This window comes from Streptomyces sp. NPDC005374 (genome assembly GCF_042872225.1).
GTDB lineage: Bacteria > Actinomycetota > Actinomycetes > Streptomycetales > Streptomycetaceae > Streptomyces.
In genome coordinates, this window is record NZ_JBIAKA010000003.1 from 1 (window position 1) to 44,204 (window position 44,204).

33 protein-coding genes, 1 tRNA gene, 1 rRNA gene and 1 pseudogene are annotated in these 44,204 nt (G+C 69.9%); 21 read left to right on the forward strand and 15 right to left on the reverse strand.

Annotated features, from left to right (window positions below; all coding sequences use genetic code 11):
* The 3 genes from rrf to ACFYRX_RS08535 all read left to right on the forward strand — a co-directional run.
* Window positions 1-91 (forward strand): 5S ribosomal RNA (gene rrf, locus ACFYRX_RS08525); the annotation flags it as partial.
* A 114-nt stretch (window positions 92-205) separates the two neighbouring features.
* Window positions 206-868, forward strand: a complete 663-nt coding sequence (locus ACFYRX_RS08530) for a DegT/DnrJ/EryC1/StrS family aminotransferase (protein WP_389098200.1) — start codon at window positions 206-208, stop codon at window positions 866-868.
* A gap of 73 nt (window positions 869-941) precedes the next feature.
* A tRNA-Thr gene (locus tag ACFYRX_RS08535) sits at window positions 942-1,017 on the forward strand.
* Window positions 1,018-1,064: 47 nt separating this feature from the next.
* Here ACFYRX_RS08535 and ACFYRX_RS08540 read toward each other — a convergent pair.
* Window positions 1,065-3,821 carry a SpoIIE family protein phosphatase gene (locus ACFYRX_RS08540; protein ID WP_389097589.1) on the reverse strand — a complete coding sequence of 919 codons (2,757 nt, stop codon included), beginning with the start codon at window positions 3,819-3,821 and terminating at the stop codon, window positions 1,065-1,067.
* A gap of 396 nt (window positions 3,822-4,217) precedes the next feature.
* On the opposite strand from ACFYRX_RS08540, the gene ACFYRX_RS08545 reads away from it, so the two are divergent.
* The 9 genes and pseudogenes from ACFYRX_RS08545 to ACFYRX_RS08585 form a co-directional block, all read left to right on the forward strand.
* Window positions 4,218-9,689, forward strand: a complete 5,472-nt coding sequence (locus tag ACFYRX_RS08545; RefSeq protein WP_389097590.1) for a HAMP domain-containing protein — start codon at window positions 4,218-4,220, stop codon at window positions 9,687-9,689.
* Window positions 9,690-9,933: 244 nt separating this feature from the next.
* Entirely contained in the window at window positions 9,934-10,614 is a 681-nt protein-coding gene (locus tag ACFYRX_RS08550) for a two-component system response regulator (RefSeq protein WP_389097591.1), read from the forward strand.
* Window positions 10,615-10,738: 124 nt separating this feature from the next.
* A complete protein-coding gene (locus ACFYRX_RS08555; protein ID WP_389097592.1) occupies window positions 10,739-13,444 on the forward strand; it encodes a DNA translocase FtsK in 2,706 nt (901 codons plus the stop codon).
* Window positions 13,445-13,689: 245 nt separating this feature from the next.
* Window positions 13,690-14,526, forward strand: coding sequence for a helix-turn-helix domain-containing protein (locus ACFYRX_RS08560; RefSeq protein WP_389097593.1), 837 nt, complete (start codon window positions 13,690-13,692; stop codon window positions 14,524-14,526).
* A 92-nt stretch (window positions 14,527-14,618) separates the two neighbouring features.
* On the forward strand, window positions 14,619-16,112 hold the full coding sequence (rimO, locus tag ACFYRX_RS08565) for a 30S ribosomal protein S12 methylthiotransferase RimO (protein ID WP_389097594.1): 1,494 nt from the start codon (window positions 14,619-14,621) through the stop codon (window positions 16,110-16,112).
* A complete protein-coding gene (pgsA, locus tag ACFYRX_RS08570; RefSeq protein WP_389097595.1) occupies window positions 16,109-16,948 on the forward strand; it encodes a CDP-diacylglycerol--glycerol-3-phosphate 3-phosphatidyltransferase in 840 nt (279 codons plus the stop codon). The genes rimO and pgsA overlap by 4 nt, the downstream gene beginning before the upstream one ends.
* The gene (locus tag ACFYRX_RS08575) at window positions 16,945-17,490 is read left to right on the forward strand and encodes a CinA family protein (protein WP_389097596.1); all 546 of its coding nucleotides are present in this window, start codon (window positions 16,945-16,947) and stop codon (window positions 17,488-17,490) included. The genes pgsA and ACFYRX_RS08575 overlap by 4 nt, the downstream gene beginning before the upstream one ends.
* Window positions 17,491-17,599: 109 nt before the next feature.
* Window positions 17,600-17,980, forward strand: coding sequence for a helix-turn-helix transcriptional regulator (locus ACFYRX_RS08580; RefSeq protein ID WP_328750973.1), 381 nt, complete (start codon window positions 17,600-17,602; stop codon window positions 17,978-17,980).
* Between the two features lie 213 nt (window positions 17,981-18,193).
* Window positions 18,194-18,427, forward strand: a pseudogene (locus ACFYRX_RS08585) (hypothetical protein); the annotation flags it as partial.
* 218 nt (window positions 18,428-18,645) lie between these two features.
* Here ACFYRX_RS08585 and ACFYRX_RS08590 read toward each other — a convergent pair.
* The 3 genes from ACFYRX_RS08590 to ACFYRX_RS08600 all read right to left on the reverse strand — a co-directional run bounded on the left by ACFYRX_RS08590 (window position 18,646) and on the right by ACFYRX_RS08600 (window position 25,625).
* Window positions 18,646-19,410 carry an SDR family NAD(P)-dependent oxidoreductase gene (locus ACFYRX_RS08590; RefSeq protein WP_389097597.1) on the reverse strand — a complete coding sequence of 255 codons (765 nt, stop codon included), beginning with the start codon at window positions 19,408-19,410 and terminating at the stop codon, window positions 18,646-18,648.
* 33 nt (window positions 19,411-19,443) lie between these two features.
* Window positions 19,444-20,298 carry an Fpg/Nei family DNA glycosylase gene (locus tag ACFYRX_RS08595; protein WP_389097598.1) on the reverse strand — a complete coding sequence of 285 codons (855 nt, stop codon included), beginning with the start codon at window positions 20,296-20,298 and terminating at the stop codon, window positions 19,444-19,446.
* Between the two features lie 290 nt (window positions 20,299-20,588).
* Window positions 20,589-25,625 carry an ATP-dependent helicase gene (locus ACFYRX_RS08600; RefSeq protein WP_389097599.1) on the reverse strand — a complete coding sequence of 1,679 codons (5,037 nt, stop codon included), beginning with the start codon at window positions 25,623-25,625 and terminating at the stop codon, window positions 20,589-20,591.
* A 203-nt stretch (window positions 25,626-25,828) separates the two neighbouring features.
* On the opposite strand from ACFYRX_RS08600, the gene ACFYRX_RS08605 reads away from it, so the two are divergent.
* Genes ACFYRX_RS08605 through ACFYRX_RS08615 form a run of 3 tightly spaced genes read left to right on the forward strand, consistent with a single transcriptional unit; the run spans window position 25,829 to window position 27,728 of the window.
* Entirely contained in the window at window positions 25,829-26,818 is a 990-nt protein-coding gene (locus ACFYRX_RS08605; protein WP_389097600.1) for an AraC family transcriptional regulator, read from the forward strand.
* Complete coding sequence (locus ACFYRX_RS08610; protein WP_389097601.1) at window positions 26,782-27,423, forward strand: AzlC family ABC transporter permease; 642 nt, start codon at window positions 26,782-26,784, stop codon at window positions 27,421-27,423. Before ACFYRX_RS08605 ends, ACFYRX_RS08610 begins: the two co-directional genes overlap by 37 nt.
* Window positions 27,420-27,728, forward strand: a complete 309-nt coding sequence (locus ACFYRX_RS08615) for an AzlD domain-containing protein (protein ID WP_389097602.1) — start codon at window positions 27,420-27,422, stop codon at window positions 27,726-27,728. Before ACFYRX_RS08610 ends, ACFYRX_RS08615 begins: the two co-directional genes overlap by 4 nt.
* A 170-nt stretch (window positions 27,729-27,898) precedes the next feature.
* Here ACFYRX_RS08615 and ACFYRX_RS08620 read toward each other — a convergent pair whose 3' ends face one another.
* Window positions 27,899-28,843: a hypothetical protein gene (locus ACFYRX_RS08620; RefSeq protein WP_389097603.1), complete on the reverse strand. Its 945-nt coding sequence runs from the start codon at window positions 28,841-28,843 to the stop codon at window positions 27,899-27,901.
* 80 nt (window positions 28,844-28,923) lie between these two features.
* On the opposite strand from ACFYRX_RS08620, the gene ACFYRX_RS08625 reads away from it, so the two are divergent.
* The gene (locus tag ACFYRX_RS08625) at window positions 28,924-29,118 is read left to right on the forward strand and encodes a DUF3046 domain-containing protein (RefSeq protein WP_389097604.1); all 195 of its coding nucleotides are present in this window, start codon (window positions 28,924-28,926) and stop codon (window positions 29,116-29,118) included.
* Window positions 29,119-29,244: 126 nt separating this feature from the next.
* On the forward strand, window positions 29,245-30,525 hold the full coding sequence (locus ACFYRX_RS08630; RefSeq protein WP_389097605.1) for an AI-2E family transporter: 1,281 nt from the start codon (window positions 29,245-29,247) through the stop codon (window positions 30,523-30,525).
* An 11-nt stretch (window positions 30,526-30,536) separates the two neighbouring features.
* Here ACFYRX_RS08630 and ACFYRX_RS08635 read toward each other — a convergent pair whose 3' ends face one another.
* Window positions 30,537-31,343, reverse strand: a complete 807-nt coding sequence (locus tag ACFYRX_RS08635) for a hypothetical protein (RefSeq protein WP_389097606.1) — start codon at window positions 31,341-31,343, stop codon at window positions 30,537-30,539.
* On the reverse strand, window positions 31,343-31,783 hold the full coding sequence (locus ACFYRX_RS08640) for a hypothetical protein (RefSeq protein WP_389097607.1): 441 nt from the start codon (window positions 31,781-31,783) through the stop codon (window positions 31,343-31,345). The genes ACFYRX_RS08635 and ACFYRX_RS08640 overlap by 1 nt, the downstream gene beginning before the upstream one ends.
* Before the next feature lie 332 nt (window positions 31,784-32,115).
* Between ACFYRX_RS08640 and recA the strand changes: the two genes are divergently transcribed.
* Together recA and recX are read left to right on the forward strand one after the other, a co-directional pair.
* On the forward strand, window positions 32,116-33,243 hold the full coding sequence (gene recA / locus ACFYRX_RS08645) for a recombinase RecA (RefSeq protein ID WP_389097608.1): 1,128 nt from the start codon (window positions 32,116-32,118) through the stop codon (window positions 33,241-33,243).
* 4 nt (window positions 33,244-33,247) lie between these two features.
* Window positions 33,248-34,183, forward strand: coding sequence for a recombination regulator RecX (recX, locus tag ACFYRX_RS08650; protein ID WP_389097609.1), 936 nt, complete (start codon window positions 33,248-33,250; stop codon window positions 34,181-34,183).
* A 297-nt stretch (window positions 34,184-34,480) separates the two neighbouring features.
* On the opposite strand, the gene ACFYRX_RS08655 is transcribed toward recX, so the two are convergent.
* The 7 genes from ACFYRX_RS08655 to ACFYRX_RS08685 all read right to left on the reverse strand — a co-directional run bounded on the left by ACFYRX_RS08655 (window position 34,481) and on the right by ACFYRX_RS08685 (window position 40,426).
* Entirely contained in the window at window positions 34,481-35,017 is a 537-nt protein-coding gene (locus ACFYRX_RS08655) for a cysteine dioxygenase (RefSeq protein WP_389097610.1), read from the reverse strand.
* A gap of 77 nt (window positions 35,018-35,094) precedes the next feature.
* A complete protein-coding gene (locus tag ACFYRX_RS08660; RefSeq protein WP_309506048.1) occupies window positions 35,095-35,142 on the reverse strand; it encodes a hypothetical protein in 48 nt (15 codons plus the stop codon).
* Between the two features lie 116 nt (window positions 35,143-35,258).
* Window positions 35,259-36,863, reverse strand: coding sequence for an FAD-dependent monooxygenase (locus ACFYRX_RS08665; RefSeq protein ID WP_389097611.1), 1,605 nt, complete (start codon window positions 36,861-36,863; stop codon window positions 35,259-35,261).
* Between the two features lie 188 nt (window positions 36,864-37,051).
* Window positions 37,052-37,969, reverse strand: coding sequence for an amino acid ABC transporter permease (locus tag ACFYRX_RS08670; RefSeq protein WP_389097612.1), 918 nt, complete (start codon window positions 37,967-37,969; stop codon window positions 37,052-37,054).
* Window positions 37,966-38,634, reverse strand: coding sequence for an amino acid ABC transporter permease (locus ACFYRX_RS08675; RefSeq protein WP_389097613.1), 669 nt, complete (start codon window positions 38,632-38,634; stop codon window positions 37,966-37,968). The genes ACFYRX_RS08670 and ACFYRX_RS08675 overlap by 4 nt, the downstream gene beginning before the upstream one ends.
* A gap of 105 nt (window positions 38,635-38,739) precedes the next feature.
* Window positions 38,740-39,588 carry a glutamate ABC transporter substrate-binding protein gene (locus ACFYRX_RS08680; protein ID WP_389097614.1) on the reverse strand — a complete coding sequence of 283 codons (849 nt, stop codon included), beginning with the start codon at window positions 39,586-39,588 and terminating at the stop codon, window positions 38,740-38,742.
* A gap of 61 nt (window positions 39,589-39,649) precedes the next feature.
* The gene (locus ACFYRX_RS08685; protein WP_389097615.1) at window positions 39,650-40,426 is read right to left on the reverse strand and encodes an amino acid ABC transporter ATP-binding protein; all 777 of its coding nucleotides are present in this window, start codon (window positions 40,424-40,426) and stop codon (window positions 39,650-39,652) included.
* Window positions 40,427-40,726: 300 nt separating this feature from the next.
* On the opposite strand from ACFYRX_RS08685, the gene ACFYRX_RS08690 reads away from it, so the two are divergent.
* Window positions 40,727-41,413 (forward strand): response regulator transcription factor, encoded by a 687-nt coding sequence (locus ACFYRX_RS08690; protein ID WP_389097616.1) that lies wholly within the window; start codon window positions 40,727-40,729, stop codon window positions 41,411-41,413.
* 143 nt (window positions 41,414-41,556) lie between these two features.
* A complete protein-coding gene (locus ACFYRX_RS08695; protein WP_389097617.1) occupies window positions 41,557-42,939 on the forward strand; it encodes an ATP-binding protein in 1,383 nt (460 codons plus the stop codon).
* Window positions 42,940-42,968: 29 nt separating this feature from the next.
* Here ACFYRX_RS08695 and ACFYRX_RS08700 read toward each other — a convergent pair whose 3' ends face one another.
* Entirely contained in the window at window positions 42,969-43,964 is a 996-nt protein-coding gene (locus ACFYRX_RS08700; protein ID WP_389097618.1) for a TAXI family TRAP transporter solute-binding subunit, read from the reverse strand.
* Window positions 43,965-44,204: the final 240 nt, after the last annotated feature.

A 44,204-nucleotide genomic window follows, 5' to 3' on the forward strand; every position in this document is an offset into this window, starting at 1 on the left:
GCCCGGTTACATTCCGAACCCGGAAGCTAAGCCTTACAGCGCCGATGGTACTGCAGGGGGGACCCTGTGGGAGAGTAGGACACCGCCGAACAATTATTCAAAGGGTTGGATCCTGAACTTCGGTTCAGGGTCCAACCCTTTTTCTTTGTGCGTCACTTGAAGTTCACATTGCGCAAGCACCATCCGAAGCATGGGTACTGCTGCAATGCTCAGGGCCGCCGGCGTCGGAGTCGGTGACGAGGTCGTCGTACCGGCCTTCGGAAACGTCGAAGTCGCCGAGGCGGTGACACTGGCGGGTGCGCTTCCGGTGTTCGCGGACATACATCCGGTGACCTACTGCCTTGATCCGTCCGCTGTTGAAGCGGCCATAACTCCGCGGACCGCGGCCGTCGTTGTCGTACACCGCTTCGGCCGGCCGGCTGACATGGCGCGGCTCCTCGATGTCGGGCAGCGACACGGGCTGTTGGTGTTGCAGGAGGGTGAGTCCGAGGCGCCGTACGACGAGATCGCTCAGCGTCGGGAGCGGGCCTGTTATCTCGACGGGAAGTTGCGCGGGGTGCGCACGCCCGATGGTGGGGACGGGCATACCTACCAGCAGTACGTGGTGAGGGTTCCCGGCAATGGCCGACCGGACCGGGACGCGTTCGCTCGAGCCCTTCGGGGCAAGGGAGTCGACTGCAGGGTGCCGGTGAAGACGCCCGTCCACAGGCTGCCGGAGTTCCGGCGCTGTCTGTCGTTGCCGGAGACCGAGCGGGCCGCCGACGAGACGCTCGCCCTGCCGGTGGACGCTTCACTGACCAAGCGGGACATACAGCGGGTCGTGGCCGCGTGCAATGCGCTCGGAGGCCTGCTTCAGCCTGCTTTCTGAGGGAGTTGGGAGCACGGGTCTGCCCGGGGTATGATCTATTCCGTTGCCACGAGGGAAACCTCGAAAGCGACAGGCCCCTATAGCTCAGTCGGTAGAGCGTCTCCATGGTAAGGAGAAGGTCAACGGTTCGATTCCGTTTGGGGGCTCCAGTCGAAAGGCCCCGCCCATTCGGGCGGGGCCTTTTTCGTGCTCTCCGTCAGTCCACATGCAGGCCCGGCACGCGCATGGCCAGGATCGCCATGTCATCGGAGGGGGCGTCCGAGGCGAAGCGCTCGACCGCGCGCATGATGCGGGCCGCGACCGCGCCTGCCGTCAGACCCGTGCAGGTGGTCAGGACATCGGCGAGACCGTCGTCGCCCAGCATGCGGGTGCCTTCCCGGCGTTCCGTGACGCCGTCCGTGACGCAGAGGAGGACGTCGCCCGGGTCGAGGGTGACCGTCTGCTCGTAGAGCTCCAGGTCCTCCATGACGCCGAGGAGCGGCTGGGGTTCGGCGGCCGGTTCGACGGTGCCGTTCTGGCGCAGCCGGAGCGGGAGCGGGTGTCCGGCGCACACGACCTTCAGGCGGGCGCTGCCGTCCTCCTGCGGCCACAGCTCGCCATAGAGGAGGGTCAGGAAGCGGCTGCGGGCGCCCTCGTCGAGGATCGCGGAGTTCAGGCGCTCCAGGACCGCCGGACCGCTCAAGCCCTCGCGAGCCAGCAGCCTCAGGGCGTGCCGGGCCAGACCTGTGACCGCCGCCGCGTTCGGGCCAGTACCGCAGACGTCGCCGATGGCGAAACCGTAGGCGCCGTCGCTGATGGGGAAGACGTCGTAGAAGTCGCCGCCGACCTCGTTGCCCTCGCCGGCCGCGCGGTAGATGACCTCGACCTCGACGCCGTCGATCTCGGGGAGTTCGGGCGGCAGGAGGCTGCGCTGGAGGGCCTGGCTGATCGCCGTGCGCTCGGAGTAGAGGCGGGCGTTGTCGAGGGCGAGGGCGGCCCTGCGGCTCAGGTCCTCGGCCAGTTCGAGGATCTCCTGGCGGAAGTGCTCGTCCGTGGGCTTGCCGAGGGTCAGCATGCCGATGACGCGGTTGCGGGCGACCAGGGGGAGGACGACGGTCTCGCCGCCCACGGCGGAGGACGTGGCGAGGGTGGGGCCGATTCCGGAGGCCACCTGGTAGGTGGGACCGCCGGTGAGGCCGAGGCTGCGCATGGAGCTGCGCAGCGCCGCCTGATGGGCCGCCTCGCCGGGGGCCGACCAGACGCGGGCGCCGGGGGTGGGGACCGGGTCGGGGGGCTGGACCTTCGAGAGCAACGACTTGATGCCGTCGATGAGTTCCTCGTCCTCGTGCAGGACGTACGACAGATACGGCTCCGAGGCCTGGTCGGCGATCGTGTAGACGGCGCACCAGGTGGCCAGGGTCGGAACGGTCATCTGGGCCATCAGGGCCAGGGTCTGGTCGCGGTCCAGGGTGCCGGCGAGGAGGTCGGAGGCCTCGACGAGGAAGCTCAGTGAACCGCGGCGCAGGCGCTCCAGTTCGCCGAGGCGGGCCGACTCGACGGCCAGGGCAATGCGGTCGGCGGCGAACTGGAGGCGCAGGGCCTCTTCGTTCGAATATCTGCCGGGCGCCTCGGCGGCCACGCCGAGGGAGCCGGTGAGGCGGCCCTCCACCTTGAGGGGGACCGTCACGACCGAGCGCATTCCCGTGCCCCGCAGCAGGGGAACGGCGCCCGGGACCGCGCTGAGGTCATCGTGGACCGCGGGCATGCGGGCGGAGCCGTAGCGGCCGGGGCCCGCTTCGACGGGCACGCGCGCGAAGCGCTGGCGGGCGGAGGGCAGGCCGGTGGAGGCACGGACCTCCAACTCCGTCTCGTCGTCGGTCGCGAGGAGCAGGAAGGCGGAGTCGCCGTCGAGCATGTCGCGGGCGCGTTCGACCGTCCGCTGGAGGAGACCGTCGAGGTCGTCCGGGGCCGGAGAGCCGATGAACACCTCGAACGGGTCGGTGCTCTGGCCGTCGGAGGACGAGTTCGTGTCGGAGGCGGGGCCTCGCAACGGGGTCTGGAGTACGGCGCGTTCGTGGTCGCGGACCAGGAGGCAGACCGTGGAGGGCTCGCCGCCGGTGTCGCGGACGCGCAGGTGGGAGGCGTACACGGAGGTGACCCGGCCGTTGGCGGCCCTTATGCCGTAGCTGCCCTCCCAGCGGGAGAGCTGGAGTGCCTCGGCGATGCCGGTGCTGGTGCCGGGGGTGTGCGGCCAGGCGGCGAGGTCGGTCAGGGGCTTGCCGACCACTTGTTCGGAGGAGTAGCCGAAGAGTTCCTCGGCGTCCTCGTTCCACGAGGTGATGGCGCCCGTACGGTCGATCTGGACGACGGCGACGCGGACGCGTCCGTCCGCCAGCGGGAGGAGGTCCGCGGGCAGGGACGGGCCTGCGGTGCGGGTGCCCACGGGGCGTTCGGGGAGGTCGAGTTGGAACCAGACCCGCTTGTGGGCGGGGGTGTACTCGACGCCCCAGCGGCTGGCGAGCGCGGCGCAGAGCTGGAGCCCACGGCCGCCTTCGCGATCCAGGTTGCCCATGTTGACGGCCTGGCCCTGGAGGGGGATCTCGCGTTCGGGGTAGCGGTCGGCCACCTCGATCCGCACGCCTTCGTCACTTCGCAGGCACAGAACATCCGCGGAGGTGCCGGCGTGGACCACGGCGTTGGTGACCAGTTCGCTGGTGAGGACCACCGCGTCGTCGACGATGTCGGCGAAGCCCCAGCCCTGAAGGGTGTCGCGGACGAAGGAGCGGGCAGTCGCCACCGATCGGCCGACGGGCTCGAAGCTGGCGGCCGCGCGCGCGGTGATCACAGAACTCCTTGACCGGTTGTCGACGTGCAGGGCTGCCTGGCCGACCGGCGGCTCGTGCCGCTGCTGCGGCAGAGTGCCTGTCGGCCGGGGGTCCGGGTTCTGTCCCCCGGGGATCAGTCCGGTGGTCATGTGTGCGGCCGCCCTCCGATGCCCGCTCGTGCTCGTGCCACCGCCCAGGCCGGACGGACCGGCTCGGCTGGACAGCCGCATGCAAGGTTACTTACCTTCGCCGTCCGTGCGGATGCCGGTCTGCAGTGTTTCCGTCCGGAGGGTGTGCGGACGATGTGCGAAGCTGCCGAACTGTTATGGCCGGGTTCAACCAGGGTGAAACACTGGGCAGGCTCCTGAAGAAGGTTCGGGCAGGCCGAGTGGCTGACACGTACGGCGGGCAGCAGCCCGGGGTGCGGCTTTGTGTGTCCGGTTGACATAACGCTGTAGTAAGCAGAAGCGCGCGGCAGTGACAGGTATGCCGCGCAGTACCACCCGAGCACAGCAGTAACGGTCGATCCCTGCGGGAGGGACACAGTGGAGTCTGGCGCAGCGACGCGGGGCACAAAGACGCGCGCAAAGAGCGGACAGTCCGCGAGCGGCCGGCGCAAGCCACGGGGCGGGACCACCGTGGTGGACGCGGCCGCCCTGGACCGGCTGCTGGGGGCGCTGGAGTCGATGCGTGACGGGAACTTCCGCAAGCGGCTCACGGTGTCCGGCGATGGCGTGATGTCGGAGATCGCGGCTGTCTTCAACGAGGTGGCCGACCGCAATCTGCACCTGACGGGTGAGCTGTCCCGGGTGCGGCGCATGGTGGGCCGTGAGGGCAAGCTCACGGAAAGGCTGGAAACGGGTGCCTGTGAGGGCTCCTGGGCGGCCGCCATCGACGCCTCCAACGCGCTCGTGGACGATCTCGTACGGCCGGTCTCCGAGGTCGGCCGGGTGCTGTCCGCGGTCGCGGAGGGCGATCTGTCGCCCCGCATGGAGCTCAGGACCCAGGCGCCGGACGGGACGGGGCATCCGCTGCGCGGGGAGTTCCTGAAGGTCGGGCGGACTGTCAACAACCTTGTCGATCAGCTGTCGACGTTCACCGACGAGGTCACACGCGTGGCCAGCGAGGTGGGTACCGAGGGCAAGCTCGGTGGACAGGCACGCGTGCGTGGCATGTCGGGTTCCTGGAAGGACCTGACGGAGTCCGTCAACACGATGGCCTACCGGCTGACCGCCCAGGTGCGGGACATCGCGCTGGTGACCACGGCGGTCGCCAAGGGCGATCTCTCGCGGAAGGTCACTGTTCACGTGGCCGGCGAGATGCTGGAGCTGAAGAACACCGTCAACACGATGGTGGACCAGCTCTCCTCCTTCTCCTCCGAGGTGACCCGCGTCGCGCGCGAGGTGGGTGTCGAGGGCGAGCTCGGCGGTCAGGCGCAGGTGCCGGGTGTGGCCGGGGTGTGGAAGGACCTCACCGATTCGGTGAACCTCATGGCCGGCAACCTGACGGCCCAGGTGCGTGGGATCGCCCAGGTGACGACGGCGGTCGCCAACGGTGACCTGTCGCAGAAGGTGACCGTCTCGGCGCGGGGTGAGGTCGCGCAGCTCGCCGACACGATCAACCAGATGACCGAGACGCTGCGGATCTTCGCGGACGAGGTCACGCGTGTGGCCAACGAGGTGGGTGCCGAGGGACAGCTCGGCGGGCAGGCGAACGTGCCGGGTGCGGCGGGGACGTGGAAGGACCTCACCGATTCGGTGAACACGGTCTTCCGGAACCTCACCACCCAGGTGCGGGACATCGCCGCCGTGACGACGGCGGTCGCCAACGGCGACCTGTCGCAGAAGGTCACCGTCGACGTGGCCGGCGAGATGCTGGAGCTGAAGAACACCGTCAACGGGATGGTGGACCAGCTTTCCGCGTTCGGTGCCGAGGTCACGCGCGTGGCGCGCGAGATCGGTGTCGAGGGTGAACTGGGCGGCCAGGCTCAGGTGCCAGGAGCCGCCGGTACCTGGAAGGACCTCACCGACTCCGTCAACACCGCGTTCCGCAACCTCACCGGACAGGTGAGGAACATCGCCCAGGTGACGACGGCCGTGGCCAACGGCGACCTGTCGCAGAAGGTCACCGTCGACGTCTCCGGCGAGATGCTCCAGCTGAAGAACACCGTGAACACGATGGTGGACCAGCTCTCCGCCTTCGCCGACCAGGTGACGCGGATGGCCCGGGACGTGGGCACCGAGGGACGGCTGGGCGGTCAGGCCGTCGTGCCGGGTGTCTCCGGCACCTGGAAGGAGCTCACGGACTCCGTCAACTTCATGGGTGGCAACCTCACCTCGCAGGTGCGGCAGATCGCCCAGGTGACGACCGCGGTGGCCCGGGGTGACCTGTCGCAGAAGATCGACGTGGACGCGCGGGGCGAGATCCTTGAGCTGAAGAACACCATCAACACGATGGTCGACCAGCTGTCCGCCTTCGCCGACCAGGTGACCCGGGTGGCGCGCGAGGTGGGTACCGAGGGTCGCCTCGGCGGTCAGGCACAGGTGCCCGGCGTCGCCGGCGTGTGGCGCGACCTCACCGACTCCGTGAACGGAATGGCAGGAAACCTTACTGCCCAGGTCCGCAACATCGCCCAGGTCGCGACCGCGGTGGCCCGGGGTGACCTGTCGCAGAAGATCGACGTGGACGCGCGGGGCGAGATCCTGGAGCTGAAGAACACCCTCAACACGATGGTCGACCAGCTCTCCAGCTTCGCCGACCAGGTGACCCGGGTGGCGCGCGAGGTGGGCACCGAGGGCATCCTCGGCGGCCAGGCCGAGGTGCAGGGTGTCTCCGGCACCTGGAAGGACCTCACGCAGTCCGTGAACTTCATGGCGAACAACCTGACCATTCAGGTGCGCAACATCGCCGAGGTCACCACCGCGGTCGCCAAGGGCGATCTCTCGAAGAAGATCACGGTCGACGCGAAGGGCGAGATCCTCGAACTCGTCACCACCGTGAACACGATGGTCGACCAGCTGTCGTCCTTCGCCGAGCAGGTGACCCGGGTGGCCCGTGAGGTGGGCACCGAGGGCATCCTCGGCGGCCAGGCACACGCGTCGGGCGTCACCGGCATCTGGAAGGACCTCACCGACAACGTCAACCTGATGGCCAACAACCTGACCATGCAGGTGCGCAACATCTCCCAGGTCGCGAACGCGGTTGCCAACGGCGACCTGACCAGGACGGTGACGATCGAGGCGCGCGGTGAGGTCGCGCAGCTCGCCGACACCTTCAACACCATGGTGAAGACACTGAGTTCCTTCGCCGACCAGGTCACCAAGGTGGCCCGTGAGGTGGGCACGGACGGCATCCTGGGCGGTCAGGCGCGGGTGCCCGGAGTGGCCGGCACCTGGAAGGACCTCACCGAGTCGGTGAACCAGATGGCGTCCAACCTGACCGGTCAGGTGCGGAACATCGCCATGGTGACCACGGCCATCGCCAAGGGTGACCTGACGAAGAAGATCGACATCGATGCCCGCGGTGAGATCCTCGAGCTCAAGACCACCATCAACACGATGGTCGACCAGCTGTCGTCCTTCGCGGAGGAGGTGACCCGGGTCGCCCGTGAGGTGGGTACCGAGGGACAGCTCGGCGGCCAGGCACGCGTGCGTGACGTCGACGGAACCTGGCGCGACCTCACCGAGTCCGTGAACGAAATGGCAGGAAACCTTACTCGGCAGGTGCGTGCCATCGCCCGCGTGGCGACCGCGGTGACCCGGGGCGACCTGAATCTGAAGATCGACGTGGATGCGTCCGGCGAGATCCAGGAGCTCCAGGACTACATCAACAAGATGATCGCCAACCTGCGCGACACCACGATCGCCAACAAGGAGCAGGACTGGCTCAAGGGCAACCTGGCCCGCATCTCGGCGCTCATGCAGGGCCGCCGGGACCTGGAGGACGTGGCCTCGCTGATCATGAGCGAGCTGACGCCGGTGGTGACCGCGCAGCACGGCGCGTTCTTCGTCGCGATGCCGCTCCTCGACGGCAAGGACGTGAGCGCCGAGACCGAGGACCAGTACGAGCTGCGGATGCTCGGGTCGTACGGCTACTCGATGGGTTCCATGCCGACGTCGTTCAGGCCGGGTGAGGCGCTCATCGGGACGGCCGCCGAGGAGAAGCGCACGATCCTGGTCGAGAACGCGCCCAGCGGCTACCTGAAGATCTCCTCCGGTCTCGGAGAGGCGCCGCCCGCGCAAGTGATCGTCCTTCCGGTGCTGTTCGAGGGCAAGGTGCTCGGTGTCATCGAGCTCGCGTCCTTCACCCCCTTCACGCACATCCAGAAGGACTTCCTCAACCAGATCGCCGAGATGATCGCGACCAGCGTCAACACCATCTCCGTCAACACCAAGACGGAGGTGCTGCTGAAGCAGTCGCAGGAGCTCACCGAGCAGCTCCGTGAGCGGTCGGCCGAGTTGGAGAACCGGCAGAAGGCCCTTCAGGCGTCCAACGCGGAGCTGGAGGAGAAGGCCGAGCTGCTGGCCCAGCAGAACCGCGACATCGAGGTGAAGAACACCGAGATCGAGGAGGCCCGGCAAGTCCTGGAGGAGCGCGCCGAGCAACTGGCCGTGTCGATGCGCTACAAGAGCGAGTTCCTCGCCAACATGTCGCACGAGCTGCGTACGCCGCTCAACTCGCTGCTGATCCTCGCCAAGCTGCTCGCCGACAACGCGGACTCCAACCTCACCCCGAAGCAGGTCGAGTTCGCCGAGACCATCCACGGGGCCGGGTCTGATCTGCTCCAGCTGATCAACGACATCCTCGACCTGTCGAAGGTCGAGGCGGGCAAGATGGACGTCTCTCCGACGCGTATCGCGCTCGTACAGCTCGTGGACTACGTGGAGGCCACCTTCCGGCCGCTGACGGCGGAGAAGGGTCTCGACCTGTCCGTACGGGTCTCGCCGGAGTTGCCCGCCACGCTGCACACCGATGAACAGCGGCTGCTTCAGGTGCTGCGCAACCTGCTGTCCAACGCGGTGAAGTTCACCGACTCCGGGGCCGTCGAGCTGGTCATCCGGCCCGCCGGCCGGGATGTGCCGGTGGCGATCCGGGAGCAGTTGCTCGAAGCCGGTTCGCTGCGTGACGCGGACGCCGATCTGATCGCGTTCTCCGTGACCGACACCGGCATCGGGATCGCGGGCAGCAAGATGCGGGTGATTTTCGAGGCGTTCAAGCAGGCTGACGGGACGACGAGCCGTAAGTACGGCGGCACCGGTCTCGGGCTGTCGATCTCGCGGGAGATCGCGCAGCTGCTCGGCGGTGAGATCTACGCACAGAGCGAGCCGGGACGAGGGTCGACGTTCACGCTGTATTTGCCCCTGCACCCCAGCGAACTCCCGCCGCAGGGCTACCAGCAGTCCATGCCCGCCCTGGAGGCCGGTGACCTGGTGGCGTCCACCTCGGAGAACGGGATGTCCGAGGTGTACATCGAGACGCCGGCCGAGGTGAAGTCGTACCAGGAGACGCAGAACGGTGCCGCCGCGCTCTTCCGGCGGCGGCGCCGGACCGCGCCCGCTCTCGAGCAGCGGATCGGGCGGCCCGACCAGTGGTCGGCTGTGGAGCACCAGGCCGCGCCCCAGCCGCGCCGGGGCATCCGGTTCGGCGGGGAGAAAGTACTGATCGTCGACGACGACATCCGCAACGTCTTCGCGCTCACGAGCGTTCTCGAACAGCACGGACTGTCCGTGCTGTACGCGGAGAACGGCCGTGAGGGCATCGAGGTGCTGGAGCAGCACGAGGACGTGGCGGTCGTTCTGATGGACATCATGATGCCCGAGATGGACGGGTACGCGACGACGACGGCGATCCGCAGGATGCCGCAGTTCGCGGGGCTTCCGATCATCGCGCTGACCGCCAAGGCCATGAAGGGCGACCGGGAGAAGGCCATCGAGTCGGGCGCCTCCGACTACGTGACCAAGCCGGTCGATCCCGATCACCTGTTGTCGGTGATGGAGCAGTGGATGCGGGAGGAGTGATGGGAATCAGCGAAGATCACGCGGAGTTGTTGACTCAGGGTGCCCGACGCCGTGTAGAAGTACGGGAATCGGGGAACCTTCTGGTCTTCCGCTGCGTTTCTGCTACGTGCACAGTGACATCACGGTGACAGGGTGTGGCGACAGACAGGGTGCGGCTACGATGACCGGCACAAGGACGGGCGGCGAAAGGCAGTCGTCCCCAGGGGCGGCACCCGGTGCACATCCGGGGCGAGGAGGGCGGGCCATGGTGCAGAAGGCCAAGATCCTCCTGGTCGATGACCGGCCGGAGAATCTGCTGGCGCTGGAGGCCATCCTCTCCGCGCTCGATCAGACACTGGTGCGGGCATCGTCCGGGGAGGAAGCGCTCAAGGCGCTGCTCACGGACGACTTCGCGGTGATTCTGCTGGACGTCCAGATGCCGGGCATGGACGGTTTCGAGACCGCGGCGCACATCAAACGGCGGGAGCGGACCCGGGACATCCCGATCATCTTCCTCACCGCGATCAACCACGGTCCGCATCACACCTTCCGGGGCTACGCGGCGGGCGCGGTGGACTACATCTCCAAGCCCTTCGACCCGTGGGTGCTGCGCGCGAAGGTCTCGGTGTTCGTCGAGCTCTACATGAAGAACTGCCAGCTGCGGGAGCAGGCGGCGCTGCTGCGGCTCCAGTTGGAGGGTGGCGGCAAGGCGGCGGTCGGGGACGCCAGGGAGCCGGCAGGACTGCTCGCCGAGTTGTCCGCCCGGCTGGCAGCTGTCGAGGAACAGGCGGAGGCGCTGTCCAAGCAACTGGACGACGAGTCCGCGGACGCGGCCGCGGTGGCCACGGCGGCCCATCTCGAACGCAAACTCACGGGGTTGCGGCGGGCACTGGACGCGCTGGAGCCCGGGACCGGGAATCCTCCGTCGGTTCCGTCGCAGAACTGACGTGTGGCGTAGGCGTCCTCGCGGGTGAGCCGGCGTCAGTCCGGCACCTCCTCAGGAACGACACGAACGGGTGAAGCAGTGGGCACACGTGTCCGCGGTCGTCTCCACCGGTAATCTCCCACCTATGGCCTCACGTCCCTCCGCAGCCAAGAAGCAGCCCGCGAAGAAGGCTGCCGCCCCCGCGAAGGGTCCGGCGAAGAAGGCCGTCGCGAGGAAAGCACCGGCCAAGAAGGCGCCCGCCCGCAAGGCCGCGGCGAAGAAGGCCGCGCCGCCGAGGCCGGCGCCCAGCCCGACCGGCGGCGTCCTCCGGCTCATCAGGGCCCTCTGGCTCGGCCTCGCCCATGCCGTGGGCGCGGTGTTCCGCGGGATAGGGCAGGGTGCGAAGAACCTCGACCCCGCCCACCGGAAGGACGGCGTGGCACTCCTGCTGCTCGGCCTCGGCCTCATCGTCGCCGCCGGAACCTGGTCCAACCTCCGCGGCCCTGTCGGCGATCTCGTCGAGATCATCGTGACCGGCGCCTTCGGCCGGCTCGACCTGCTCGTGCCGATACTGCTCGCGGTCATCGCCGTCCGGTTCATTCGGCACCCCGAGAAGCCAGAAGCCAACGGCCGGATCGTGATCGGTCTGTCGGCGCTCGTCATCGGTGTGCTCGGGCAGGTCCACATCGCCTGCGGCTCGCCCGCCCGCAGCGACGGCATGCAGGCCATAAGGGACGCCGGCGGCCTCATCGGCTGGGGAGCGGCGACCCCGCTGACCTACACCATGGGCGAGGTCCTCGCCGTACCGCTGCTCGTACTGCTGACGGTCTTCGGGCTGCTCGTCGTCACGGCCACCCCGGTCAACGCCATCCCGCGACGGCTGCGCGAGCTCGGCGTGCGGCTCGGCATCGTCCACGATCCGGCCGAGGACGAGTTCACCGGGGACGACGAGCGCTACGACGACCAATGGCGCGAGGCACTGCCCGCGCGAGGCGCCAGGCGCGGCACCGCCCCCGAGTCGTACGACCCCGACGGCGCCGAGCAGGACGCGCTCTCCCGGCGTCGTGGCCGCCCCCGGCGCTCCGCTGTGCCGCAGCCCGCGATGGACCGGCAGATGGACGCCGTGGACATCGCAGCGGCCGCCGCGGCGGACCTGGACGGTGTCGTCATGCACGGCCTGCCGCCCTCACCGCTCGTCGCCGACCTCACCCAGGGCGTCAGTGTGGGCGACCGGGTGGAGACGACCCCGGTCTCCAAGCCCGTCCCGGCCGCGCGGCCCAAGCAGGAGAAGCTCAAGGTCGAGGTCGCCGACCTCACCAAGCCCGCTCCCGAGGCCCCGAGCGAGCTGCCCCCGCGCGCGGAGCAGCTCCAGTTGTCCGGGGACATCACCTACTCCCTGCCCTCGCTCGACCTCCTCGAGCGCGGCGGCCCCGGCAAGGCGCGCAGTGCGGCCAACGACGCCGTCGTCGCCTCGCTGACGAACGTCTTCACCGAATTCAAGGTCGACGCCGCCGTCACCGGCTTCACACGCGGGCCGACGGTCACGCGCTACGAGGTCGAGCTCGGCCCCGCCGTGAAGGTCGAGCGGATCACCGCGCTGGCCAAGAACATCGCCTATGCCGTCGCCAGCCCGGACGTGCGGATCATCAGCCCGATCCCCGGCAAGTCCGCGGTCGGCATCGAGATCCCGAACACCGACCGCGAGATGGTCAACCTGGGTGACGTGCTGCGGCTCGCGGCGGCCGCCGAGGACGACCACCCCATGCTGGTCGCGCTCGGCAAGGACGTCGAGGGCGGCTACGTGATGGCCAACCTGGCGAAGATGCCGCACGTGCTCGTCGCCGGAGCCACCGGTTCCGGTAAATCGTCGTGCATTAACTGCTTGATCACTTCCATCATGGTGCGCGCGACCCCCGAGGACGTACGCATGGTCCTCGTCGACCCCAAGCGCGTGGAGCTGACCGCCTACGAGGGCATCCCGCACCTGATCACGCCGATCATCACCAACCCGAAGCGGGCCGCGGAGTCACTCCAGTGGGTCGTACGGGAGATGGACCTGCGCTACGACGACCTGGCGGCGTTCGGGTACCGGCACATCGACGACTTCAACCAGGCCATCCGCGACGGCAAGCTCAAGACGCCGGAAGGCAGCGAGCGGGAGCTCAAGACCTATCCGTATCTGCTGGTGATCGTCGACGAGCTCGCCGACCTGATGATGGTCGCGCCGCGGGACGTCGAGGACTCGATCGTGCGCATCACGCAGCTCGCGCGCGCGGCCGGTATTCACCTGGTGCTCGCGACGCAGCGGCCCTCGGTGGACGTCGTCACCGGTCTGATCAAGGCGAACGTGCCCTCGCGGCTCGCCTTCGCCACCTCCTCGCTCGCCGACTCGCGCGTCATCCTCGACCAGCCCGGCGCCGAGAAGCTGATCGGCAAGGGTGACGGGCTCTTCCTGCCGATGGGGGCCAACAAGCCCACCCGTATGCAGGGCGCCTTCGTGACCGAGGACGAGGTCGCGGCGGTCGTACAGCACTGCAAGGACCAGATGGCGCCGGTCTTCCGCGACGACGTGGTCGTGGGCACCAAGCAGAAGAAGGAGATCGACGAGGAGATCGGCGACGACCTCGACCTGCTGTGCCAGGCGGCCGAACTGGTCGTCTCCACTCAGTTCGGGTCGACCTCGATGCTCCAGCGCAAGCTCCGGGTCGGGTTCGCGAAGGCGGGGCGGCTGATGGACCTGATGGAGTCCCGCGGGATCGTCGGACCGAGCGAGGGGTCCAAGGCTCGTGACGTTCTCGTGAAGGCTGACGAGCTGGACGGAGTGCTCGCGGTGATCCGCGGGGAGGCTTGAGGGGAGCCCGGAACGGGTGCGGCCACCGATGTTCGATCGTGACTCACCCGTAAGGGATCATTGAGCAACCGTTTCCCTTCGGCGTACGTCAAGTTGAGGGAAGCGAAAAGCTGCTGCCTCGTCATCGGCCTGTCCGGCCATTCCGATGGCGTACAAAGTCCTACCGCCCGGTTGCCCCACCCTTTCGCACCCCCCCTAGACTGAACCTCCAGCACAGGTGGCTTAAACGCTCGAAAGGCGCCCCCGTGTCCATCGGCAACTCCCCTGAAGACGAGCGTCCGTTCGAAGACGACCGACAGGAAGCACGCCTCTCCGTCGGTCAAGCCCTGAAACAGGCGCGGATCGCGGCAGGGCTGACCGTCGACGACGTCAGCAACGCCACCAGGGTCCGTATCGCCATCGTGCATGCCATCGAGGCGGACGACTTCGCCCCCTGCGGTGGCGATGTGTACGCCCGGGGTCACATCAGGACCCTGGCCAAGGCCGTCCACCTGGATCCGGCCCCTCTCATGGACCAGTTCTCCGCCGACCACGGCGGTGGCCGTCCGGCCCCGACCCCGGCCGCTCCGCTGTTCGAGGCGGAACGCATCCGTCCCGAGCGGCGCGGACCCAACTGGACCGCGGCCATGGTCGCCGCCATCGTCGCCGTGGTCGCATTCGTCGGGTTCACCGCCTTCAAGGGCGGGGACGACGGCGGGACGGCACAGGTCGCCGACGGCACCACGCCCGCCGTCACCAAGTCGCCCACACCCAAGTCCGACAAGACCACCAAGGACCCGAAGCCGACGCCGTCCGACAGCGCCATCGCGGCGGCACCCCAGGACAAGGTCACCGTGCAGCTCAGCGCCGCCGACGGAAAGAGCTGGATCCTCGCCAAGGACCACAACGGCCGGACCCTCTTCGACGGGCTGCTCCAGCAGGGCGACACCAAGACCTTCCAGGACAGCGAGAAGATCAACCTCGTCCTCGGCGACGCCGGGGCGATCCAGCTGTATGTGAACGGCAAGAAGATCGACGACGACTGGCAGCCCGGCGCCGTGGAGCGCCTGACGTACACGAAGGGCGACCCTCAGGTGGGCTAGCGGCCTGTTCGGTTTTCGTTCCCGCGGGGTTGGTCACGGTCGGCCAACCCCGTCGACGTGGGGTGTCAGTGGGACGAAGTAGTCTTGAGCCCATGCCTGAACGCCGTACCGTCGCACTCGTCACCCTTGGCTGCGCCCGTAACGAGGTGGACTCGGAGGAGCTCGCAGGCCGTTTGGAGGCGGACGGCTGGGATCTCGTGGCGGACGCCGCCGATGCGGACGTCGCCGTCGTCAACACCTGTGGCTTCGTCGAGGCCGCCAAGAAGGACTCCGTCGACGCCCTCCTGGAGGCGAACGACCTCAAGGGCCACGGCAGAACCCAGGCCGTCGTGGCGGTGGGCTGCATGGCCGAGCGGTACGGCAAGGACCTTGCCGAGGCCCTCCCCGAGGCTGACGGAGTGCTCGGCTTCGACGACTACGCCGACATCTCCGACCGGCTCCAGACGATCCTCAGTGGTGGCGTTCACGCGTCGCACACCCCACGTGACCGGCGCAAGCTGCTGCCGATCAGCCCGGCCGAGCGCCAGGAGTCTGCGGCGGTAGTCGCCCTGCCCGGACACGGACCGGCCGTGGAGGTGGCGCAGCCCCCCGTCGATCTCCCGGAAGGCCTCGCCCCGGCCTCCGGCCCGCGTGCGCCCCTGCGCCGCCGTCTGGACGGTGCCCCTGTCGCCTCGGTGAAGCTCGCCTCCGGCTGCGACCGGCGCTGCACCTTCTGCGCCATCCCGTCCTTCCGCGGCTCCTTCATCTCGCGCCGGCCCTCGGACGTCCTGAACGAGACGCGCTGGCTGGCCGAGCAGGGTGTCAAGGAGATCATGCTGGTCTCCGAGAACAACACGTCGTACGGCAAGGACCTCGGCGACATCCGCCTGCTGGAGTCCCTCCTGCCCGAGCTCGCCGAGGTGGACGGCCTCGAACGGGTGCGCGTCAGTTACCTCCAGCCCGCCGAGATGCGGCCCGGCCTGATCGACGTGCTGACGTCCACGCCCAAGGTGGTGCCCTACTTCGACCTGTCCTTCCAGCACTCCGCCCCAGGGGTGCTGCGCGCGATGCGCCGCTTCGGCGACACCGACCGTTTTCTGGAACTCCTCGACACCGTCCGGGGCAAGGCTCCCGAGGCGGGCGTGCGCTCCAACTTCATCGTGGGCTTCCCGGGTGAGACCGAGGCCGACCTCGCGGAGCTGGAGCGGTTCCTGAACGGCGCGCGCCTGGACGCGATCGGCGTCTTCGGGTACTCCGACGAGGAGGGCACCGAGGCCGCGACGTACGAGAACAAGCTGGACGAGGACGTCGTCGCCGAGCGGCTGGCACGTGTGTCCCGGCTCGCCGAGGAACTCGTCTCGCAGCGCGCCGAGGAGCGCGTCGGCGAGACCGTGCACGTGCTGGTCGAGTCGGTGGACGACGAGGGTGTGTACGGCCGTGGCGCACACCAGGCGCCGGAGACCGACGGCCAGGTGCTGCTCACGAGCGGCGAAGGTCTTGGCGTCGGTCGTATGGTCGAGGCGAAGGTGGTCGGTACGGAAGGTGTCGACCTGGTGGCCGAGCCGCTCCAGGGCTCGCTCGGGTGTATCGAGGAGGCGGGCAGATGACCGGAGTTCCGGCGTCCGCTGCGGGTGGCCCCTCTGCCGCGAAGGGCGGACCGGTGGGCGGGGTCTCGGGTGCCGCGTCCGGCGCCGCTCCGAGCGCTCCCCCGGACGCGTTCTCCGCTACGGCTGCCGAGGCTCGGGCGGGTGTCCTGCCCGCGGTGGCCGTCGTTCCCGGAGCTGCTTCGGATGCCGGCATCGACTCAGGTTCGAAGCCCGCGCGTGGTGCGAAGATCGCGGCCGCTGCCGTCAACCAGGCCAGTGTCTGGAACATCGCCAACCTGCTGACCATGCTCCGGCTGCTTCTCGTGCCCGGCTTCGTCGCCCTGATGCTGGCCGACGGCGGGTACGACCCCGCGTGGCGTTCGTTCGCCTGGGCGGCCTTCGCCGTCGCCATGATCACCGACCTGTTCGACGGACACCTGGCGCGCACCTACAACCTCGTCACCGACTTCGGCAAGATCGCCGACCCCATCGCCGACAAGGCGATCATGGGGGCCGCCCTGATCTGCCTGTCCGGTCTCGGTGACCTGCCGTGGTGGGTGACGATCGTCATCCTCGGCAGGGAACTCGGGATCACCCTGCTGCGGTTCCTCGTCATCCGGTACGGCGTGATTCCCGCGAGCCGCGGCGGCAAGCTCAAGACCCTCGGCCAGGGCATCGCCGTAGGGATGTACATCCTGGCCCTGACGGGCTGGCTGGCCACCGCGAGGTTCTGGGTGATGGCGCTGGCGGTCGTCCTGACCGTCGTGACCGGGCTCGACTATGTGAGACAGGCCATTGTGCTGCGCAGGCAGGGAATCGCCGAGCGCAAGGCGGCGTTGGAGGAGGCGGAAGCGTGAATTCCCCGGCCGCTCAGGTGGTGCAACTACTCGCTGTGAAGGGTCAGACGCTCGCGGTCGCCGAGTCCCTCACCGGTGGGCTGGTTGCGGCGGAAATCACAGCGGCCCCCGGGGCGTCCCAGGCGTTCAGGGGTTCGCTGACCGCCTACGCCACCGAACTGAAGCATGAACTACTGGGTGTCGACGCCACCCTGCTGGACCAGCGAGGTGCGGTGGATCCGCAGGTCGCGGCCCAGATGGCGGCCGGGGTGCGCAAGGCGCTGGGTGCCGACTGGGGCATCGCGACCACCGGAGTCGCAGGCCCGGAACCGCAGGACGGCAAGCCCGTCGGAACGGTTTTCGTCGCCGTCGACGGGCCCTCCGCGAGCGCTTCCGCGGCAACCGGTGGCGGGAAAGTGACCGCGTTGCGGTTGAACGGTGACCGCGCGGAAATTCGTATGGAGAGTGTACGGAGCGTACTCGCGCTGCTCCTGGAAGAGCTTACGAGCGAACAGACCGGGAATGAGCAGGCACAGGATACGGAACGGAACGGGGGGTTTTGATGTTTGCAGCCCTGAGTGAACACGACATCGCTCCCCGCACGGCCGCGGCGCAAGGCGGTACGGTGGGGCGTGAAGGATGCGGCTACGCGGTCCGAGGAGGGAGCCACCGATGATTCTGCTCCGTCGCCTACTGGGTGACGTGCTGCGTCGGCAGCGCCAACGCCAGGGCCGTACTCTGCGCGAAGTCTCCTCGTCCGCCCGAGTCTCACTCGGCTATCTCTCCGAGGTGGAGCGGGGGCAGAAGGAGGCATCCTCCGAGCTGCTGTCCGCGATCTGCGACGCGTTGGACGTACGGATGTCCGAGCTCATGCGGGAAGTGAGCGACGAGCTCGCCCTCGCCGAGCTGGCCCAGTCTGCTGCGGCCACTCCGAGCGCTCCGGTGTCGGCACCGGTGCGCCCGATGCTGGGTGCCGTCTCCGTGAAGGGTGTGCCACCGGAACGGGTGACCATCAAGGCGCCCAGCGAAGCGGTGGACGTCGTAGCGGCGTGACGCTCACGCTGGGTGTGCGCCGTCGTGAGCCGACGGTGCGCTGAGCGAAGTGTGCGAGGCCCCGGACGGGCTTCTCCGAGTGATCTGGAGAGGCGCCGGTCGGGGTTTTCGTGCATTTTGGAGCAGTGGCCGTGTCAGGTGCGTGCGTGTGCCCTCGGTGCGCCCTGCCGACAGGTGAGGCGGCGGTCTAGCGTCCGGGCTGGAGGTGGCTGCATGGCGGGGCCGGCAGTGCGCCGAGGGGTGGCTCTCGGGCTCGGGGTGTTGTGGTGGTGGGCCGTGGCACGGCTGCTCCTGGCGCCGGACGCCGGGGTGCTCGAAGGGGCGGTCGCGGCCGGGGGGTGGGGGCTGAGCCTGCTCCCGGTGCACTGTGTGCCGAAGGTGCGAGCCGCGGGGGCCGTTGCCGCCGGGCGGTGGCGTCAGGCGTGGGGGGCGGGGAGGGGGGCTGGTCGGCACCGCTCGCTGTCCACTGGGGTCGGTGGGGCGGGTGAGGTGCGCCGGCCTGGCGGGGAAGGTCTGTCCAGTGGCGTCGGTCGGTCCGGTGAGGTGGGCCCGTCGGGTGAGGCGAGTCGGACCGGTGGGGAGGGACAGTCCGATGGCGTGGGTCCATCCGGTGTCTGGCGAGGGGGCCGTCGGGTGAGGTGAGTCGGTCCGGGGGAGGGGGCCGGCTACCAGGGCATTGCCACCCCGCCGTTCGGGCGGAGGATCTGGCCCGTTGTGAAGGACGAGGCGTCCGAGGCCAGGTAGAGCACGGCGTGCGCGATGTCTTCCGGCTCGCCGACCCGGTTCAGAGGCGACAGTCGGGCCATGAGGGCCTCGGTGTGGGCCTGTGCCTCCTCGTCGTGCCGGTCGGTCATGGGGGTGCGGATCCAGCCTGGGGCGACCGCGTTGACCCTGATTCCGTATCGGCCCACCTCGGTGGCCAGGGTCTTCGTCAGCTGGACCACCGCCGCCTTGGCCGCGCCGTAACAGAGAAGTCCGGGGCCGCCGGTGTCCACGGCGCCGGAGGCCATCGTGACGATGCTGCCCCCGGTCCCGCGGTCGAGCATCAGACGCGCCGCCTCCTGGCAGGCGTACAGCACGCCCTTGAAGTTGACGTTCAGGACGCGGTCGAGGTCCTCGTCCCTCGTCTCCAGGACCGGACTGCTGTGCATGATCCCGGCGACCGCGGCCAGGATGTCGAGTCGCTCGCACGAGGTGACGGCCTGGTGGAGTTGTGCGCGGTCGGTGACGTCGAGGGGGTGGGTGTGCGGGGTGCCGCCGACGCCCTTGATCAGGGTCGCCGTCTCGTGCAGGCCCTGTGCGTCGCGGTCCGCGCAGTGCACCGTGGCGCCCGCCTCGGCGAACAGGACGGCGGTCGCGCGGCCGATACCGCTCGCGGCGCCGGTGACGAACGCTGTGCGTCCGGTGAGGTCGTACGCGCTGACGGCCATGGGAGCGACGGTACGAGTGTTTCTGACGGATCGTCAATTGGCTGTACGGCGTGAGGTTCTGGGGTGTGTTTCGCTCGGTGCCCCGCGGTGCGGGCTCGGGGCTGGGCCCGTCTGGCAGTGGGGGCACCAGTACGTGGGGCGTTCGCGGGAGCCGTCGCCCTGGTCGGCGGAGCGGATGGAGGCATGGCAGCGGAGGCAGGGGCGGTGCGAGCGGCCGTACACGAACAGGTCCTGACCGCGGCGGCCGGTCGTGCTGCGGACAGGGCGGTCGCGGTTGGCCTCCAGGAGCTTCTTGGCGAGCGTGGGGAGGTGGGCGGCGCGGTCTGCGGGGAGAGCGCCGATGGGGAGCCAGGGGGTGGCACCGAGCAGGAAGCAGAGCTCGCTTTTGTAGACGTTGCCGATACCGGCGAGGTTGCGCTGGTCGAGGAGGGCTTCACCGAGGGGGCGGGCAGGGTCCTGGAGGAGGTTGGCCAGGGCCGCTTCCGGGTTCCAGTCCGGGCCCAGGAGGTCGGGGCCCAGGTGCCCGACCGCCTTGTGCTCGTCGGTGGTGAGGAGGAGTTCGAGGACGGGGAGTCGGTAGCCGACGGCTGTGCGGTCGGTGGTGCCGAGGATCGCGCGGATCTGGTGGGTGGGGCCGCCGGTCCAGCGCTGGTTGTCGGCGTACACCCTCCAGGAGCCGTCCATGCGCAGGTGGGAGTGGAGAGTCAGGCCGCCTTCGACACGGGCGAGGAGGTGTTTGCCGCGCGGGGTGACGTCGAGGACCTTGCGGCCTGTGAGGTCGGCTGTGGCGTATCTCGGCACCCTCAGGTCGCTGCGGGTCAGCACCTTGCCGGCCAGGGCGTCGTGCAGGCGCCGTGCGGACTGCCAGACCGTGTCTCCTTCGGGCATGGGTCAAGGGTGGCACGGGGGTGGCGGCTTGCAGTGTTTCTGTTCTCGGCCTCGGGTGCGGCATCGGTCTGGTTTGCTGCCACCGGCCACCTGCGCGGACTTCGTGGTCGGGTGCTGGTGGCCCTGGTGGGGTGTGTTCGGAGTCGGCGGCGGGGTGGGGGTGCGCCTGCGTGCGCGTGGTCGCCGTGGGTCGAGGCAAGCGTGATCGTGGCGGAAACCGGGGTCGCATGGTCGTCGCGGGGTCCGGGAGCGCCGCCATGTGTGCCTTGAGTCCTGGCCGTGGTGTCGTGTCATACGCGTAGGCGCAGGCCGCGGGGGGTGGCGATGAAGCCTGCTGTCTCCAGGAGGGTGCCGATGGGGGAGGTCAGGGCTGAGGTGCCGTTGGCGCGTTCCACTGTGACGGTGCCGAGCGAACCGGCCTTGGCGGCTGTCGCGAGGGCTTCGGCCGCCATGTGCAGGCGGGGGTCGTCGGTGGGGGCGGTGTCCGGGGCGGAGGGCCAGGCCAGGAGGGTTTTGCCGCCTCGCTCCATGTAGAGCGTGAGCTCGCCGTCGACGAGGACGACCAGGGAGCCTGCCTTGCGGCCAGGTTTGTGTCCGGCCTCGGTCGGGGGGTCTGGCCAGGGGAGGGCGGCGCCGTAGGCGTTGGCGGGGTCGGCGGCGGCGAGTACCACGGCTCGGTAGGCGTCGGAGGCGTTGTGCCGAGGGGTGCCGAAGCCGGAGCCCGGCGCGGGGTGCGGGTACGGGCTCTGGGAGTGGGGCGTGGGGTAGTCGCGCGGTGAGATGTACTCGTCGCGGGAGGCCGGGGTGAGCGGGGTGCTGAAGCCGGTGTTTCCGAAGGCGGTGCCGGTCGGGTCGGAATCGCGGATGTTCTGTCCGGTTGTGGGGTCGAAGGGGCCGAAGGCGTCGGCCCAGTCGAAGTCCTCGGCCCTGGTCTCGTCGGCGCCGGCGAGGCCGTCGGGGTGACCGTCGCTCTGGATGGGGCTGCCCGGTGAACCGAAGGCATCGGGCGCCGAGACGTCTGCGCTGTGGGGGCCCCACGGGCCGGTAGTGGCGGTAACCGGGGCGCTGCCCGGCACTGGCTCGCCTCGCTCGCGTGCGTTGGACACCGCTCGCAGGCGGTCGACCGCGCCGTCCATGGCGAACTGTGCGGCGCCGAGGCCCTCCACCACATAGCCGCGGCGGGCCTGGCCGCTGTCCTCGAAGGCGGAGAGGATGCGATACGTCGCCGAGAAACCACCTTCCACGCCCTCCGCCGCGACTGCCCCCCGGGTCACCACTCCGTGTCGGTCGAGGAGAGTGCGTGCCAGGGCGTGGGCACGCACGGTCGGATCGGGCTCGCGCTGGGGAAGCAGGGCCCAGCGGCCGGCGACGGTCGGCGGGCCGGTGCGGGAGGCGGTGCGGGCCGCGGCGGTGAGGGAGCCGTAGCGGCCGCGCGGGATGGTGCGTTTGGCGCGATGGGCGGTGGAGCCCGCGGTGCGGCCGGAGCCCAGCAGGGAGCGCATGGGTGTGAGGGTGTCGTTGGTGAGCCGGCCGGACCAGGCCAGGTCCCATACGGCGTCGGCCAGTTGGGGGTCGGTTGCGTCGGGGTGGGTGGTGGCGCGGATCTGGTCGGCGATCTGGCGGAAGAACAGGCCGTAGCCGCCGGCGAGGGTGTCCAGGACGGACTGGTGGAGTGCCGTCAGCTCCAGGGGGTGAGGCGGTGGCAGGAGGAGAGGGGCCGCGTCCGCCAGGTAGAGGGAGACCCAGCCGTCCTTGCCGGGGAGTGCGCCCGCTCCGGCCCAGACAAGCTCGCCGGCGGCGGTGAGTTCGTCGAGCATCGCCGGGGTGTAGTTCGTGACGCGGGACGGCAGGACGAGCTTCTCCAGGGCGGAGGCGGGCACGGATGCACCCTGCAACTGCTCGACGGCACGCACCAGTCCGTCGATGCCGCGCAGGGAGTGGCCCTTGCCGATGTGCTGCCACTGCGGGAGGAACTGGGCGAGGGCCGGAGGCGGCACCGGTTCGAGTTCGTGGCGCAGGGCGGCCAGGGAGCGGCGGCGCAGGCGGCGGAGTACGGTCGCGTCGCACCATTCCTGGCCGATGCCCGCCGGGTGGAACTCGCCTTGTACGACACGGCCGCTCGCGGCGAGGCGCTGCAACGCCCCCTCGGTGACCGCTGTGCCCAAGCCGAAACGGGCCGCGACCGCCGTAGAGGTGAACGGGCCGTGGGTGCGGGCGTGGCGGGCGAGGAGGTCGCCGAGGGGATCCTTGACCGGCTCGGTGAAGGCCTCCGGGACACCGACCGGCAGTGCTGTGCCGAGTGCGTCGCGCAGGCGGCCCGCGTCCTCGATCGCCGCCCAGTGGTCGACGCCGGCGATACGGACCTTGATCGTGCGACGGGCTCGGGCGAGGTCCTGCGCCCACTGCGGTTCGGCGCCCCGCTCGGCCAGTTCGGCGTCCGTGAGCGGGCCCAGGACGCGGAGGATGTCCGCGACGCCTTCGGCGTCCTTGACGCGGCGGTCCTCGGTGAGCCACTGGAGCTCCCGCTCCAGCTCGGTCAGGACCTCGGCGTCGAGCAGTTCCCGCAGTTCTGCCTGGCCGAGCAGCTCGGCCAGCAGGTGCGAGTCCAGCGAGAGGGCCGCCGCGCGGCGCTCGGCGAGGGGCGAGTCGCCCTCGTAGAGGAACTGGGCGACGTAGCCGAAGAGGAGGGAGCGGGCGAAGGGGGAGGGCTCGGGGGTGGTGACCTCGACGAGGCGGACCTTGCGGGACTCCAGGTCGCCCATCAGCTCGACGAGTCCGGGGACGTCGAAGACGTCCTGCAGACATTCGCGGACCGCCTCCAGGACGATCGGGAACGAGCCGAACTCGCTCGCCACCTGGAGCAGTTGGGATGCCCGCTGGCGCTGCTGCCACAACGGGGTGCGCTTGCCGGGGTTGCGGCGGGGAAGCAGCAGGGCGCGGGCCGCGCATTCGCGGAAACGGGAGGCGAACAGGGCCGAGCCGCCGACCTGGTCGGTGACCGTCCGGTCGACCTCGCCCTTGTCGAAGACGACGTCCGCGGCGCCTACGGGGGCCTGCTCGCTGTCGTACTCCGTGCCGGTCCTGGTCGGTTCCTGGTCGAGCAGGTCCAGGCTCATCAGGTCGGCGTCCGGAAGCCGAAGGACGATGCCGTCGTCGGCGTGCATGACCTGGGCGTCCATGCCGTAGCGCTCGGAGAGCTTGGCGCCGAGGGCGAGGGCCCACGGGGCGTGGACCTGGGCGCCGAAGGGAGAGTGGACGACGACCCGCCAGTCGCCGAGTTCGTCACGGAAGCGCTCCACGACGATCGTGCGGTCGTCCGGGATGTGGCCGCAGGCCTCGCGCTGCTCGGCGAGGTAGGACAGGACGTTGTCCGCCGCCCACGCGTCCAGGCCCGCCGCGAGGAGACGCAGGCGGGCGTCCTCCTTGGGGAGCGAGCCGACCTCGCGGAGGAAGGCGCCCACCGCGCGGCCCAGTTCGAGGGGGCGGCCCAGCTGGTCGCCCTTCCAGAAGGGGAGCCGGCCGGGGACGCCGGGGGCGGGCGAGACCAGGACGCGGTCGCGGGTGATGTCCTCGATGCGCCAGGAGCTGGTGCCGAGCGTGAAGACGTCCCCCACGCGCGACTCGTAGACCATCTCCTCGTCCAGCTCGCCGACCCTGCCGCCGCCCTTCTTCGGGTCCGAACCGGCGAGGAAGACGCCGAAGAGGCCGCGGTCGGGGATGGTGCCGCCGGAGGTGACGGCGAGGCGCTGGGCTCCCGGTCGGCCCGTGATCGTGCCGGCGATGCGGTCCCAGACCACGCGAGGGCGCAGTTCGGCGAAGGCGTCGGAGGGGTAGCGACCGGCGAGCATGTCCAGGACCGCGGTGAACGCGGATTCGGGAAGGGACGCGAAGGGGGCCGCCCTTCGGACCGTGGCGAGGAGGTCGTCCAGCTGCCAGGTGTCCATGGCCGTCATCGCGACGACCTGCTGGGCGAGGACGTCCAGGGGGTTCGCGGGCACCTTGAGGGACTCGATGGAGCCGGTGCGCATGCGTTCAGTGACGACCGCTGCCTGGACGAGGTCTCCCCGGTACTTCGGGAAGACCACGCCGGTGGAGACCGCGCCCACCTGGTGGCCCGCGCGGCCCACCCGCTGGAGGCCGGAGGCCACGGAAGGGGGTGACTCGACCTGGATCACGAGGTCCACCGCGCCCATGTCGATACCGAGTTCGAGGCTGGACGTGGCCACCACCGCGGGCAGCCGGCCGGCTTTGAGGTCCTCCTCGACCAGGGCGCGCTGTTCCTTGGAGACCGAGCCGTGGTGGGCTCGGGCGATGACCGGCGGGGCGCCCTGCGCGGCGCCGGAGCCGCCCATGAGTTCTGCCGGGGCGTGGTGTTCGTCCAGGGGCTCGCCGGTGGCCCGTTCGTAGGCGATCTCGTTGAGGCGGTTGCAGAGGCGTTCCGCGAGGCGGCGGGAGTTCGCGAAGACGATCGTGGAGCGGTGGGACTGGACCAGGTCGGCGATGCGCTCCTCGACGTGGGGCCAGATCGAGGGGCGCTCGGCGCCCTCGGAGCCGTCGGCCACCGGGGAGCCGCCCAGCTCGCCGAGGTCCTCCACCGGGACCACCACCGAGAGGTCGAACTCCTTGCCCGACATCGGCTGGACGATCTCCGCCTTGCGCTGGGGGGAGAGATAGCGGGCGATCTCGTCGACCGGGCGGACCGTCGCGGAGAGGCCGATGCGGCGGGCCGGCTTCGGGAGGAGTTCGTCCAGGCGCTCGAGGGAGAGGGCCAGGTGGGCGCCGCGCTTGGTGCCGGCCACGGCATGCACTTCGTCGAGGATCACTGTCTCGATGCCGGTGAGCGCGTCGCGGGCCGCGGACGTCAGCATCAGGAACAGGGATTCCGGAGTGGTGATCAGGATGTCCGGGGGGCGGGTGGCGAGGGCCCGGCGCTCAGCGGCGGGGGTGTCGCCGGAGCGGATGCCCACCTTGATCTCGGGTTCGGGCAGGCCAAGACGGACGGATTCCTGGCGGATGCCGGTGAGGGGGCTGCGGAGGTTGCGCTCCACGTCCACGGCGAGGGCCTTGAGGGGGGAGACGTACAGGACTCGGCAGCGCTTCTTCGGGTCCGCGGGCGGGGGCGTGGAGGCGAGCTGGTCCAGGGCCGCCAGGAAGGCGGCCAGGGTCTTGCCGGATCCGGTGGGGGCGACCACCAGCACGTCCGAGCCCTCTGCGATGGCCTGCCACGCGCCTGCCTGGGCTGTGGTGGGCGCGTCGAACGCACCCGTGAACCAGCCGCGGGTCGCGGGGGAGAAGCCGTTCAGGGCTCGGTGAGCTTGGCTGACCATGTGTCCATCCTGCACCCGGCCACTGACAATGGCTCTGACCTGCGGGTTTCCTCAGGCGTGTGGGTGAGGGGGCGGGCGGGGGTGGGGGCGCACATGTCCGTGCTCGGTCGGGCGTTGCTGCCCCTCGACCGGCACGGGGTGATGAAGTTGCCGCGGCGGCCCGGCCCCCGGCACATCCATGGCGTCGGAGTGACAATGAGGGCATGGCGGGTTCCAGCGAGCGGGCGCGGCACTGGCGGTATGCCGAGCTGCCCGGGGTCGATCTGCTGCGGGCCCGGTATGTACGCAAGACGTTCGTCAGGCATACGCATGAGAACTTCGTGATCGCCGCCATCGCCGACGGGGTGGAGGTCTTTCACCATCGGGGGGCTGATCAGTACGCGGGTGCAGGGACACTGGCGCTGGTCAATCCCGACACCCCTCATACGGGGCGGGCAGGAGTCCCTGAGGGATGGCGGTACGGGGCCGTGTATCCGGCACCGGAAGTTGTCGCCGCGATCGCTGCCGAGACCACCGTGCTGCGCGGTACACCCGGGTTCGTACGGCCTGTGCTCGATGATCCGTATGCGGTGGGGCTGGTGCATCAGGTCCTCCGGGCTGCGGACGAGGGGAACGCGTTGGCAGCCGACACCCTGTTGCGGGTTGTCGTGACGCGACTGCTGTGCCGGAACGGTGGGGTGCTGCCGGAGCGGGACGTGCGGTCCGCGGGCGCTCGGATCGCCGTGCGTGCGCGTGCCGTGCTGGAGGAGCGGATGGCCGAGCCGCCGACTCTGGAGGGGCTGGCCGCTGATCTCGGGACCAGTCCGTTCGCACTGTTGCGGGCTTTTCGCAGGCTCTACGGGATGCCGCCGCACACATGGCTGACGGATGCGCGGGTGCGACGGGCCCGGCGGCTGCTGGACGCGGGGGTCGGTCCGGCCTCCGCTGCCGTCGAGGTGGGGTTCACGGACCAGCCGCATCTGAACCGGCACTTCACGCGGATCGTGGGAGTGCCGCCGGGGGCCTATCAGCGGGAGCGCAAGAACGTACAAGACTCCTCCGGGCAGCCCTTCCTAGTGTCCGAGGTGTGGCAGAACAACCAGCTCTCGCAGACACACACGCCGACGGTGGAGGAAAGCCGGACGCCGCCGTCGTACGAGACGCCCTCGGAGTCGGGGTGGCCGTCGGACTGTCCGGTTTCGCCTTCGGGGTGACCTCGGCCGGCAGCGGGCTCACACTGCCGCAGACCTGCGCGTTGAGCCTCCTGGTGTTCACCGGCGCGTCCCAGTTCGCCCTCGTGGGAGCGCTCGCGGCCGGAGGAGGTCCTCTTACCGCGGCTGCCGGGGCCTTCTTCCTGGGAGTGCGCAACACGTTCTACGGACTGCGGCTGTCGCAGTTGCTCGCGCTCCCGCGTGCGGTGCGGCCCTTCGCCGCCCATTGGGTGATCGACGAGACGGCGGCGGTCTCGCTGGCGCAGCCCACGCGGCGTGGAGCGCGGATCGGGTTCGCTGTCACGGGGGTGAGTCTGTATGTGCTGTGGAATCTCACCACCTTGCTGGGGGCCCTGGGAGCCGACGCGATCGGGGACACGCGCGCGTGGGGGCTGGACGCGGCCGGGCCCGCTGTCTTCCTGGCGCTTCTCGCACCCATGGTGAGGAGCGGCACCGAGCGGGTTGTCGCCGGGCTCGCCGTGCTTCTCGGGCTCGGTCTGCTTCCCGTGCTGCCCGCCGGCGTGCCGGTGCTGGCTGCCGCTCTCGCGGCGCCTCTCGTCCTGTGGGCGCGCGGACGTCGCGAACGGGCGCGGGAGGAGGGGCGGTGAACACCTGGATCGCTGTCGGAGCCACCGCCCTTGGGTGTTACGCCGTCAAGCTCGTCGGGCTGCTGGTACCCGCGGGCGTTCTCGACCGGCCCTTGGTGAAACGGCTTGCCGCATTGCTGCCGGTGGCACTTCTGGCCGCGCTCACCGCCCAGCAGACCTTCGCCGACGGTCGGGTGCCGGTGCTCGACGCGCGGGCCGCGGGACTGGCCACGGCCGCTGTGGCGCTGCTTCTGCGGGCTCCGTTTCTGCTCGTGGTCGCGGCCGCGGTGGCCGTGACGGCAGGGGTGCGGGCCATGGGAGCGTGACGTACGGCCGGTGCACGCGCGTGTGGGCCGATGTATCGGCTCAGCCCGGGTCGGTGGCGCCGCCGTACCGGCTGTGCTCGCGTCGGCAGGGCCGATGTACCGGTGCAGCCCGTGGCGGTAGGGCCGGCGCACCGGCTGCTGCCCGCGACAGTGAGGCCGCCCGTACGGGCTCAGCCCATGCCGCGGCCGTAGGCCCGCAGGGTGTGCAGTGCCTCGATCGTCACGAGGGGGCGTGCTTCGAGGGTGGCGGCCGGTGCCCACTGTCGTCGGCGGACCGGCCAGCCGCCGTCCTCCTGCTGCTCGGCCGCCAGGAAGTCCAGTGAACGGGCCATCTCGGCGTCCGTGAACCACGCGCGCCCGAGGGAGTCCGGTGTCTTCGCGTAGTCGTGCGGGAAGTGGTGCTCGCCCGGGGCGTAGCCGGGGGAGACGGGGAACGCCTCGACGTTCGGGGGGTCCAGCGCGGCCAGCCGTTGCTCACGCACCAGGCGGCCCAGACGGTCGGCGGTCGCCTCCGCGCGCGAGCGGTCGGGGACGGCGTCCAGGAAGGCCAGGGCGGCCTCGATCTCGTAAGGGTGGGACACCCGGAGGGATTCCACCGCCTGCCAGCAGAAGTCCGTGGCGCGGAACAGCCAGGCGTGCCACACCTCGTTGCGGTGCAGCAGACCCACCACAGGCCCGGTGGTGAGCAACTCGCTGGGCGGGGCGTCGACGACCGGCATGAAGGGGGCCGCCGGATAGCCGCGTTGCGCGGGAGTGACCGCGGGCAGGGCGCCGTCCGCTGTGGACACGGAGGTGAGATAGCGGCACACACGCTCCACACGCTGTCCGCCGCAGCGTCCGACGGCGTCCAGGACCCGCAGGGCGTGAGCGGCATGCGGGGGCTGGCTGACCGGACCTCGCAGATCGGGCTCCAGCGCGTGGCCGTAGCCGCCGTCCGCGTTGCGGTAGGCGTCCAGGGCCGTCTCCACCGGGTCGGGGCCGCCGTTGAGGAAGTGGTACGCGAACAGACGCTGTTCCAGCACACGCGCGGTGAGCCAGACGAAATGCTCGGCACGGAAGAGCGGGGAGTGCGCCGGTGGCGTCTGGGGGAGTGGGGAAGCTCCTGTTTCGGGCATGCGTCAGACCGTAGGGCGGAAAGCGGTCTCGGCAAGCGGTCCCGGCTCAGGCCCACCCTCAGGGGCGGGATACTGGAGTCATGCGGTTGACGGTCTTCTGGCAGCGGATGGCGGAACACTTCGGTCCGGGGTACGCCGACACCTTCGCGCGCGATCACGTGATGACGGAGCTCGGCGGCCGAACGGTGCACGAGGCGCTGGACGCCGGCTGGGACGCCAAGGAGGTGTGGCGCGTGGTCTGCAGCGTCATGAACGTGCCTGGGGAGAGGCATTGAGCGGTCGTGGACATCCGGGGGAAGAATCGCCCACTGGTCGTGAACATCTCACGAAAGAGGCGCTGACCGGTCACGAAGATCGCGGGACGGCGGCCGATTGTCAGTCGCGTGGGCGAGACTTGGTTCGTGGCACCCACTGACGAGACCGGGCAGACAGCCCCACAGGCATCTCCGTTCGGCACGACACCGCCCACGCCGCCCTCGGCCGGCACCGGGCCGAACACCCGCATGCCGCGCTGGCTGCCGCGCGCCATGGTGCTCGCGCTCGCCCTCATCGCCGTGTTCCAGCTTGGCAGTTGGGCCTTCCACCAGCTCATCGGGCTGCTGATCAACATCCTCATCGCGTTCTTCCTGGCCCTAGCCATCGAACCCGCGGTGAGCAAGATGGCCGCGCGCGGCATGCGCAGGGGGCTCGCCACCTTCCTCGTCTTCTTCGCGGTGCTGATCGCGGTCGCGGGCTTCGTCACGCTGCTCGGTTCGATGCTCGCCGGCCAGATCATCAAGATCGTCGAGGATTTCCCGGACTACCTCGACTCCGTCATCGCCTGGATCAACGGGCACTTCCACACCGATCTGAAGCGCGTGGACGTCCAGGAGGGGCTGCTGCGCTCCGACTGGCTGCGCAACTACGTGCAGAACAGCGCCACCGGTGTCCTGGACGTGTCCGCCCAGGTCCTCGGCGGGCTCTTCCAGCTGCTGACGATCGCTCTGTTCTCGTTCTACTTCGCCGCGGACGGCCCGCGGCTGCGCCGCACGATCTGTTCCGTCCTGCCGCCCGCCCGGCAGGCCGAGGTGCTGCGCGCCTGGGAGATCGCCGTGGACAAGACCGGCGGCTACATCTACTCGCGCGGTCTGATGGCGCTCGTCTCCGGAGTCGCGCACTACGTACTGCTCCAGGCCCTCGACGTGCCGTACGCGCCCGTGCTCGCCGTGTGGGTGGGCCTGGTCTCGCAGTTCATCCCGACCATCGGCACCTATCTCGCGGGCGCCCTGCCGATGCTGATCGCCTTCACGGTCGATCCCTGGTACGCGCTGTGGGTGCTGGTCTTCGTGGTGATCTACCAGCAGTTCGAGAACTACGTGCTCCAGCCGAAGCTGACCTCGAAGACCGTCGACATCCACCCCGCGGTCGCCTTCGGCTCGGTCATCGCGGGTACCGCTCTCCTCGGTGCCGTCGGCGCCCTGATCGCCATCCCGGCGGTCGCCACGCTCCAGGCGTTCCTGGGGGCGTACGTGAAGCGGTACGACGTCACGGACGATCCCCGGGTCCATGGGCACCGGAAGGGGGGCGGCGGGCCCTCGCCGGTCACACGCGCGCGTGCGCTGTGGGAGCACCGGCGGCAGGGGACGCAGGACTCCGACGACGGCTCGTCCTCGTCCTCGTCCTCGTCCTCGTCCTCGTCTTGAGGGTGCCGGGGTCAGTGGGCGCCAGCGGCCCACACCCCGGCGCCGATGACGGCCGCCACGTAGCAGCCGATCGCCGTGTACAGGGTCCGCCGCCGCACTGTCTCGCTCCAGGGTGCGTGGGACAGCAGCCACGCCAGTGCGGGCAGGACCAGGACCGCGTGCAGACTCACGCCGTGCAGCGGCTTGAGCGGGGCGGTCGAGCGGTAGGCCGCCTCCTGGTGGCCGGTACGGGTGAGGACGACACCGCGCGCGATCATCGCGGCACCCGAGGAGAGTGCGACGAGGAGGATCGCGAACCCCGACCGCACCGCGAGGTCCATCCCCGCGGGACCCGACGGCCGGTGCCGGAACGATGCGAGGGCGAACACCGTCAGCAGCACCACGAGGATGCCGCCGCCCACCGCGAGCGTCATGGACACCGCCGTGTCGAAGGGGGTCTCCATGTCGAGGTGCGAGGGCACTCCGCGCCACGCCTGGAGGGTGATGCCGCCGACCTCCACCACACAGTCGGCCGCGAACACCGCGAGCAGCAGGGTGCGCAGCCGGGTGCCGACACGCAGATACGACGTGACCCAGGTGACCGCGGTCAGCGTCGCTCCGAAGGACACCCCGAACGTCACCGGCTTGCGCCAGGAGACCGGCCCGTCCCAGGGGCCGCCGTCCACGGCGAACACGATCAGATGCGCGAGCCCGGAGAGGACCAGGACGACACCGGTGACGTGGCAGAGACGCGCCACGCGGCGTGCACCGGACACCCGCGACGCCGGCACCGATGACCGCGTCGGCGCTACGGGCGCTTCCGCAGGAACCGAGTCCATCAGGCCGGCGCTCCTTTCCGGGCAGGAGTGGTCGTGGTCCCGGCGAGCGCAGGGGCGGTGAGTGCGCCACGTCCGGCGAGCGCAGGGGCGGTGAGTGCGCCACGTCCGGCGAGCCGCAAGGCGATGAGCGTGGTGTTCCCCGAGGGGAGGTGCTCGCCGGTGTTCGGGACAAGGGGCGCGCCGACGAACAGACCCGTCCCGGGGGCGAGGCCGGTCGTCCGACGGTTCGCGTGCCGGATCAGCAGGCCCGCTGCCACGAGCGGAACCACCGGGCCGGGCGGGAGGGCGGGACGGTTCGCCCGGGCCTCGATCGGTCCGACGGTGGACGCGCTCGGCAGGAGCGGTGCGGGCGGGGTCGCGATCACGGCAGGGTGACGCGCTGTCCCGACGACGTTCGCGGTCGGCGGGGCCGTGTCCCGGGTACTCGTCCTGGTCTCCATGGCGCAAGGCTCGCGGCAACGGTCCATCCGGTCGTCGTACCGGCGAAGGCTCCTGCAGTACGCCGGGGGAAGTAGCCGGAGCGCGCCCCAGGAGGCGGCCGGAGCCTGTCCGAGGAAGTGGCTCGGGTGCCGCGTGGTGCGCTTGACACGTAAATCGAACATCCATTCTTATGGAAGCTCCGGCTAGGCAAGCAATGGGTGTTTCGGCATGGTTTGCATGAATAAATACCCGGGTTATCCACAGGCCGGACGGGCGTCGGGACGCATTGTCAGTGGCAGGCGTTAGCGTCTTTGACGTGAAGCGATCGACTCAAGCAAATCGGGTGGAACCCATGGCAGGAACCGACCGCGAGAAGGCGCTGGACGCCGCGCTCGCACAGATTGAACGACAGTTCGGCAAGGGCGCCGTGATGCGCCTGGGTGAGCGGCCGAACGAGCCCATCGAGGTCATCCACACAGGGTCGACCGCGCTCGACGTCGCCCTCGGTGTCGGCGGCCTGCCGCGCGGCCGAGTGGTGGAGGTGTACGGCCCGGAGTCCTCCGGCAAGACGACGCTGACGCTGCACGCGGTGGCGAACGCGCAGAAGGCCGGCGGCCAGGTGGCGTTCATCGACGCCGAGCACGCCCTCGACCCCGAGTACGCGAAGAAGCTCGGCGTCGACATCGACAACCTGATCCTCTCCCAGCCGGACAACGGCGAGCAGGCTCTGGAGATCGTGGACATGCTGGTCCGCTCCGGTGCCCTCGATCTGATCGTCATCGACTCCGTCGCCGCGCTCGTCCCGCGCGCGGAGATCGAAGGCGAGATGGGTGACAGCCACGTCGGCCTCCAGGCTCGTCTGATGAGCCAGGCCCTGCGGAAGATCACCAGCGCGCTCAACCAGTCGAAGACCACCGCGATCTTCATCAACCAGCTCCGCGAGAAGATCGGCGTCATGTTCGGCTCCCCGGAGACCACGACCGGTGGTCGGGCGCTGAAGTTCTACGCCTCGGTGCGACTCGACATCCGCCGCATCGAGACCCTCAAGGACGGCACCGACGCGGTCGGCAACCGCACCCGCGTCAAGGTCGTCAAGAACAAGGTCGCGCCGCCCTTCAAGCAGGCCGAGTTCGACATCCTCTACGGGCAGGGCATCAGCCGCGAGGGCGGCCTGATCGACATGGGCGTGGAGAACGGCTTCGTTCGCAAGGCCGGCGCCTGGTACACGTACGAGGGCGACCAGCTGGGGCAGGGCAAGGAGAACGCGCGCAACTTCCTGAAGGACAACCCCGACCTCGCCAACGAGATCGAGAAGAAGATCCTGGAGAAGCTGGGGGTCGGTGTGCGTCCCGAGGAGCCGGGCGCCGAGCCGGGTGCGGACGCGGCGGCCACCGCTCCGGCGGACGACACCGCCAAGGCGGCGTCCACGCCTGCAGCGGCCAAGGCCGCCAAGACCAAGGCCGTCGCTGCCAAGAGCTGAGACCGTGACACGGCGAACCGACTGGACCGAGTACGCCTCCCCGGACGCCCCGCGTGAGCGGGGAAGGGGCGGCGGCAGCCACGGAGCGGACACGCGCCGGGGCAGCCATGCGGAAGAGGCCGCACGGCGCGGCGACGAGGGATACGGCAGCACGTCGTCGTACGGCACCGACGGGCCCTACGACGGCTGGCCGGACGAGATCACCGGCAAGGGTGACCGGCCGGAAGAGGAGGCGCCGGGCGGCGAGTGGCCGGAGGGCGGCTCGGCGCGCGGCTCGGTCTTGCCCGGTGGAGACTCGCGCCGGGGCGGCCGTAGGGCACGTGGCGAGGGTGGCTCACCAGGGGGACGTGGACACCGTAGGCGCGGCTTCGGGGAGCCGTCGCCCGGTGAGGACGGAGGCGGCCCCTCCTCGTCGAGGGCCGGGAAGGGGGAGCCTCCGGCGGACCCGGTGGAGCGGGCGCGGGCGATCTGCCTGCGCCTGCTCACCGGGACCCCGCGTACGCGGAAGCAGCTCGCCGATGCCCTGCGCAAGCGGGAGATCCCGGACGACGCCGCCGAGGAGGTGCTCTCGCGGTTCGTGGAGGTCGGGCTGATCAACGACAGCGCGTTCGCGGACGCCTGGGTGGAGTCCCGGCACCATGGCCGGGGGCTCGCGCGGCGGGCGCTCGCCCAGGAGCTGCGGACCAAGGGCGTCGACCCCACGCTGATCGACGCGGCCGTCTCGCAGCTCGACTCCGAACAGGAGGAGGCGACGGCACGTGAGCTGGTCGACCGCAAGCTGCGTGCCACGCGTGGCCTCGACCGCGACAAGCGACTGCGCCGCCTCGCCGGCATGCTCGCCCGGAAGGGCTACTCCGAGGGCATGGCCCTACGGGTGGTCCGCCAGGCGCTGGAGGAGGAGGGCGAGGAGACGGAGTTCCTCGGCGACGAGGGGGGCTGAGGACGGGGGGTGGCAAACGGGGGAGTTGTCATGCGCGTCGGCTGCGGCGGCGGGGTGTGGTGCGCGGGCAGGTCTCCTCTGTCCAGCTGCCGCTGTGGGGCCGTCCGTCCCCGACCCGTTCGGCGCCCACCGGCGCTCCGCCAAGAGCCGCACGCGCGAAGTACCGGCTGACGGGGGCGGTCGACGGCCGGCAGGGCGCAGGGGCCCGACCGGCCCCGCCCGTGCTCGTACTCCACCGAAGCGCCCCCTGCGTCAACTCGTCGATGCAGGGCGGCTGTCAGGCCGTAAGGCTGTCGCTCACTGCCAGTCCTCCGGCCGCTCCACGTGCTCCAGCCGCAGGGTCTGGCCCGTGCGGCTGTAGCGGCGGATCTGGGGGAGGGGCGGGTAGTAGGCGTGCACGGAGATCGCGTGGACCTCGGCGGACTCGTTGAGCACCTCGTGGACGTGGTGCTGTCCGAAGGAACGGCCCTTGCCTGACGGCAGCCGTCGTTCGCGGTCCACGTCGTCGGAGAGTTCGAGAGTCTTCCAGCCGTCGGCGGGCAGCCGGGCGGCGAGGGAGTTCTCCTTGAGCTCGCCGGCGGCGATGGTGAAGGCGCCGACCGATTCCGCGTGGTCGTGCCAGCCGGTGCCGGTCCCCGGCGGCCAGCCGATCAGCCAGGCCTCGCTGCCGCCGGGCCCCTCCAGGCGCACCCAGGTGCGGCCCTCCGGGTCGAGCGGGAGCGAGTCGATCAGCCCGCTGTCGGCGGCGGTGCGCCGTACGAAGTCGAGGAGTTCGGCCTGGGTGGGCGGCGCGATGGAGGGGGAGGTCGACGGGAAAGCGGGGGAGACAGACACGGTCTACCGTCCTGAGAAGAGTTCGCGGCAGCGTGCCGTCGCATGAACGCGGCACGCGGGGAAGGAAAGAGGCGAATTCAGCAGGACGGGCGACACACGCAGCCCGCATAGCGGACGAGGTCCATATGGACCCTCCGCCACAGGCGCACACAGGTGTCGGTCACGATGCGGAGTACACCATGAGGGCCCGGGGCGTTTCAACTCACCGTCACTATGTGGACGCACGGTGACGGTGTGCACGTCAACGTGAGCCGGCTCCCGCGTTCGCCTCGGCCTTCGCCGGAGGCCCGCCGAGCGCCGTCTCGGCCGCCGAGTACAGGTCCGCAGGACGAACCCCGCTCAGCGCCGTGACGAGGTGACCGTCGGGCCGTACGAGAAGGACCGTGTGCGGGGCCGCGCCCGGGTACTCCTCGGCGACCAGCAGCTCGGCGGAGTGCGGCAGCGCGGTCACCGCCGCGGCCAGCCGGGGCATGATTCCCGCGGTCACCCAGTGCTTGCGCTCCCACACGCCGGTGCCCGGCGCGATCAGGACGACGAGCAGCGCGCCCCGGCCGAGGCGCTCGCGCAGCCGTACGAACGAACCGTCCTCGGCGGTCACCCGCACATCCTCGACCGGGGCCCCCGGCGAGGTGTCGACGGGCACCTCTCCTTCGAGGTGCCGGGGTGCGAGGGGCGAGTCGGCGTACGCCCCCGGCGCACCCAGTGGGCCGCGCCCCAAGTGACCGTCCGTGAGCAATGCGTCGTGGCCGCGGGCCGAGCCGGGGACGACCGCGCGCAGGCCCCCGCCGCCGCGCAGCAGCGGCAGCGCCTGGTCGGCGGCGCGCAGCCGACCGGCGACGACCGCGCGGCGCTCGGCCTGGTAACTGTCCAGAAGCGCCTCGTGCGGCCCGTGGTGCCAGGCCAGGGCCAGCTTCCAGGCGAGGTTGTCGGCGTCCCTGAGGCTTTCGTCGAGTCCCTGGGTGCCGAGCGCCCCGAGGCAGTGCGCCGAGTCCCCGGCGAGAAAGACCCGGCCGGCGCGCCAGCGGCGGGCCAGCCGGTGGTGCACGGTGTGGACTCCGGTGTCGAGGAGTTCGTACGGCGGTGTCGGGCCGCCCGTCCAGCCGGCGAGGGTCTCCCGGACGCGGGCCACGAGGAGTTCGGGCGTGACCAGGTCCTTGCCGGGCGGCAGCAGCCAGTCCAGGCGCCAGACGCCGTCGGGAAGAGGGCGCGCGGTGATCTCCCCGGCCGACTGACCGGATGTCCGCCACGGTGGCATCCGGTGCAGCAACGCCCGGTCCTCCCAAGGGAGTTCGGTGCGCAGGGCGGCGACCGCGTGGCGCTCCACCGCGGTGCGACCCGGGAAGCGGATGTCCTGGAGCTTGCGCACGGTGGAGCGCGGACCGTCGCAGCCGACCAGGTAACTGCCGCGCCACCACGTGCCCTTGACGCCGCGGGTGTGGGCGGTGACGCCCGCGGGCTCCTGTTCGATCGTGTCGAGACGGCTGTCCGTGACGAGCCTGGTCAGCCGCTCCTCGGCGAGGGCCGCGCGCAGGGCGCCGGTCAGGACGTGCTGGGCGAGGTGCAGGGGGGCGTCCCCGGCCTCCTCGAAGTCGACCTCGCGCATCACCTGCTTGCGGCGCATCGACCGCCATCCGGCCCAGTGCAGGCCAAGCTCGGTGACCGGAACTCCGGTCAGCCGGGCCATGAGGGCGGCGGTGTCCTCGTGCAGTACGGCCGTTCGGGCCAGGCGGGGTTCGTCCTTGTCCGGGCCCTCGTCGAGGACCACCGAGGGGACCTCCTGACGCGCCAGTGCCAGGGCGAGCGTGAGCCCGACGGGCCCCGCTCCGACGATGATCACCGGGTCCACGGCGTGGCGCCCCCTGCCCGCAGCGGCGACCCGAGAGACGTATGTGAACAGGAGATTGGGGCAGGGTGCACGATCACAGAACGTATGCAACCCATTGCCGGTGCTTGCGTCAAGTGACGGAGGCAGTGGCGATCATGCCACTGCCTCCGTGTCGTTCACGCTTATGGTTCAGGCTACTTGACTGATCATCAGAATCCGCCGCCACCGGTGTTCTCGCCGGTCCCGAAGGTACCGCGCACCGCCGCCGGGTTGACCTCCACCATGTCCTCGCCGAGGACGGCGCCCGTGCTCTTCTTGCTGCGCCGCAGCCTGCGCTCCAGCCAACTCGCGAAGCTGGTGAGGATGAAGTTCAGCACGATGTAGATGACGCCCACGACGATGAAGCTGGGGATGACGTTGGCGTAGTTGGCGGCCAGCGTGCTGCGGGAGTTGAGCAGCTCGGTGAAGCCCAGCATCACGCCGCCCAGCGCGGTGTCCTTCACGATGACGACCAGCTGGCTGACGATGGCCGGCAGCATCGCGGTGACGGCCTGCGGGAGCAGGATGCTGGTCATCGTCTGGCCCTTGCGCAGGCCGACCGCGTAGGCCGCCTCCGTCTGCCCCTTGGGCAGGGAGAGGATGCCGGCCCGGACGACCTCGGCGAGGACCGAGGCGTTGTAGAGCACCAGGCCGGTGACGACGGCGTAGAGGGGCCGTTCCTCGCTGCTGATGCCCATGGAGGAGCGGACGTAGAACTCGTTGGCGAAGAGCATCAGCAGCAGCACCGGGATGGCCCGGAAGAACTCGACCACCGTGCCGGCCACGCCCCGAACCCAGGCGTGGTCGGACATGCGGGCGATGCCGAAGGCCGCGCCCAGCGGAAGGGCGATCACCATGGAGATCGCCGCGGCCTTCAGCGTGTCACCGAGGCCGGGCAACAGATACGTCGTCCAGGCCTCGCTGGTGGTGAAGGGCTCCCAGAGGTTCCACTCCAGCTGGTTCTTGTCGTCCAGCTTCTGCCACACCCACCACAGCAGGAGGGCGAGCAGGAGTGTGAAGACGACCGACAGGAGGACATTGCGCCGTTTGGCGCGAGGGCCCGGAGTGTCGTAGAGGACCGAGCTCATCGCTTCACCGCCAGTCGCTTGGCGAGCCAGCCGAGGAGGAGGCCCATGGGCAGGGTCAGTACGACGAAACCGAGGGCGAAGACCACGCCGATGAGCAGCGTCTGAGCCTCGTTCTCGATCATTTCCTTCATGAGGTACGCGGCCTCGGCGACACCGATCGCGGCGGCCACGGTGGTGTTCTTGGTCAGCGCGATCAGCACGTTGGCCAGCGGGTTGATGACCGCGCGGAAGGCCTGCGGCAGCACGATGAGGCGCAGGGTCTGGGTGAAGTTCAGCCCGATCGCGCGGGCCGCCTCGGCTTGGCCGAGCGGCACCGTGTTGATGCCGGAGCGGATCGCCTCGCAGACGAAGGCCGCGGTGTAGGCGGTGAAACCGAGCACCGCCAGCCGGAAGCCCTGGACCTTGAAGTCGCCGGAGGCGCCCATCGTCACGCCGAAGATGTCGGCGAGACCGAGTGAGGTGAAGATGATGATGACCGTCAGCGGGATGTTCCGGACGATGTTGACGTAGGCGGTGCCGAACCCACGCATCAGCGGGACCGGGCTGACCCGCATCCCGGCCAGCAGCGTGCCCCAGATCAGGGAGCCGACGGCGGAGAGGGCGGTGAGTTTCACCGTCATCCAGAACGCCCCGAGGACGTCGTAACCTTCAAGAAAGTCGAACACGATCTCCCGCGCTTCCGGGTGTGTGGCGTGTGGCCTACGTGGACGGGCGCGGCGCGCCGCCGCCCTGATCGTGGCGGGCGGCGGCGCGCCGGTGGGAACCCTGCGTTACTTGACGATGACGCCGATCTTCGGGGCGGGCTCGTTCTTGTAGCCGGCCGGGCCGAAGTTGGCGTCGACCGCCTTCTGCCAGGAGCCGTCGCTGACCATCTTCGTCAGGGCCGCGTTGACCTTGTTGACGGTCGCGGTGTCGCCCTTCTTCACACCGATGCCGTAGTTCTCGTTGCTCAGCTTGAGGCCGGCGAGCTTGAACTGACCCTTGTACTTGTCCTGTGCGGCGAAGCCCGCGAGGATCGAGTCGTCCGTGGTCAGCGCGTCGACGGCGCCGCTCTGCAGGGCGGCGATGCACTCCGAGTAGCCGGAGTTCTCGCGCAGGTTGGCCTTCGGGGCGAAGTCGTTCTTGACGTTCTGCGCCGAGGTCGAACCGGTCACCGAGCACAGGTTCTCGCCGTTGAGGTCCGTGGCCTGGCTGATCTTGGAGTCCTTCTTGACCAGCAGGTCCTGGTGGGCCAGCAGGTACGGGCCCGCGAAGTCGACCTTCTTCTTGCGCTCGTCGTTGATCGAGTAGGTGGCCGCGATGAGCTTCACGTCGCCGCGGGAGAGCGCGTTCTCACGGTCGGCGCTCTTGGTCTCGACCCACTCGATCTGGTTCGCGTTGTAGCCGAGCTGCTTGGCCACGTACGTGGCCACGTCCACGTCGAAGCCGGAGTAGGAACCGTCGGGCTCCTTCAGGCCGAGGCCCGGCTGGTCGAACTTGATGCCGATCTTGATCTTGCCGCCACCGCCGCCGCTGGAGCTCGAGCTCGCGTCGTCCTTGCTGTCGCCGCCGCAGGCGGTCGCGGACAGGGCGAGGGCGAGGACGGCGGCCGAGGCGGCGGTGACCTTGCGGAGCTTCATGGGGAACATCCTTTGGGAGGTGAAGAGATGAGAGCCGTCGGTGGTCGATCCGGGTGGCACGTCAGTGGTGCAGGATCTTCGACAGGAAGTCCTTGGCACGGTCGCTGCGCGGGTTGCTGAAGAACTGGTCGGGCGCAGCCTCCTCGACGATCCGGCCGTCCGCCATGAACACCACGCGGTTTGCGGCCGATCGTGCGAACCCCATCTCGTGTGTCACGACGATCATGGTCATCCCGTCGCGGGCGAGCTGCTGCATGACCTCCAGCACCTCGTTGATCATCTCAGGGTCGAGCGCCGATGTGGGCTCGTCGAAGAGCATGACCTTGGGGTCCATCGCCAACGCCCGCGCGATGGCGACTCGTTGCTGCTGACCGCCGGACAGCTGGGCGGGGTACTTGTCCGCCTGGGTGGCGACGCCGACCCGGTCGAGCAGGGCGCGCGCCTTCTCCTCGGCCTGCTTCTTGTCGGCCTTGCGGACCTTGATCTGGCCCAGCATCACGTTCTCGAGCACGGTCTTGTGCGCGAACAGGTTGAAGGACTGGAAGACCATTCCGACGTCGGCGCGCAGCCGGGCCAGTTCCTTGCCTTCCTGGGGCAGCGGCTTGCCGTCGATGGTGATCGAACCCGTGTCGGTCGTCTCCAGACGGTTGATGGTGCGGCACAGGGTGGACTTTCCGGACCCGGAGGGTCCGATGACCACGACGACCTCGCCGCGGGCGATCGTCAGGTCGATGTCCTGGAGTACGTGCAACGCGCCGAAGTGCTTGTTGACGCTCTTCAGGACGACCAGCTCGCCGGTGGGGACCGCATCTTCCTTGGCCACCGATACTTCGGTCATCGCTCTCTGGCTCCGTCCTCCTCGGTTTCGGAGGACAGTAGTAACCTCACGCGACCAGCGTCATCACTCTTGAGGGGAATCTGAGCATCACGATCCGATAGCAATCGGACACGTGTCGTAGCACTTGTCACCAGTGCGCATATCGGCCGGATAACGGAACCGCGACGCAACCGGAACCCTCTTGACGCCGTCCTCGTCCATCAGCATGACTGCACGGTGCGCACGCGCGTGGGCGCACCGATATTTGCACCTGTTCACCGCATATTCAGATAGTACGTCCGATGGGTCAAGGGGGCCGGGGTGAGACTTCTCCTCGTCGAGGACGACAAGCATGTGGCCGCCGCGCTGTCCGCGGTGCTCGCCCGGCACGGTTTCGACGTCACGCACGCCCGCAGCGGCGAGGAGGCACTCAGGGCGCTCGTCCCGGAGAGCGACGGCTTCGGGGTCGTGCTCCTCGATCTCGGACTGCCCGACCAGGACGGCTACGAGGTGTGCGGCAAGATCCGCAAGCGCACCAGCACCCCGGTGATCATGGTCACCGCGCGCTCCGACGTGCGCTCCCGCATCCACGGCCTCAACCTCGGCGCCGACGACTACGTGGTCAAGCCGTACGACACCGGGGAACTGCTCGCCCGTATCCACGCCGTCAGCCGGCGCACCGTCCACGAGGACGTCCAGGACGGCGGGGACACCGCGCTGCTGCTCGGCGCCGTACGCATCGAACTGCCGACCCGTCAGGTCACCGTGGACGGTACGGTCGTGCAGCTCACCCGCAAGGAGTTCGACCTCCTCGCGCTGCTCGCCCAGCGGCCCGGCGTGGTCTTCCGCCGTGAGCAGATCATCAGCGAGGTCTGGCGCACCAGCTGGGAGGGGACCGGCCGCACCCTGGAGGTCCATGTGGCGTCCCTGCGCGCGAAGCTGCGGATGCCGGCACTGATCGAGACGGTGCGGGGAGTGGGGTACCGGCTTGTCGCTCCTGCGGTGTGAGGGCGGAACGGGCGGTCCTGCGAGGGCGGGCGGCGGAGCGAGGAGAAGGTGGCTGTGACAGTGGGTGAGTGCGAGGTCGGCGTGTGCGGTGGCGCGTGCGCGGCTGTCGGCGGCCGGTCTCGGTACGGGTCGTAGGGGACTTCGTGCGCACACGTCTTCTTCCGCTGCTCATCGTCCTGATGGCGGCCGTTCTGATGGCCCTCGGTGTGCCGCTCGCCGTCGGCGTGGCCTCCGCGCAGCAGCAGAAGGTCGTCGTCGACCGGATCGACGACACCGCGCACTTCGCCGCGCTCGCGCAGTTCGTCACCGACGCCTCGGACGAGCGCCTGGAGACCCTGGAAAGCGAACTCGCCAGCTACTACAACGTCTACGGCATTCGCGTCGGTGTCTTCTACGACGGTGATGTACCCATGGCCACCGCACCGCGCGGATGGTTCCTCCCCCGCGAGGGTGAGGTGCGCGAGGCGTTCGGTGAGGCGCTGCTCAGCCGCCGCAGTCAGGATCCGAAGCAGGTGTGGCCCTGGCAGCGGGGACGACTGGTCGTCGCCTCGCCGGTGATCCGGGACGGTGACGTCATCGCGGTCGTCGTCACCGACTCGCCCACCGGGCCGATGCGTTCGCGGATCCTCCAGGACTGGCTCGTCATCTTCGCCGGCGAACTGGCCGCGATGCTGCTGGCCGTCGGTGCCGCGCTGCGGCTGACCGGCTGGGTGCTCAGGCCCGTGCGGGTGCTCGACGCCACCACCCACTCGATCGCGAGCGGGGCCCTGAAGTCCCGGGTCGCGGTTGCCGGCGGCCCGCCCGAACTCCGGCGCCTGGCACGGTCGTTCAACGAGATGGCGGACAACGTCGAGGATGTGCTGGAGCAGCAGCGGGCCTTTGTCGCCGACGCGTCGCACCAGTTGAGGAACCCGCTCGCCGCCCTGCTGCTGCGCATCGAGCTGCTTGCCTTCGAACTCCCCGAGGGCAACAGCGAGATCGCCTCGGTCCAGGCGGAGGGCAAGCGGCTCGCCCAGGTTCTCGACGACCTCCTCGACCTCGCGCTCGCCGAGCACGCCGAGGCCGATCTGAGGATCACCGACATCGGGCAGCTCACCGCCGAGCGGGTCGCCGCCTGGACGCCCACGGCCGAGGCCAAGGGCGTGCGGCTGGTGGGGAGTTGCCCGCCCACCACGGCGTGGGCCGACCCCGTCACCCTGTCCAGCGCCCTGGACGCGGTCATCGACAACGCGGTCAAGTTCACGCCGAAGGACGAGACCGTCCAGGTCACTGTCGCCGCGGACGGGGACACCTCGACCGTCGTGGTCACCGACCTCGGGCCCGGGCTCACCGACGAGGAACTCGCGCGTGTCGGTGACCGGTTCTGGCGCAGCGGGCGACACCAGAACGTCAAGGGATCCGGACTGGGGCTGTCCATCTCGCGGACGCTGCTGGCGGCGGGGGGCGGGACGATCTCGTACGGTCACCATGAACCGCACGGGCTGGTGGTGACGGTGTCCGTGCCGCGTAGTGGGCCTACGGTCTGAGGCTCTCCGCTACGGTTTGAGGCTCTCCACTACGGCTTGACCGAGCGGTAGTAGCGGCGGGCGCCCTCGTGGAGGGGTACCGGGTCGGTGTAGATCGCGGTGCGTACGTCGACCAGTTGGGCGGAGTGGACGTCGTGGCCGATGCCGTCCCTGCTCTTGATCACGGTCCGGGTGAGCCACTCCGTGAGCTCGGGGTTCATGTCCTTGCGGGTGATCAGCAGGTTGGAGACGGCCATCGTCGGGACGGTCGTGTTGTTCTGGACGGACGGGTACGCCGACGCCGGCATGTTGGTGGCACGGTAGTAGCGGGTGGGTTCGCCCTCGGCATGCAGCTTCGCCACCAGGGACGGCTCTATCGGGACGAACCGGAAGGCGGAGCGTTCGGCCAGCTTCTTCAGACCGTCGGTGGGCAGGCCGCCGGACCAGAAGAACGCGTCCAGGCCGTGGCCGAGGAGATTCGGGCCGGTGTCGATGCCCTCGGCCCTTGGCTGGATGTCCTTCTCCGGGTCGATGCCCGAGGCGGTGAGCACGCGGTCCGCGATCAGCCGTACGCCGGAGTCGGGGGAGCCGATGGAGACTCGCTTGCCCTTGAGGTCGGCCAGCGTGTGGATGTCCGAGTCGGACGGGACGACCAGCTGGACGTAGTCGTCGTAGAGGCGGGCGACTCCGCGGAGCCGGCCGGCGCCGGGTTCGCCGTTCTGCTGGTAGGTCTCGACGGCGTCGGCCGCGGCGATGGCGAAGTCGGACTTTCCGGTCGCCACGAGTTTGACGTTCTCCTGGGAGCCGGCGGTGGTCTCCAGTTTCACCTTCAGGTCCGGCATGTCCTCGCGGAGCGCCTTGCGGAGGAGGACGCCGTACTTCTGGTAGACGCCTGCGCGGGTGCCCGTGCTGAAGGTGATGGTTCCGCTCGGGGGGTCCTCGCCGAGGGGGAGCAGCCACCACAGGATCAGACCGAGGGCCACGAGGGCGGCGGCCGCGCTCTGGAGGGCCTGGCGGCGGCTGAAGCGGGGGGACGGCTTGGACATGGCGGTGATCCTGCCAGGGGGTGTGGGGGGCTGGCCAGGGGGCTCCTGGCCTGTGCGGCTTGGTGGGGGCTGGGGTTGTGCGCAGTTCCCCGCGCCCCTTTGTGCCTGCGGTGCGTTGTGGGTCGGGGCCGGGGGGGGGGGGGGGGGGGGGGGGGGGGGGGGGGGGGGGGGGGGGGGGGGGGGGGGGGGGGGGGGGGGGGGCGCGGGGGGGGGGGGGGGCCCCCCCCCCCCCCCCCCCCT

What these genes read in the sequence shown, in the direction of transcription:
- ACFYRX_RS08595 (WP_389097598.1), bottom strand. Translation starts at nt 20,298, where the DNA reads ATGCCCGAAGGAGACACGGTCTGGCAGTCCGCACGGCGCCTGCACGAC.
- ACFYRX_RS08635 (WP_389097606.1), bottom strand. Translation starts at nt 31,343, where the DNA reads ATGGACTCGGTTCCTGCGGAAGCGCCCGTAGCGCCGACGCGGTCATCG.
- ACFYRX_RS08580 (WP_328750973.1), top strand. Translation starts at nt 17,600, where the DNA reads ATGATTCTGCTCCGTCGCCTACTGGGTGACGTGCTGCGTCGGCAGCGC.
- ACFYRX_RS08640 (WP_389097607.1), bottom strand. Translation starts at nt 31,783, where the DNA reads ATGGAGACCAGGACGAGTACCCGGGACACGGCCCCGCCGACCGCGAAC.
- rimO (WP_389097594.1), top strand. Translation starts at nt 14,619, where the DNA reads ATGCCTGAACGCCGTACCGTCGCACTCGTCACCCTTGGCTGCGCCCGT.
- ACFYRX_RS08670 (WP_389097612.1), bottom strand. Translation starts at nt 37,969, where the DNA reads ATGAGCTCGGTCCTCTACGACACTCCGGGCCCTCGCGCCAAACGGCGC.
- ACFYRX_RS08550 (WP_389097591.1), top strand. Translation starts at nt 9,934, where the DNA reads ATGGTGCAGAAGGCCAAGATCCTCCTGGTCGATGACCGGCCGGAGAAT.
- ACFYRX_RS08600 (WP_389097599.1), bottom strand. Translation starts at nt 25,625, where the DNA reads ATGGTCAGCCAAGCTCACCGAGCCCTGAACGGCTTCTCCCCCGCGACC.
- ACFYRX_RS08540 (WP_389097589.1), bottom strand. Translation starts at nt 3,821, where the DNA reads ATGACCACCGGACTGATCCCCGGGGGACAGAACCCGGACCCCCGGCCG.
- ACFYRX_RS08680 (WP_389097614.1), bottom strand. Translation starts at nt 39,588, where the DNA reads ATGAAGCTCCGCAAGGTCACCGCCGCCTCGGCCGCCGTCCTCGCCCTC.
- pgsA (WP_389097595.1), top strand. Translation starts at nt 16,109, where the DNA reads ATGACCGGAGTTCCGGCGTCCGCTGCGGGTGGCCCCTCTGCCGCGAAG.
- ACFYRX_RS08685 (WP_389097615.1), bottom strand. Translation starts at nt 40,426, where the DNA reads ATGACCGAAGTATCGGTGGCCAAGGAAGATGCGGTCCCCACCGGCGAG.
- ACFYRX_RS08555 (WP_389097592.1), top strand. Translation starts at nt 10,739, where the DNA reads ATGGCCTCACGTCCCTCCGCAGCCAAGAAGCAGCCCGCGAAGAAGGCT.
- ACFYRX_RS08620 (WP_389097603.1), bottom strand. Translation starts at nt 28,843, where the DNA reads ATGCCCGAAACAGGAGCTTCCCCACTCCCCCAGACGCCACCGGCGCAC.
- ACFYRX_RS08700 (WP_389097618.1), bottom strand. Translation starts at nt 43,964, where the DNA reads ATGTCCAAGCCGTCCCCCCGCTTCAGCCGCCGCCAGGCCCTCCAGAGC.
- ACFYRX_RS08625 (WP_389097604.1), top strand. Translation starts at nt 28,924, where the DNA reads ATGCGGTTGACGGTCTTCTGGCAGCGGATGGCGGAACACTTCGGTCCG.
- ACFYRX_RS08530 (WP_389098200.1), top strand. Translation starts at nt 206, where the DNA reads ATGCTCAGGGCCGCCGGCGTCGGAGTCGGTGACGAGGTCGTCGTACCG.
- ACFYRX_RS08590 (WP_389097597.1), bottom strand. Translation starts at nt 19,410, where the DNA reads ATGGCCGTCAGCGCGTACGACCTCACCGGACGCACAGCGTTCGTCACC.
- ACFYRX_RS08605 (WP_389097600.1), top strand. Translation starts at nt 25,829, where the DNA reads ATGGCGGGTTCCAGCGAGCGGGCGCGGCACTGGCGGTATGCCGAGCTG.
- recA (WP_389097608.1), top strand. Translation starts at nt 32,116, where the DNA reads ATGGCAGGAACCGACCGCGAGAAGGCGCTGGACGCCGCGCTCGCACAG.